This is a genomic window from Sodalis sp. dw_96, assembly GCF_018449575.1.
GTDB lineage: Bacteria > Pseudomonadota > Gammaproteobacteria > Enterobacterales > Enterobacteriaceae > Acerihabitans.
This window is the reverse complement of the sequence record NZ_JAAVUT010000028.1, coordinates 1-53,365: the sequence shown is the minus strand read 5'-3', so window position 1 is coordinate 53,365 and position 53,365 is coordinate 1. Positions and strand designations below refer to the sequence as shown.

74 protein-coding genes, 1 tRNA gene and 3 pseudogenes are annotated in these 53,365 nt (G+C 51.8%); 30 read left to right on the top strand and 48 right to left on the bottom strand.

Features of this window, described 5'->3' with window-relative positions:
• Positions 1–49 precede the first annotated feature (49 nt).
• The 4 genes from HB631_RS24900 to HB631_RS24885 all read right to left on the bottom strand — a co-directional run bounded on the left by HB631_RS24900 (position 50) and on the right by HB631_RS24885 (position 4,980).
• Positions 50–973, bottom strand: coding sequence for a hypothetical protein (locus HB631_RS24900; protein WP_213993873.1), 924 nt, complete (start codon positions 971–973; stop codon positions 50–52).
• A gap of 11 nt (positions 974–984) precedes the next feature.
• Positions 985–1,392 (bottom strand): hypothetical protein, encoded by a 408-nt coding sequence (locus tag HB631_RS24895; protein ID WP_213993872.1) that lies wholly within the window; start codon positions 1,390–1,392, stop codon positions 985–987.
• Positions 1,393–1,467: 75 nt separating this feature from the next.
• Entirely contained in the window at positions 1,468–1,800 is a 333-nt protein-coding gene (locus tag HB631_RS24890; RefSeq protein WP_213993871.1) for a phage tail protein, read from the bottom strand.
• Between the two features lie 12 nt (positions 1,801–1,812).
• Positions 1,813–4,980 (bottom strand): phage tail tape measure protein, encoded by a 3,168-nt coding sequence (locus HB631_RS24885; protein ID WP_213993870.1) that lies wholly within the window; start codon positions 4,978–4,980, stop codon positions 1,813–1,815.
• Between the two features lie 112 nt (positions 4,981–5,092).
• Between HB631_RS24885 and HB631_RS24880 the strand changes: the two genes are divergently transcribed.
• The gene (locus tag HB631_RS24880; RefSeq protein WP_213993869.1) at positions 5,093–5,230 is read left to right on the top strand and encodes a hypothetical protein; all 138 of its coding nucleotides are present in this window, start codon (positions 5,093–5,095) and stop codon (positions 5,228–5,230) included.
• A gap of 52 nt (positions 5,231–5,282) precedes the next feature.
• On the opposite strand, the gene HB631_RS24875 is transcribed toward HB631_RS24880, so the two are convergent.
• From HB631_RS24875 to HB631_RS27185, 18 genes and pseudogenes are all read right to left on the bottom strand, one after another.
• On the bottom strand, positions 5,283–5,486 hold the full coding sequence (locus tag HB631_RS24875) for a hypothetical protein (RefSeq protein ID WP_213993868.1): 204 nt from the start codon (positions 5,484–5,486) through the stop codon (positions 5,283–5,285).
• Between the two features lie 47 nt (positions 5,487–5,533).
• Positions 5,534–5,980 (bottom strand): phage tail assembly chaperone, encoded by a 447-nt coding sequence (locus HB631_RS24870; protein WP_213993867.1) that lies wholly within the window; start codon positions 5,978–5,980, stop codon positions 5,534–5,536.
• Positions 5,981–6,019: 39 nt separating this feature from the next.
• On the bottom strand, positions 6,020–6,961 hold the full coding sequence (locus HB631_RS24865; protein WP_213993866.1) for a phage tail tube protein: 942 nt from the start codon (positions 6,959–6,961) through the stop codon (positions 6,020–6,022).
• Positions 6,962–6,966: 5 nt separating this feature from the next.
• Positions 6,967–7,377, bottom strand: coding sequence for a phage tail terminator-like protein (locus HB631_RS24860; RefSeq protein WP_213993865.1), 411 nt, complete (start codon positions 7,375–7,377; stop codon positions 6,967–6,969).
• Positions 7,378–7,386: 9 nt separating this feature from the next.
• The gene (locus tag HB631_RS24855; protein ID WP_213993864.1) at positions 7,387–7,824 is read right to left on the bottom strand and encodes an HK97 gp10 family phage protein; all 438 of its coding nucleotides are present in this window, start codon (positions 7,822–7,824) and stop codon (positions 7,387–7,389) included.
• 15 nt (positions 7,825–7,839) lie between these two features.
• Positions 7,840–8,196, bottom strand: a complete 357-nt coding sequence (locus HB631_RS24850) for a hypothetical protein (protein WP_213993863.1) — start codon at positions 8,194–8,196, stop codon at positions 7,840–7,842.
• Position 8,197: 1 nt separating this feature from the next.
• Positions 8,198–8,680, bottom strand: a complete 483-nt coding sequence (locus HB631_RS24845) for a DnaT-like ssDNA-binding protein (protein WP_213993862.1) — start codon at positions 8,678–8,680, stop codon at positions 8,198–8,200.
• 11 nt (positions 8,681–8,691) lie between these two features.
• A complete protein-coding gene (locus HB631_RS24840; protein WP_213993861.1) occupies positions 8,692–8,889 on the bottom strand; it encodes a hypothetical protein in 198 nt (65 codons plus the stop codon).
• A gap of 50 nt (positions 8,890–8,939) precedes the next feature.
• Positions 8,940–10,085 carry a P22 phage major capsid protein family protein gene (locus HB631_RS24835; RefSeq protein ID WP_213993860.1) on the bottom strand — a complete coding sequence of 382 codons (1,146 nt, stop codon included), beginning with the start codon at positions 10,083–10,085 and terminating at the stop codon, positions 8,940–8,942.
• Positions 10,086–10,182: 97 nt separating this feature from the next.
• A complete protein-coding gene (locus HB631_RS24830) occupies positions 10,183–10,935 on the bottom strand; it encodes a DUF6651 domain-containing protein (RefSeq protein WP_213993859.1) in 753 nt (250 codons plus the stop codon).
• A 117-nt stretch (positions 10,936–11,052) separates the two neighbouring features.
• Complete coding sequence (locus tag HB631_RS24825) at positions 11,053–12,108, bottom strand: phage minor head protein (RefSeq protein WP_213993858.1); 1,056 nt, start codon at positions 12,106–12,108, stop codon at positions 11,053–11,055.
• Entirely contained in the window at positions 12,089–13,492 is a 1,404-nt protein-coding gene (locus HB631_RS24820; protein ID WP_213993857.1) for a DUF4055 domain-containing protein, read from the bottom strand. Before HB631_RS24820 ends, HB631_RS24825 begins: the two co-directional genes overlap by 20 nt.
• A gap of 2 nt (positions 13,493–13,494) precedes the next feature.
• Positions 13,495–15,054 carry a terminase gene (locus tag HB631_RS24815; protein WP_213993856.1) on the bottom strand — a complete coding sequence of 520 codons (1,560 nt, stop codon included), beginning with the start codon at positions 15,052–15,054 and terminating at the stop codon, positions 13,495–13,497.
• Positions 15,051–15,539 (bottom strand): DUF2280 domain-containing protein, encoded by a 489-nt coding sequence (locus tag HB631_RS24810; RefSeq protein WP_213993855.1) that lies wholly within the window; start codon positions 15,537–15,539, stop codon positions 15,051–15,053. Before HB631_RS24810 ends, HB631_RS24815 begins: the two co-directional genes overlap by 4 nt.
• 31 nt (positions 15,540–15,570) lie before the next feature.
• The gene (locus HB631_RS24805; protein ID WP_213993854.1) at positions 15,571–16,206 is read right to left on the bottom strand and encodes a putative metallopeptidase; all 636 of its coding nucleotides are present in this window, start codon (positions 16,204–16,206) and stop codon (positions 15,571–15,573) included.
• Positions 16,207–16,268: 62 nt separating this feature from the next.
• Positions 16,269–16,628, bottom strand: coding sequence for a hypothetical protein (locus HB631_RS24800; protein WP_213993853.1), 360 nt, complete (start codon positions 16,626–16,628; stop codon positions 16,269–16,271).
• Positions 16,629–16,793: 165 nt separating this feature from the next.
• Positions 16,794–17,162 (bottom strand): hypothetical protein, encoded by a 369-nt coding sequence (locus HB631_RS24795; protein WP_213993852.1) that lies wholly within the window; start codon positions 17,160–17,162, stop codon positions 16,794–16,796.
• A 231-nt stretch (positions 17,163–17,393) separates the two neighbouring features.
• Positions 17,394–17,555, bottom strand: a pseudogene (locus HB631_RS27185) (AAA family ATPase); the annotation flags it as partial.
• 139 nt (positions 17,556–17,694) lie between these two features.
• On the opposite strand from HB631_RS27185, the gene HB631_RS24790 reads away from it, so the two are divergent.
• The 3 genes and pseudogenes from HB631_RS24790 to HB631_RS24780 form a co-directional block, all read left to right on the top strand.
• Positions 17,695–18,201: a helix-turn-helix domain-containing protein gene (locus HB631_RS24790; RefSeq protein ID WP_314727966.1), complete on the top strand. Its 507-nt coding sequence runs from the start codon at positions 17,695–17,697 to the stop codon at positions 18,199–18,201.
• A 56-nt stretch (positions 18,202–18,257) separates the two neighbouring features.
• Positions 18,258–18,758: a DUF6622 family protein gene (locus HB631_RS24785; protein WP_213993851.1), complete on the top strand. Its 501-nt coding sequence runs from the start codon at positions 18,258–18,260 to the stop codon at positions 18,756–18,758.
• 231 nt (positions 18,759–18,989) lie between these two features.
• Positions 18,990–19,454, top strand: a pseudogene (locus HB631_RS24780) (recombinase family protein); the annotation flags it as partial.
• 122 nt (positions 19,455–19,576) lie between these two features.
• Here the strand turns inward: HB631_RS24780 and HB631_RS24775 are convergent.
• The 23 genes and pseudogenes from HB631_RS24775 to HB631_RS24660 form a co-directional block, all read right to left on the bottom strand.
• Positions 19,577–19,783 carry a hypothetical protein gene (locus HB631_RS24775; protein WP_213993850.1) on the bottom strand — a complete coding sequence of 69 codons (207 nt, stop codon included), beginning with the start codon at positions 19,781–19,783 and terminating at the stop codon, positions 19,577–19,579.
• 55 nt (positions 19,784–19,838) lie between these two features.
• Positions 19,839–20,354, bottom strand: coding sequence for an Ig-like domain-containing protein (locus tag HB631_RS24770; RefSeq protein WP_213993849.1), 516 nt, complete (start codon positions 20,352–20,354; stop codon positions 19,839–19,841).
• Positions 20,355–20,407: 53 nt separating this feature from the next.
• Positions 20,408–20,947, bottom strand: coding sequence for a lysis protein (locus HB631_RS24765; protein ID WP_213993848.1), 540 nt, complete (start codon positions 20,945–20,947; stop codon positions 20,408–20,410).
• Positions 20,922–21,218 (bottom strand): hypothetical protein, encoded by a 297-nt coding sequence (locus HB631_RS24760; protein WP_213993847.1) that lies wholly within the window; start codon positions 21,216–21,218, stop codon positions 20,922–20,924. Before HB631_RS24760 ends, HB631_RS24765 begins: the two co-directional genes overlap by 26 nt.
• The gene (locus HB631_RS24755; RefSeq protein WP_213993846.1) at positions 21,218–21,844 is read right to left on the bottom strand and encodes a glycoside hydrolase family 19 protein; all 627 of its coding nucleotides are present in this window, start codon (positions 21,842–21,844) and stop codon (positions 21,218–21,220) included. The genes HB631_RS24760 and HB631_RS24755 overlap by 1 nt, the downstream gene beginning before the upstream one ends.
• On the bottom strand, positions 21,841–22,086 hold the full coding sequence (locus tag HB631_RS24750) for a hypothetical protein (protein WP_213993845.1): 246 nt from the start codon (positions 22,084–22,086) through the stop codon (positions 21,841–21,843). The genes HB631_RS24755 and HB631_RS24750 overlap by 4 nt, the downstream gene beginning before the upstream one ends.
• Entirely contained in the window at positions 22,083–22,490 is a 408-nt protein-coding gene (locus HB631_RS24745) for a hypothetical protein (protein WP_213993844.1), read from the bottom strand. The genes HB631_RS24750 and HB631_RS24745 overlap by 4 nt, the downstream gene beginning before the upstream one ends.
• Positions 22,491–22,663: 173 nt before the next feature.
• Positions 22,664–22,739, bottom strand: a tRNA-Pro gene (locus HB631_RS24740).
• A 149-nt stretch (positions 22,740–22,888) separates the two neighbouring features.
• Positions 22,889–23,722 carry an antitermination protein gene (locus HB631_RS24735; protein ID WP_213993843.1) on the bottom strand — a complete coding sequence of 278 codons (834 nt, stop codon included), beginning with the start codon at positions 23,720–23,722 and terminating at the stop codon, positions 22,889–22,891.
• Positions 23,719–24,360: a recombination protein NinG gene (locus tag HB631_RS24730; RefSeq protein WP_213993842.1), complete on the bottom strand. Its 642-nt coding sequence runs from the start codon at positions 24,358–24,360 to the stop codon at positions 23,719–23,721. Before HB631_RS24730 ends, HB631_RS24735 begins: the two co-directional genes overlap by 4 nt.
• Entirely contained in the window at positions 24,357–24,794 is a 438-nt protein-coding gene (locus tag HB631_RS24725) for a recombination protein NinB (protein ID WP_213993841.1), read from the bottom strand. The genes HB631_RS24730 and HB631_RS24725 overlap by 4 nt, the downstream gene beginning before the upstream one ends.
• A gap of 159 nt (positions 24,795–24,953) precedes the next feature.
• A complete protein-coding gene (locus HB631_RS24720) occupies positions 24,954–25,166 on the bottom strand; it encodes a hypothetical protein (protein WP_213993840.1) in 213 nt (70 codons plus the stop codon).
• A gap of 425 nt (positions 25,167–25,591) precedes the next feature.
• Positions 25,592–25,792: a hypothetical protein gene (locus HB631_RS24710; RefSeq protein ID WP_213993838.1), complete on the bottom strand. Its 201-nt coding sequence runs from the start codon at positions 25,790–25,792 to the stop codon at positions 25,592–25,594.
• A complete protein-coding gene (locus tag HB631_RS24705) occupies positions 25,789–27,981 on the bottom strand; it encodes a DNA cytosine methyltransferase (RefSeq protein ID WP_213993837.1) in 2,193 nt (730 codons plus the stop codon). The genes HB631_RS24710 and HB631_RS24705 overlap by 4 nt, the downstream gene beginning before the upstream one ends.
• A 275-nt stretch (positions 27,982–28,256) precedes the next feature.
• Positions 28,257–28,727, bottom strand: a pseudogene (locus tag HB631_RS24700) (class I SAM-dependent methyltransferase); the annotation flags it as partial.
• Positions 28,724–28,936, bottom strand: a complete 213-nt coding sequence (locus tag HB631_RS24695; RefSeq protein ID WP_213993836.1) for a hypothetical protein — start codon at positions 28,934–28,936, stop codon at positions 28,724–28,726. The gene HB631_RS24695 and the pseudogene HB631_RS24700, both read right to left, overlap by 4 nt.
• A complete protein-coding gene (locus HB631_RS24690) occupies positions 28,926–29,225 on the bottom strand; it encodes a MarR family transcriptional regulator (protein ID WP_213993835.1) in 300 nt (99 codons plus the stop codon). Before HB631_RS24690 ends, HB631_RS24695 begins: the two co-directional genes overlap by 11 nt.
• 21 nt (positions 29,226–29,246) lie before the next feature.
• Complete coding sequence (locus HB631_RS24685; RefSeq protein WP_213993834.1) at positions 29,247–29,939, bottom strand: replication protein P; 693 nt, start codon at positions 29,937–29,939, stop codon at positions 29,247–29,249.
• A complete protein-coding gene (locus HB631_RS24680; RefSeq protein WP_345945733.1) occupies positions 29,936–30,955 on the bottom strand; it encodes a replication protein in 1,020 nt (339 codons plus the stop codon). The genes HB631_RS24685 and HB631_RS24680 overlap by 4 nt, the downstream gene beginning before the upstream one ends.
• The gene (locus HB631_RS24675) at positions 30,952–31,692 is read right to left on the bottom strand and encodes a DUF1627 domain-containing protein (protein WP_213993833.1); all 741 of its coding nucleotides are present in this window, start codon (positions 31,690–31,692) and stop codon (positions 30,952–30,954) included. Before HB631_RS24675 ends, HB631_RS24680 begins: the two co-directional genes overlap by 4 nt.
• A gap of 19 nt (positions 31,693–31,711) precedes the next feature.
• Positions 31,712–31,960 (bottom strand): hypothetical protein, encoded by a 249-nt coding sequence (locus HB631_RS24670; protein ID WP_213993832.1) that lies wholly within the window; start codon positions 31,958–31,960, stop codon positions 31,712–31,714.
• A gap of 38 nt (positions 31,961–31,998) precedes the next feature.
• Complete coding sequence (locus HB631_RS24665) at positions 31,999–32,559, bottom strand: toxin YdaT family protein (RefSeq protein WP_213993831.1); 561 nt, start codon at positions 32,557–32,559, stop codon at positions 31,999–32,001.
• A gap of 2 nt (positions 32,560–32,561) precedes the next feature.
• Entirely contained in the window at positions 32,562–32,798 is a 237-nt protein-coding gene (locus HB631_RS24660; protein ID WP_213993830.1) for a YdaS family helix-turn-helix protein, read from the bottom strand.
• Positions 32,799–32,900: 102 nt separating this feature from the next.
• Here HB631_RS24660 and HB631_RS24655 point away from each other — a divergent pair, with 102 nt between their 5' ends.
• From HB631_RS24655 to HB631_RS24565, 19 genes are all read left to right on the top strand, one after another.
• Positions 32,901–33,293 (top strand): helix-turn-helix domain-containing protein, encoded by a 393-nt coding sequence (locus HB631_RS24655; RefSeq protein ID WP_213993829.1) that lies wholly within the window; start codon positions 32,901–32,903, stop codon positions 33,291–33,293.
• 94 nt (positions 33,294–33,387) lie between these two features.
• Positions 33,388–33,828 (top strand): hypothetical protein, encoded by a 441-nt coding sequence (locus tag HB631_RS24650; protein WP_213993828.1) that lies wholly within the window; start codon positions 33,388–33,390, stop codon positions 33,826–33,828.
• A complete protein-coding gene (locus HB631_RS24645) occupies positions 33,825–34,301 on the top strand; it encodes a hypothetical protein (protein ID WP_213993827.1) in 477 nt (158 codons plus the stop codon). The genes HB631_RS24650 and HB631_RS24645 overlap by 4 nt, the downstream gene beginning before the upstream one ends.
• A gap of 306 nt (positions 34,302–34,607) precedes the next feature.
• A complete protein-coding gene (locus HB631_RS24640; protein ID WP_213993826.1) occupies positions 34,608–34,829 on the top strand; it encodes a flagellar FlbD family protein in 222 nt (73 codons plus the stop codon).
• An 88-nt stretch (positions 34,830–34,917) separates the two neighbouring features.
• Positions 34,918–35,046, top strand: a complete 129-nt coding sequence (gene kil / locus HB631_RS24635) for a host cell division inhibitory peptide Kil (RefSeq protein WP_255557278.1) — start codon at positions 34,918–34,920, stop codon at positions 35,044–35,046.
• Positions 35,043–35,228, top strand: coding sequence for a DUF1482 family protein (locus tag HB631_RS24630; RefSeq protein ID WP_213993825.1), 186 nt, complete (start codon positions 35,043–35,045; stop codon positions 35,226–35,228). The genes kil and HB631_RS24630 overlap by 4 nt, the downstream gene beginning before the upstream one ends.
• A gap of 66 nt (positions 35,229–35,294) precedes the next feature.
• Entirely contained in the window at positions 35,295–35,765 is a 471-nt protein-coding gene (locus HB631_RS24625) for a hypothetical protein (protein WP_255557275.1), read from the top strand.
• Positions 35,762–35,911: a hypothetical protein gene (locus HB631_RS24620; protein WP_213993824.1), complete on the top strand. Its 150-nt coding sequence runs from the start codon at positions 35,762–35,764 to the stop codon at positions 35,909–35,911. The genes HB631_RS24625 and HB631_RS24620 overlap by 4 nt, the downstream gene beginning before the upstream one ends.
• Positions 35,895–36,554: an exodeoxyribonuclease X gene (exoX, locus tag HB631_RS24615; RefSeq protein ID WP_213993823.1), complete on the top strand. Its 660-nt coding sequence runs from the start codon at positions 35,895–35,897 to the stop codon at positions 36,552–36,554. Before HB631_RS24620 ends, exoX begins: the two co-directional genes overlap by 17 nt.
• A 1-nt stretch (position 36,555) precedes the next feature.
• Positions 36,556–37,224, top strand: coding sequence for an AAA family ATPase (locus HB631_RS24610; RefSeq protein ID WP_213993822.1), 669 nt, complete (start codon positions 36,556–36,558; stop codon positions 37,222–37,224).
• 7 nt (positions 37,225–37,231) lie between these two features.
• Entirely contained in the window at positions 37,232–38,005 is a 774-nt protein-coding gene (locus HB631_RS24605) for a hypothetical protein (protein ID WP_213993821.1), read from the top strand.
• Positions 37,992–38,540 (top strand): hypothetical protein, encoded by a 549-nt coding sequence (locus HB631_RS24600; RefSeq protein WP_213993820.1) that lies wholly within the window; start codon positions 37,992–37,994, stop codon positions 38,538–38,540. The genes HB631_RS24605 and HB631_RS24600 overlap by 14 nt, the downstream gene beginning before the upstream one ends.
• A gap of 15 nt (positions 38,541–38,555) precedes the next feature.
• Positions 38,556–40,157: a RecE family exodeoxyribonuclease gene (locus HB631_RS24595; protein ID WP_213993819.1), complete on the top strand. Its 1,602-nt coding sequence runs from the start codon at positions 38,556–38,558 to the stop codon at positions 40,155–40,157.
• A complete protein-coding gene (locus HB631_RS24590; RefSeq protein WP_213993818.1) occupies positions 40,154–40,405 on the top strand; it encodes a DUF4060 family protein in 252 nt (83 codons plus the stop codon). The genes HB631_RS24595 and HB631_RS24590 overlap by 4 nt, the downstream gene beginning before the upstream one ends.
• Positions 40,402–41,481, top strand: coding sequence for a hypothetical protein (locus HB631_RS24585; protein WP_213993817.1), 1,080 nt, complete (start codon positions 40,402–40,404; stop codon positions 41,479–41,481). Before HB631_RS24590 ends, HB631_RS24585 begins: the two co-directional genes overlap by 4 nt.
• Positions 41,474–41,908, top strand: coding sequence for a hypothetical protein (locus HB631_RS24580; RefSeq protein ID WP_213993816.1), 435 nt, complete (start codon positions 41,474–41,476; stop codon positions 41,906–41,908). Before HB631_RS24585 ends, HB631_RS24580 begins: the two co-directional genes overlap by 8 nt.
• A 4-nt stretch (positions 41,909–41,912) precedes the next feature.
• Positions 41,913–42,578: a hypothetical protein gene (locus tag HB631_RS24575; protein ID WP_213993815.1), complete on the top strand. Its 666-nt coding sequence runs from the start codon at positions 41,913–41,915 to the stop codon at positions 42,576–42,578.
• Between the two features lie 2 nt (positions 42,579–42,580).
• Positions 42,581–42,943 carry a hypothetical protein gene (locus HB631_RS24570; protein ID WP_213993814.1) on the top strand — a complete coding sequence of 121 codons (363 nt, stop codon included), beginning with the start codon at positions 42,581–42,583 and terminating at the stop codon, positions 42,941–42,943.
• 55 nt (positions 42,944–42,998) lie between these two features.
• Positions 42,999–43,238 carry a hypothetical protein gene (locus HB631_RS24565; RefSeq protein ID WP_213993813.1) on the top strand — a complete coding sequence of 80 codons (240 nt, stop codon included), beginning with the start codon at positions 42,999–43,001 and terminating at the stop codon, positions 43,236–43,238.
• Here the strand turns inward: HB631_RS24565 and HB631_RS24560 are convergent.
• Positions 43,211–44,404 (bottom strand): site-specific integrase, encoded by a 1,194-nt coding sequence (locus HB631_RS24560; protein ID WP_213993812.1) that lies wholly within the window; start codon positions 44,402–44,404, stop codon positions 43,211–43,213. The genes HB631_RS24565 and HB631_RS24560 overlap by 28 nt on opposite strands.
• Positions 44,405–45,296: 892 nt before the next feature.
• On the opposite strand from HB631_RS24560, the gene HB631_RS24555 reads away from it, so the two are divergent.
• From HB631_RS24555 to HB631_RS24540, 4 genes are all read left to right on the top strand, one after another.
• On the top strand, positions 45,297–45,521 hold the full coding sequence (locus tag HB631_RS24555) for a hypothetical protein (protein ID WP_213993811.1): 225 nt from the start codon (positions 45,297–45,299) through the stop codon (positions 45,519–45,521).
• A gap of 282 nt (positions 45,522–45,803) precedes the next feature.
• Entirely contained in the window at positions 45,804–46,736 is a 933-nt protein-coding gene (locus HB631_RS24550; RefSeq protein WP_213993810.1) for a hypothetical protein, read from the top strand.
• A 723-nt stretch (positions 46,737–47,459) separates the two neighbouring features.
• A complete protein-coding gene (gene pfkB / locus HB631_RS24545) occupies positions 47,460–48,401 on the top strand; it encodes a 6-phosphofructokinase II (protein WP_213993809.1) in 942 nt (313 codons plus the stop codon).
• Positions 48,402–48,749: 348 nt separating this feature from the next.
• Positions 48,750–49,616: a fructosamine kinase family protein gene (locus tag HB631_RS24540; protein WP_213993808.1), complete on the top strand. Its 867-nt coding sequence runs from the start codon at positions 48,750–48,752 to the stop codon at positions 49,614–49,616.
• A gap of 36 nt (positions 49,617–49,652) precedes the next feature.
• On the opposite strand, the gene HB631_RS24535 is transcribed toward HB631_RS24540, so the two are convergent.
• The gene (locus tag HB631_RS24535; protein ID WP_213993807.1) at positions 49,653–50,198 is read right to left on the bottom strand and encodes a YniB family protein; all 546 of its coding nucleotides are present in this window, start codon (positions 50,196–50,198) and stop codon (positions 49,653–49,655) included.
• 169 nt (positions 50,199–50,367) lie between these two features.
• Here HB631_RS24535 and hxpB point away from each other — a divergent pair, with 169 nt between their 5' ends.
• Positions 50,368–51,033, top strand: a complete 666-nt coding sequence (hxpB, locus tag HB631_RS24530; RefSeq protein WP_213993806.1) for a hexitol phosphatase HxpB — start codon at positions 50,368–50,370, stop codon at positions 51,031–51,033.
• A gap of 50 nt (positions 51,034–51,083) precedes the next feature.
• On the opposite strand, the gene HB631_RS24525 is transcribed toward hxpB, so the two are convergent.
• Positions 51,084–51,419, bottom strand: a complete 336-nt coding sequence (locus tag HB631_RS24525) for a cupin domain-containing protein (protein ID WP_213993805.1) — start codon at positions 51,417–51,419, stop codon at positions 51,084–51,086.
• 238 nt (positions 51,420–51,657) lie between these two features.
• Between HB631_RS24525 and kduI the strand changes: the two genes are divergently transcribed.
• Both kduI and kduD read left to right on the top strand, forming a co-directional pair.
• Positions 51,658–52,494, top strand: a complete 837-nt coding sequence (gene kduI, locus HB631_RS24520) for a 5-dehydro-4-deoxy-D-glucuronate isomerase (RefSeq protein WP_213993804.1) — start codon at positions 51,658–51,660, stop codon at positions 52,492–52,494.
• 83 nt (positions 52,495–52,577) lie between these two features.
• Positions 52,578–53,339 (top strand): 2-dehydro-3-deoxy-D-gluconate 5-dehydrogenase KduD, encoded by a 762-nt coding sequence (kduD, locus tag HB631_RS24515; RefSeq protein WP_213993803.1) that lies wholly within the window; start codon positions 52,578–52,580, stop codon positions 53,337–53,339.
• The last annotated feature ends 26 nt before the right edge of the window (positions 53,340–53,365 follow it).

Here is a 53,365-nt window from a genome sequence, read left to right as displayed (position 1 = left end):
GCAGCGAGCATTGATATTTATGACAAATTGATTATAAAAAATGTTCTATTTATTGTTTTGGTGCGTTTGATACCTTTATGGATACAGGCGAATAGCTTGCTATAAATGAAATACCATCTTTTTTACTCAAATACATAAAAATGGTTGTCAACTCGCCATATTCATCCAAGCCCCACATGTAAAATGAATTATTTATTTTCCCTGACATTCCACGATACTTACCAATTTCTGCAACCAACTTTCTATAATTATTTTGGTTATATGGATAGGTAGCTCCGACAGATACAAGGTATCCATTAAAGCCACAGTATTTAACATTTGTTTTTAAGTTTATTGTTTTGAATAAATTTATATCTGGCAGTACAAAACAAGACTCACCATTAATTGTTTGTTGCCCATTTTTTAATTTTAAATCTAATTCATCGGTTCTTTTTCCGAAGGGAAACGAACCAAGTGATGTCACAAATGGTAAGTTTTCAGGTGCGCCCCTCCACTTGAACCCATCGAGATTAAATTTAAATTGAATCTCTCCATCTTTAAATACAGGAACCTCTATAATTACACCTTTTGATAAAAAAACATCATCAGCAAATCCTTTAGGTCCTACAATAAGGGCAGTGTCGGGATTAGATTTACTTATTATCATATTCAAGTTTATAATTCTACCATCATCAAACTTAGCATGCGCATAACATTTTTCATCATCTGCACAAAACATCTGGCCTTTTGTCAGGCTAATTCCTGCTTTATCAACAATTTTATTGTCATTACTGATAAAAACAATACTCAAACTTGAACCACCATTATATGGATAATTAAATTCCACAGAATTCAATGATGGCAAATATGCAGAATAGCTAACCGCATTCCTCATTTCATCTTTTTTCTGGCTGTATACCCAATCAGAAGCAAATGATGTCCATGGAATCATACAAAATAATAAAAAAAATATCCTAATTCTTATTTTTCTCATCTATCACCTCATTATTTTGTACGCCACATTCTATATTGTCCCCAAAAGCCATTTTCAGCGATATACTGCTGCTCTGTTCCATTAGCTATAATATCAAGCGTCTTTCTCATGCCCATGGTAAGAACATTGCATTCATTGCTTACCTTTAATTTATGTGACCCATTTGTAATATAGGCGGTCACAAATTGATTCTGTTTTAAAAGCGCGACGTCACTTCCATCAATGGTCACTAAAAATTTACACATCCCTCCGCTGCCACCACCTATGAATTGTTTATTCCTTGTAACGGTAATCTTGGTCTGCTGTTCTCCAGATTTGGGTGACACAATATCTTTATTTAGAACTTGCTCTGCTGGTCCGTAAGGCCTGGCACATCCAGCTAGGCCAAAGATAAAAAATGCCAATATAATTTTTTTCACTTCCTTCCCTCGCCAGTAACATTTTGCAACAGCATATCACCAGCGAAGCGCAAAACAACGCAAATCATGAGGATGCTAAGCAACGACTTCCTGAAACGTCGCCGTGAGCGTTTCCCAGAGCCCGTTAATAGCGCGCGTCCAGGTTGCGCATTTGAATGTCCGGTTAATCCATTGGTCCTGTGCCTTCCAGGTGAATGCCTCGACGGCCCCGCGGTCAGTCAGGAAACGCTCAATCTCATCGACATATTCACGTTCACCGGTAAACGTCAGCGAGTACGAGCGCATGTCGTGATGGATGCCATTCTTCTGGCGTTGCTCATAACCGTCGCCGTAGCTCACTACCCTTACCAGCGGCGCGGCGGTACCGGTGAAATTGTCCTGGTCGGGTAGCCATTTAAACTCGTACATACCACGCTCCGTTTAATTATTGAACCCGGGCCGCTGCATTTCCATTTTGAAGTTTGCTAATTTAGCATTCATAAGTTGGTTGACGCCCTTCAGCAAGGCGTTGTTGTTCTGCTGCTGCTGGTCATTCGTGTTTCCGCGCTGATCGATGTTCATCTCGATATGCGGCGCAAATGCCACAGTTGCAGCAGATCCGCCCTTCGCGCGAACACCCAGAGATCCATCCGAGCCGCGGGACAAGGGCAATATTGCTTCCGGGCCCGCCTCGCCCATCACGCCCCCGCCTGCGGCGAACGCAAAGAGCGTCGGTCGGTCAACCACACGCCCACTATAGGCGCTCAGGCTGGGGGAATCATAGACGCCGCCTTTGGCGTTCAGGCTCAGATTGCTATAAGCGCCAGAAGAGAAGCTGCTACCAGAGGCAGAAGCCGTCGATGAAGATGCGCCGCCAATTAATCCAGACGCAATACTGACCACGCCTTGCAGAAAAGAGGATTCCGCGCTTTTAATGGCGATCCGCGCCAGGTCATTCAGGACAGACGTGGCGAAGCTGGAAAAATTCAGCTTGCCGGTCGTGACAAACGAGACCAGCGCATCTTCCATGCCGCTGAATGCGTCGGTGAAGGCTGTTTTCGTCTGGCCGGCGATATCTTTGGCCGAGTCGAGATAATTTTGATACGCGGACGTGGCGCCGTTCGTCCAGTCGCTTTGAAGAGCATCCAATTGAGCATAATAGTCGCTCTGCTGCTTCAGGCGGGCGTCCAGTTGCGTTTTGATATTGGCCGTTTCCTTTTTGTACGCGTCAGAATTAAGCGCATCCGCCGGCGTGCCTTTATCAAGCTGTTCCTGGTAGCGCTGGTACTCTTTATAAATGCTGGACGTGTCATTAGTCCGTTGCTGCTCAATATCACCCTTCCCATAGGCGTTGAGTTGCCGGGCATACTGATCGCCAGCGTTTGAATAGGCCGAGGCCATAGTTTCATTGAGTTGAGCGGATCGCTCTTCAAGCTTTTGGATATCCTCGCGCTGCTTGGCCTGCTTTTCCAGCGCCACAAGTTTATCCAGCTCGACATCCAGGCCAGCCTGGTTAGCCAGAAGACTTTTCTGATCTGCCGTGAGGATTGTCTTGCCCTGCAGGTCGGCCATTTGCTGATTGAAAATAAGCCGTTTTTGCTCCCAGGCACCGAGCTTGCTTTGTGTGTCGACCTGCCCTTGCAATGACGCTTCCTGTCCCTGTAGCTCGAGCAGCATGCGCGTTGCGGCGCTATCGGTTACGGCTTTGGGCGCTGCGTCTTTATACTTGTCGTTGATCTGTTTGACCAAATCATCATAACTGACACCGGCCGGCAAAATAGCCCCGTTCGCCATGTCCTTATTCAGTTTATCGATATCTTGCTTTCGCTGCTGGGCTTTCGTCAGCACCGCGGTATAGAGGGTATTTACCGATTTGGTGGCCTGCACCGCCTGATCGTTGTAATAAGCTGTAGCCTGATTACTGGCGGCTTTATTCAAGTCACGCTGATTGGTCAGCAGCGCGCTGCTCAAATCGTTCTGGGCGGTGATTAATTGCTCTTTTAATCTGGCCTTTGCGTTGGCAACCCCGCCGGTCAGCATGCCACCCTGCGACGTGTCGATTGAGTCCAGGCCGGACAGGCTTGATTGAATATTGTTAACGGTTGCGGTGGCAGTTTTGATTTTATCAGCCGGCGTTTGGGCCCGGCCGATATCCATCATTGCGTCCCACGCACCCTTTGCCGCCCGGGCAACTGCATCCCATGCCGTCTCTAAGGCACCCATATTGTTCTTTACATCATTGGCGGCGTTCAGTTCTGCGGTAGCGTATGCGCTGACAGCAACGGCGGCCGCCTGCTGGGTATCGCCCTGGCGCTCCAGTGCGGCGATTTGGTCGTATACCGAAGCGGTCAGATAATGGAATTGGTTGTTCAGCGACTCGGACGCACTGACCGGGTCCTGTTCAAGTCGCTGAAACTCGGCAATGGTCGCATCAATCGCCTTGCCGGTCGCGTCCTGCATTGCTACAGCGGCCTGAGCAACCATTTTTAACTGGCCACCGCTGAATTGGCCGGTGGACAGCGTATCGGTGAGCGCTTTGGCTGCCTGCGACGTGGTGCCAACATTCGAGCTAATCGATTTAGCCATATCAGCCAACTGATCTGCTGAAACGCCCGCATACCGCCCGGTAGTAATGATGGCCTGGTTGTAGCCATCCATTTCAGCATTACCCTGCTTGAAAGCGATGGTCAGCGCACCGCCGGCAACGGCAATGGCGCCCAGACCCAACGTTACAGGGTTGATGAAGCTAAGCATCGCCCTCGCCGCATTACCTATACCACCAAAGCTATCCTTTATCTGCCCGCCCTGCTGAATGGCGATCAACCATATCGGCATACCCGAAGCCAGTGAGGTCACCACGTCAGTGATCTGCATAGGCAATAAACGCATGGCCTGGGCGTATTGCCCAGCAGTAATTCCGCCGGTGCGCATAGCGACATTTTGCTGCGATAGTTTAGCGATTAGAGGTTGCGCCTCAGCCGAAACGCCCAACTGTGCGGCCTTATATTCCAGCAACTGAGCCGATGTCATGCCAAGAGTTTCAGTTTGCTGCTTCAGGCTGTTGATGAATGATTCTTTTGCTGCGATTGACTGCTGATCAGCTGCTGCTGACTCCCTTGCAGCCTTTGCCGCTGCTTGGCCTTCTGCCGTTGCTGCATATGAGGCCTGCTCAAGCTTGGTGCGCATTGAATCAATCTTTGCAGCGTATTCCGTCAGATCATCACCATCGATAAGCCCTGCGGCGCTGAAACCCTTAAGCTGCTTTTCCATTTCATCCAGGCGGCCATAGGCACCCACAACCGGATCAATCTTTCCAAGCAACGCCACCAGCGCCGCTTGCTGGCTTGCCATATCAGAGGTAACGCCATTGATGCTTTTGGATGCGGCAGTAGTCTTCTGTGACATCGCGGCAGTCTGGCGGCCATACAGATCTACACCAGCAGCGGCGGTGCGCGATACCGTATTGGTCGTTGCCATTTCACTGGCAAGATTGCCTGCCGCGTTCTCGGCCGCCACGCTTGCCGCCGTGAGGTCTCCCAGAGCGTCAGCCGCTTTCGCTACGCCATCCTGCGTGACCTTGATTATCAGGCTGCCTGTTTCTTGCGGCATGTGCTTATCTCCGGGCTATTTGATGAAGCTATCTTTATTTGTAACTTTATGGGCATAGACTTGCCGCAAGTCGGCCAAATTGACCGACACAAACATGCATGAAAGGAATGAAATGAAAAAAGTAATTGCGTTATTTTTAATATTAATTTTTAGCGGGATGTCTGTTTCAGCAATAGCTTGCCCAAAAGGCGAGCACCCTCATGGAGGGACAGGGTCACATCACAAGGGAGGATATTGTTCTGCTGATTAATCACTCGGGCACTCGGAAATGGCCGCAGGAATGTTCTCTCCGATAGTCAGGGCTATAACTTCGGTATGTCTTTCGTGACCTCGAAGGCCATGTCCATAATGATTTCGACTTCCGCCGGCGTCGGCCGGTTGCCGGTTAATTCCGTCCAGGCTTTCAACTCTGAAAACGTCAATTCGCCGCCGGAACCGCGCATCAGGTCGATGAACCAGCCCCAGAGGTAGCCCGTTCCTTCCGGCAAATCAGGTGGGTCAATCATAGCGTCCGGCGTGATACCTAATTTCATCGCGGCGTGGTAATGCTCTCTTAGGCTTTTGCCGTCTTTTTGCCGCTTGTCGAGCTTTCGCTGGAAGGCGGTGTATCGGACGAGGCCTGCGGCTTTTTTTTGAAAAACTCTGCCCGGTTGGCGGCGAAATTGTTCACGCGCTCCCTGATATTTGGCGATTCAGTGAGCAACAGCTTCAGGTTATCCGGCGTGAACTCCTCATCCAGCGACCAGTTGATAACCAGCGCCTGGAACTGCGTGAACTCGGCGTCCTCGTCGAATTTCTTGATAAAACCTTTGTCGTCCAGTTGTTTTTTGTCCAGTTCGAACACGGCCCTGCTTGCGGCAGTCTTGGCGGCTCGGAACTCATCGCTATCAATGCCCCGCACCAGCAAGTATTCTTCGGTCGGTGTGCCGTCCGGCAGCAGCAGGAACAGTTTTTTCCCTTCGTTGGCTTCGGCCCGGGTGGCGAAATCGCTTAATTTCATTTAATGCTCCAGTGGGCCCGGTATTGCCCGGGCAATTGGTTAGGCTTCCACAACGGGAACGCGGGCGATCTGCAGCAGGATGCCGGTGTCTTTTGTCGCGAATGCGGTGTAATTGAATGTCAGCGCCTGGAATGCGTCGGCCTCCGCCAGCGCCTCGGACGTGAATTTGATGCGCGGCAGCAGGAAGGTATATGCGCCGGCCGCACCGCTTAACGTGAACTCCAGGGAAATGTCCGCATTGTCATAGAACATCTGGGACAAGTCCTCGTCCTGGTAGAGGAACGTGATTGACCCGGTCGTGGCCGCATTGGTTGAGCCGCTGGCCGCAACGCCGCGCTGGCCGTAGACATGCGACTGAGAAATCCCGTTATCCATATTGAGCGATACGGACGTGACCGCATTGCTGGCCACGCCATTCACTAAAATGGTCGCGGTCAGCGTGGCGTTTTCGCCGGTAGAATCGAACGGATCGTTATTGGCCGGCTCGGTATAAGTCGCATCGGTAATGGCTGTCGCGTCATACAGCACCGACGCGCCCATGATGCCGAAATCAGCCGTCACGATGGCGTTGGGTGTGGCCGTGAGGGCCAGCGTATTGACCAGACAGCCGGGATAGCGCCGCAGCGTGTTGATATCGGACTGCTTGCGCTCAAGTGTGAACGGCTTATGAGTGGTGCCGATAACGAGAACGTCCTCAACCCACGAATTGAACATCAGGCTTTGCAGCAGATAATCGAAATCCGCAAAGGCAAATTCAGTGTTGAGCGTGCCGGAAGAGCTTTCCGAGCCACGGCCAGAGAACAACGTTTTACGATTTTTTCTTACCTGGTTCGAGCTCAGCGCATCGCGGGTCAGGGTTAATTCGCCAGGTGTTTTCGGTATGCGGATGAATGCGGGCGTCGCCGGGGTTGTGCCCTCAACGACTTCAGGCACCATCCAGTAATCGACCTGTTTGGCGCCGGCGGCAGTGATCATAGCCATAATTTTTAGCTCCGTGTTTCGTATGATGACCAGTAGAACGTCAGATGAGCGACCGCCCAGCCATCGAGAGACTGCGGATCGGTGTAGTCGCGGTTTTTGATTGTGACGCGGGTGTTGTTGTAAGTGAGGACGGTCCCGATTTTGAATTGCGACCGTAGCGTGTCGAATATCGAGAGCATCACGCCATTGACGCCAGCGCGTATTTTGCAAACGACATCAACCTGGAAAAATCCCGATATCGAATCCAGGCCGCCCGGGCCATACGACAGCGCGTCATCGCCCGCCGGCGAAAAGTAAAATCGCAGATAGTCGCCATCAGGCGGATCGAATGCTTCAAGCGGCCAGGCCACCGGCAAAGACAACGCAGCGGCTGCCGCTATCATGCGCGTGCGCAGAGCTGATGAAATGTCCTTCACGGGTTTACCTTACTTGATGAGAACCATCTGCTTATTGAGGATGGTGTTTATGCGGGCCATGTTGCGGCGAACCATGCCCGCCGGAGCTCGAATGGCGAAACCGTTAACGGTTTTTGGGCCGTTTGCCGGATTGCCGTTTTTATCCTTCCATTCGCCATATTCTGCGACCTGAGCGTAAGGCAGGTTATTCGCCAAATAGACGGTGAAATCTTGGTCCAATGCGTTAACGGTTGCCGTCATCTTTTCGACGGTTTGCGCTCCGCTAATATCAGTATCAGCAAGTTGCCCTGTCGCTGGGGAGTCAGCCGTTGCCTGCCAATTGGCCCGTAAAGTTCCTTTATCCACTGGAGTATCGTTAATGACGCTACCGAATAGCTCGATCGCCGCTTCTTTTCCGACGTTCTCGGTGCGCTGGATGGTATCGCCAGCCCACTTGCCGATAGACATTGAGAATCCACCCATTTAGCGCCTCACTTGCAGCTGATAGCAGAGCGTCACGTCAGCGGGTGTTTTGTCGCTGATATTGATGATCCGCCATTTGGTTGTGCCGTCTTGCAGAGAATCCCCAATAAGCGGCGCAGTCGCCGCGGTGATGGTCACCTTCTTATCGCTGGCCAGAATGAGCGTGCCGTCGACTTCCAATCGGTTAAAGTCCTGTACCACGCCAATAACGGGCAATGATTGCGGCGGTGAAGTCGTAGCATCGCCGGTCACCGGGTCGGTAACAGACGTGCCGGCGCGCTCCAGGTACATCGTTTTGCCATATTTCGTCAGCAACTTGGTGGTCGTGGCCTGCATGCGTGGATAGAAAGCAGCCATATCATCCTCTCACGATAGCTATCTGCCCGGCGCCGACGCACAGGCCGCGCAGCAGCGCATCAACGGCAGGAAACGAAGGCGCAATGTCGCGGCTGAACTCAGAATACGTCACGCTCACTACTCCACTGACCGCCTCGGACAAGACCTCTTGACCGTTCTGATTTGACGCGAGCAGATCAATCGTCTGCGCCTCAACCGCCAGGCGGCATTGCGCCTCAATTACTTGTTTCGGGATCACATCGCTGTGGATGGTGTAATAGTCGCGTTTTACGTACGCGCGCGGCCACGCCAGATTCTGGCCGAACACCCGCGGTATCCCTTTCCACTTCCGACCTTCTAACCAGTCCATGGCCTGAAACAGTAGCGGTTCGACGGCTGCATCGTCCGCCGGCAGCGTGAAGCCGCGAGCGCTGGCATATGCCCGGCAGTCATCAACCGAAGCATAGCTGTTGAAATCCGGCGAATTCATGTCTGTTACGAGCATAACGCCCCCTGTTACTCTTCAATGCGCCAGCCCTGGGCCTTCCAATTTTCCACTTCGTCAGGGTGGACATCGGCTTCAGTCGGGCCACCGGCATGATCAGGCGTTTCCGTATACATCCGGATTGGTTGTTCAGGCTGTTCAGGCTGTTCAGGCTGTTCAGGCTGTTCAGGCTGTTCAGCAGCATCGATGCCATCTTTTGTCTTTGCCATGGTTTTTTATCCAATAAAAAGGGGGCCGAAGCCCCATTTGCTGATCTGGATTAGCCCAGAAGGATAGTTGAATGCTGAGGCGCGATAGATGCGACACCCCAGGCAAGGCCGACTTCATAACGCACCTGGTGGTATTGACGATATAACGCCACCTGAAACGAGATATTGGATACCGGGTCAGTAACGGTCATCACATCGTCAGCACTATCGCCGCCTTGAGGCATTGCCGGGGTACGGGCGGCCAGCAAGAAGGCGTTTTTGCTGAACGCCATGTTTGCGGTGAATGCGCCGCCAACAGTGATAGCCGCATTATCTGCAACAGCCTGTCGCAGACCGGGATAGGCCAAAGTAATCACCGTGGCGGTTGATGCGGCAACCACATATTTGTTGGTATCCCCAGCGAAGGTGATCGGAGTGCCAATGGGTACGGTACCGGTTCCGGTATCAACGGCGATAAGGCGGTCACCGATATTATATCCAGCAGCGTTATTAACCAGATACCCCGCGCCAGTAGCAGCAGCGACACGCTTCACGCCAGCCGAATTATGGATGTTGAAACCCTCCACCTGGCCGATGATACCCTGACGCAGCAATTCATCAGTGCCGGCTTCGTTTGCCTTGAACAGCAGCGATTGTTTACCGCGAATGTTGGTAATCGCATTAGAGCCGAGGACCATTTGCCGACCAGTTTTCGGTGCGCCATTGTCGTCGAGCACTTGGTTGGTATTGGCAAAGTCGGAGAAATCCTCTTTCACGCCAAACGGTGCAGTTCCGGCCGTACCGACTGCGCGCGAAGAGCCGAAGTACAGTCCGCCGAGATCTCCTTCAACTTCGTTAGCTAAAGCGCGGAAGGCTTCTTGGAATTGATCTGCCAGGATAGTGTTGTACGTACCGGCCGGGCCTAATCCGAGTTGTTCCTCGCCATTCCATTTTACCGGGACCATTTTCGATTTGGTAATGGTAACGCCGACCGTGCCGACCGTCTGTTCACCGTTATCCGGTGCAGTAGCGCCGGGAACAATATCCACAGCGGTGGCAGGCAATGCGACCGGTGCAGTAACGGTCTGTCCTACCGCAGCAGCATCAGCCTTGGTATTGCGAGATACAGCAGGGATGAAGCCGATTAATTCGCGAGAAACCACGTTTAACGCGGTATAAATTGTCGGGATTAGTCCCGTTAAGGTATTTCCAGCCATGATTTATGAATCCTTGAAATATTGGTTAGGGAGGGTTTGTTTTGGCTATCCAGCCATGCGCCGATCCCTATCCAGGTCCCGGCAAAATTGAGGTGTATCAATCAACAACAGTAACGCCGCCCTTTAAGGCTTCGTTCTTTCCAACCATATCGAGAGCATCGAAATCAGTGCGCTTTATCGTTTTCTGTCCGGCTTGGTGCTGACTTTGTTGCGCGCCGGTGCCCGTCGCACCTGAGGCTTTCAGAATGTGGTCTTTCTGCGGATATTGCTCGATGAGGAGTTCCAGCGCTTCATCGAAATCAGCCAAATCACCGAGTTTTGTTCGAGAGAGCACTTTATTGCCCGATGGGTCATAAGCAACGACCTTGCCGTCTTCAATTTTGAAGGACTGACCGAACCGGGCCTGTACAAAATCAGCCGGGATCGCGAGTTTTTCAGTAATGAATTTTGAGCTGCCAAAGCGGCCGCCGATCATTTCGTTATAAAGCTGCGACTGGAGCGTTTTGTTTGTGCCGGTCAGTTCATCAATCTGGGTCTGGAATGCTTTGGTGATTTGTTCCTTAACCTGGTCAACGGCGCCAGCGTCGATTAGCTTTTTCTGGTCGATTTTGGTCAGTGTCTGCAGAGCTTCCAGCGCTTTGGCCGGGTCGTCAATACCTGAAAATTTCTTCAGGTTTGCCTCTGCCGCTTCTTTGGCTTCGCGGTGAGATTTAGCCTCACCGTTGAGTGATGCAATTTTGCCAACGGCCTGGACGGCGTCGAAAGGGATCTCTTTACCGTCATCATGGATATAAACCGGCATGCCGTTTTCGACAACAACATGACCGTCTGCGTCTAATTTCAGTTTCATTACTTTCTCCAGCCTTCCGGCCATTTATTGGAGCATCCGCCCCGGTTCGCCGCCGGCATCCGCCAGACGACAGGCATAAAAAAGGCCGCCAAAGCGACCAGGTTAAAATGGGATTGATTAAACGCCGGCCCGAATGAATGCGTTTGGAGCTAATTGCCTCATTTCGTCCAGGGTAAGTGGCTGAAAATTCTTATCGAGCTGCAGGGCTGCGAATTGTTGAGCGCTAAGGCCACCATCACGCAGCAGCGTGGCCCGCATCTTGCCGATGGCGCTGTCCTGATAGTCGTCCGGCTGACGTTCGAGCCACTGGTAATATGTTTCATTTGCTGGCACATAACCCGTCGCTGATGACCGCGTTGCGCCTTCACTGAAAGTGTCGTCATCCAGCACCGGACGAGTTGTGCTTCGGCAGCCAATGTGAAGTGGCGGCCTGGGCCCGACATTAATCGGATATTCCGTACCATCCAGCGATCGGCATACAGCGGTAGTTCTGTTATCGAGGGTAGCGACAAATCGTACCTTATCGATCACATCGTCATTAGCATCATAGAAAGCTTCTCGCGCCACACTGGACGTGTGCTGTATCGCCGTCCGGCCAATCATGTCGGCGTTCTGAACGTACTGGCCGATAATACCGTCGGCGCCGTAAAGCTTTTTGGTGCCTCGCAGCATGGTGGTGAGTTGCTGGATTGTCTGGCCTTCGCTCCAGGCCCTCAACACAGCATTGTTCGCCGCGGTGAGCGTCGCCGTTTCCCAGTCTTTGATGAACGGGTCGAGCATTAACTCACCGCGCCAGTTGCGGATCGACATCGGCGTATTGTCGAGCTGGCGGATGATTTTATCAGTATCGGGAATAACCAGCGCCGGCATGCCGGCAACCGACATCAGCGAGTGATATTCCAGATTGACCACTTCGCCGGAAATCTGATTGCACAGGTCGCGCAGCTGCTGGCCATACGCATCGACCGGCAGCTCCATGGCCTTGGCGAGCAGCTTGGATATCTCGTCGCGCTGGCCCATCGTACCGATTATGCCGTCATAGTCCTGCAGGATGTCGCCGGCAGCAGAGCGCAGATCATTAAACAGGGTTTTGAGCTCGCCGCTCTGCCCAGCCTTGATGCGCTCAATCAGAGACTGAATGAGGACGGCATTATCATGCAGTGACTGGGTCATGCGTGTAAGCTCCCATTCCCGGTACGCTGGCGGCCAGTTCGGCGATCACCTCATCAACATTAGCGTCAGCGTCAATCAAACCAAGCGACTGCAATGCGCGAACTAAATCAACCTTACGTATAGCGCCGGCCTGGTAAGCAGAAATGAGCGCAACAACGCCGGGAGCGTCAATGGCAAGCGACGCCGTATCCAGTTCGGTATGGATCTCAACATTGCCGCCGTCAGGCATTCCGCGCCAGTCGGCCATGAACTGCAGGACGTTATCAATTGCGTCTTCCAGGGAATTAGCCATGGTGTACAGCGGGCTATCTTCCTGCATGGTTTCCTGGCCGACCTGGTCGACCGACTTAGTCGACGTGTTTTCTTGGCGCAGTAACTTGGCTCCAGCCATGCGCATCTGCTCGACCAGATCATCAAGCGAAGCTTGGCCGGCCTCGATACTGGCGCCGGTATGCTCGGTATATTCGACCCCTTGCTTTGACCGGTCAGAAAATTCCATGGCCACTGACGCGCCGAGAGTTAATTCCTGGCCTTCTTTCAGTCCGAAAACCGAGAGTATCGGCACCCGGGCGACGTGCAAAATGGTGTCCTGATCGCTCTGGCTCTGCCAGTGCTTGACGTTCATATGCGCCAGATTGAGCAACGGCGGCGAGGCGGTCATGAAGCCGGTACGCTTGGTGTAGAGCGTCACCAGAGGAATGGTGTCCATCGTGGTCGTCCATTCATCCGTTAGGGCCCATACGGCCTGATTGTTGGCGTCCTGTTGCTTTTGATAGAGCGCGCAGTAATACGGGCGTAGTAACCGGATTTGCAGCACGTCCTTTTCGCCCCAATCGCCATCGGGAACGGTCACGCATTCCATAATGCGGATCTCGGTCAGCGTTTCGCCTTTGGCCGTTCTCGCCGATTTCCAGCCGATAAGTTGGCGCGGATCGACGATGATGGCATACGGCCTGGCGCCGCTGGCTTTCTCCTGGGCAACGCTGTTTATGCCTTCAACGCGGGGATAATCAACCAAGGCATGGCAAAGTCCGCGTTCCATGGCTTTATTGAAAAACTGCTGCGCCCAGACGTCCAAGTTATTCCCGGCCAGGTCAAAATTTTCTGCGTATGTCTTAATGTCGTCCGGCGTGTCAGCGGAAAGCGTGGTCTCGTCTGCGAACACACGCCCGTTCATGCCCTTTATCGTCTCTTCGAGCGCAGGAAGCAGCGTGGCCACTTTCAACCGGCAGCGATAAGCATCGATATCTTCGTTCGGCCAGCGCGGTAACCGGGCTTCACCAGCGGCTCGCATGGCCTTCGTGCCGCCCATCAGGGCGTCGATTAAATCCCAATCTTCGACCATGCATGAATAGGCTTTAATGGGCGTTGAAATGTCGGCCATGATTACATCCGTAGTTTGTGAACGGTGCCTTGCGGCTTGATTGGATTGTGCAATACGCGATATCGAGTACCGTCCCAGTCGTGATCTTCCTGAGTGGTATCGACATCATCAGAATTCTTATCGTCGCGAACCAGGACGGGAATGCGGCTGATCCAGCCACGGCAGCAGTCGAATACATAGAACGCCGGTTTTTCCGGCATACCTGATTCGGTTTTCTTGCCTTCCACCACCGCCTCGAGCATGTCAGCGAAAAGGGACGCGCCATTGATTCGAGAGCCGGGCTTTTTATTCGCTTCAACCCATTTCACGCCCTGGTTTTCCATTTTCTGCGCGATGGATAACTCTTCGTCGCCAGTGTTATAAATTGCGCCGTCCGCGGGGCCGGGAATTACCTTTTTGCAGATACCGGGGACAATATGCATTTGCCCTTTTCCGCGCGTTTCTTCCGGTTCCGGCAGGTCCTGGCCGGCCAGCCGCGCATCGACCCATTTCACGCCCTTGGCGACATTGGTTGACGACATATTCAGGCCTTTATTTAGTTCGTCAGGCGGACAGCCGTACCATTCACCAATGAGGATCAGTGAGCCGGCCGGCGGGCAGAATTTCTTTCCATCCGGCAACGTAGCTTCGGTCCCGTCCGTCTGCGCCCACCACAAGTTCGCAAATGGCTTCGATTCGCCCCAGTCATGTGAGCGATCGACCGTCCACGAATCAGGAATGTGAAACGGCTTGATAACGTGTATTGCTGCGTCCCAAAGATGGTCAAACCGTCCACCGCTGGTTACGTCCCATGAACCCTCGACCCATGCCTTGCGTTTATTCGGGTCTTTGATGTTCATCAGGCCGGCGATATAAACAGGATCGAGGTAGGGATTTTCTTTAAACGAGCCGTGGATAGCGACGCGCGTCAGGGTGATCGGCTCTTCCTGGCGCGTCTGCGGGTTTGGGACCATCTGCGTCTGGCGCACTATCGTTCCGCGCGGCGCCGGGTCGATGAAACGCTTTTTTACCCACGTATGGCCGATACCAAACGGGTTCGTTGTGCTGAACGTTTCCAGCGGGATATTGGGCAGCAGCGAACCGTCTTTGTGCGGATAGTTTTCTGGCCGGAATGATGACCGCCGACAGGAAAACATCGATTCGTAGAAATCGGAATTTGGCTGTTTTGTCAGCTCATTGAAACCAATGAACGGGAATTCCTGCCCGTGGTAATCCCAGTAGTCGGACTCTTCCTTGCCGAACCGGAATAGCAGCTCTTCGCCGGTTGGCCATATCCAGCGCAATTCTGATGCAGACGCTAGGAAGCGAGCGCCGTCCTGAAACAGGCGATACATGCGCTTCGACTGGGTGATGATGTCTGCAAGGTTTTTGTATTCGGTATCGAAGATAACGCCGCGCCAAAACGTGCCATATCCAAGCCCGACAATGCGCCGGAAGCGCGCAAGCTGCGCTGCTGTCTTGCCGGGCCCGCGCGTTCCCTCAAATAGAATTTCATCACAGGGGCAACTCAGCGACAGCGACTGCGAACCGGGCAAGGGCTTCCAGACAACGTTATAACTCATTTGCCTAGAACCTCGCTTTGCTGTTGCTGAGCGGCCGCCTCCCATTCTTCTGCGCTGGTACAGCTCGGTACCGGCATAATGTTGTGCGTCACAGCGCCAGACTGTTCAACCTTTTGCTTGTTCGTATAGACATCGCCCAGCTCTTTCGCGGCCTGCTCCATGAGTTGAGCGGTCATGGCGTAATTTTTCACGCTCTCGGTACGAACGGCCATGCGGTTGAGAACGCGCAACCGATAGGCTTTATTCGCGATCGGGATATCGGAAATTTCATTCTGAAATCGTTCCCGGGTAGCGTTGAACATGTCCACCCATCTTTTCGCCAAGCCTTTGCCGCTTACCTTCGTCGGGTCGTGGGATTCGACCTGTTGCCGGGTAATTTTTATCCCAAACTCTTTTTGGACCGACTCCGCAACCGCTGACGGTGTATCAAAGCACGCAAGCGACTGAATGATGAAGGCTTTCACTTCCGATTTTAAAGCCGCCATGATTCACCATCCGTCCAATCCAGTCCATAATTCACGCCAGTTTCAGCAGGCAAGTTCCGCACGCCCTGGCAATGTCGATATGCCCTACTTCCGCCGGCAGATTTGCTGCATCCACCAATTCTTGCACCTCTCTGCTTGTACCGTACCGGCGAACCACTCCCACAAATTCCTCGACATCATGACCTCGCAATCGCAATACCGGCGCGCCTTCTTTGTTGAATTTTGGCGAACCGAATTCATCCAGCGCCTGGGCAATATGATAAAGCTCATGCTCGACCAGAGCGCAGAATTCGAGATCACTACATTGCGAGCAGTAATCTGCAGCGAGTGTGATAATGAACGTCGGCACGCGCCCGAACCATTCGTGCATCTGCTGTACCATCCTGGCCTTCTGCCAACCGCCAGCACGCATCGCCACTTGTTCAGCTTGGCCCAGGACTGTTCTGCCCTGCTTTGCAAAAGCAGATGACGCCCACAGAAAACACAGGTCTGCATCCTGCAGATGGATATGGTCAGGGTTATGCAGATCACCGCCTTCTCTGATAATTTGCGCGTTGATCCACTCGTTAACTTCGTTGGCCGGCATCAAGCGGGTATACGGGACGAACTCTTCAATAAATTCAACCGGGGGGAATGGCCGGTCCAGGCTATGCGTATCATTAGCCATAATTGCTCCATAAAAAAAACCGCCCAGAGGCGGTCATGATCTTTTGCCGAAAAAAGATGCTATTAAAATTTGAGGTTTTTTATGATTTCATCGGCTAACTTATCCTTTCTTTCTATTTCCTCAATTTGCTGCTTTTTTCTCTCTTTTTCTTCAGCTATTTGTATTTCTAACTTTTCGTCTGCTCTAATGCAAAGCTCATTAAATATTTCTATCTGTAATTGTATTTCATCGTCAGGGCAGGCGACTAAAATAAAATTATTAGAAACATGAAAACTTCTCTTAGCGGTCGAGTGCGTTGATGCGTGTACGCTATTCAATGCTCGAACCCAATCACCACTAGGAAATTCTGAAAGTTGTAGCGCTTTATTGCCAGCACCCTGACCAAAAATGGATCTAGCCTTACTAATTCCAACTATTTTCATCCTACCCATCCCATGAAGTTAATGATAAAGAATCCTCATAAGATATCGCTTTAGCGATGGTATTCATTGGCTAACATCATAAATTTGCTTTTCAATCTGCCATTTTTTGTTCGTGCGCACATTTTTCGGCTTTGCTGGCTTCCCAGCGCCCCAACCTAAAGTCGCTTACCTGCCGCACTTGGCCTTAATCATCGGCAGGAATTTTTCCATGATGCGCTGAACGAGATAGCAAAACGTTTCGTTCGTATGGTCATTGGGAGTTGGTAAGCCGACGATGCTGCATATCTCAAATGCTACGTGACTGGCTTCATGCGCCAGGGTGGCCGGTGAAGCGTTGAAGACGCCCAGCATGATTGTTCTGCGGTCTTTTACTCCACGTTCCAGCTCAAACCCGTCATAACCGCTGAAATCGAACTCTTCGCCCGTCAGCTTTTTGATGTATTTCGTCGCCTGTTCTCGGTCGCGTAGTAACACGATGCGAGCGCAGTTAAATAGTGGCGTTCGCATCTCTGGATGCTTTTTCTTTTTAGCCACAGTTAACTCCACGCAAAGCTGAGGTGATGGGAAAACCAGATAAGCCCCTCAATTACATGTAACGGCTCGCAATCGAAAACAGTCGGACTCGCAATCAGCGCATATTTCGACTCACATTAACTGCAAATGAAAAACACCCCCGGCTCACATTAAATGATAATGGGCTCGCATTTATCCGGCCCGGCTCGCAATCCATTCCACCGGGCTCACAATAACTGCAAATCAACATCGTCATATTGGCAAACTAACCGCCAGCATTCTGTCGCGTAGTTCGACTGTGCGGGCTGGGTCTATCTAACGAGAAAGCACCGACTCTGACAGTGTGGCGATTATCGGTTTCCCATGTGTTTGGTATCCTGCTTCCATTGCCAGCGTCTGGTATAAATGTATCTTCTGGTCCTTAACCAGGCCCGTTATATGCCGGGTTCCGACCTTATGTCACTGGCGTGTCGCCTTGCTGTCATGGTGGTGTCGTATACGGTGCCGGGCTGATGTGTAAGTATTATCACAGGCATTGCAGAGAACGGGAACAATGATGACTGTCGCTGAAAAGGTGAAAACATATCGTCTTACAAAGGCATGGTCGCAGGAACAGCTGGCTGAAGTGGCCTCTCTTTCTGTAAGGACCGTGCAGCGAACTGAAAAAGGCCAGAAACCGAGTCTGGAAACACTCAGTGCGATTGCTTCAGCCTTTGGTGTAAATGTTTCTGATCTCTCGGAAGAGACTTACGTTGCCAGCCAGGCTCTTGATGAACGCATCAGCGAAGCCAAAATTCAGGTAGCGCAGGAAACCCGGTTTTATCGGATTCTGGTTACTGCTGTTCTGGTATGCATAGCATTAATGATAATTAACTATCTGTTAACTCCGGAAAGTTACTGGTCCGTTGTGGTAGCTGTCATATGGGGAGGACTTGTCATATTCAGGGGAATACGCGTGTTTATCATGCGAGGGAAAATCGCCTTATGGCAACAACGCAGGTTGCAGAAAATTCTTCGGTCAGGAAATAAAAAATCGGATAACAAAACCACCGAAAAGTAATGGTATGCCGATTCACCTGTACTGAAAAAGATTAACTTTCGTAACTGGGACAACTTATGGATATTGCACTCTTTTTAAGAGATACCCCCGTCTGGGTATGGATCCTGCTGGCTTTTTTACTGCGACGTGGCTTTGCTGCTCTTTATGACCGGGAGATGACAACCGGGCGGTTGTTTTTTCTTCCGGTGATTTTTCTTGTCTGGGGAGCATATGGTGTTATCACTGAGACAGCACTTGCTGGCGCAAGCCTTACAATGATGGTAGTTGGACTGCTCGCAGGTACCGCTCTTGGATACAGGTTGTGGCGCTCACAGCCACCGCTGAGAAATTCAGATAATCCGGGCATGATTATCAGGGCCGGGACGCCGCTGACCCTGGGGCTGATTGTGATTACTTTTTGCATGAAGTTTATACTTACCTCAGCCATTTATCTGCAGCCGGGATTACGGTCATCCGCAAGTTTTTGTATGTTGTTTGGCGGTGTGACGGGACTTGTTGATGGCGTATTCTGGGGGGGGACCCTGAGACTTTTCATACCCTGGTACAGCAAAAAATGATTAACCGTAACTGCCTGTAATTGAAGCCCCTCCGACCCGCTATCAATTGTTGTTGGCTTACGCCAGATGAAACTGAAATTTTCTCCTGTGGTAAGCGATGGTCGTCCAGTTAGGGTAGACCCAAAGCAGGCAGTCCGGTGAGACAGTTTTTCTGTCTCATTTGGGTTGTTTTTGTCTCATCCCGGTGTTACGTTTTCATCATCTAGAGTCAAACGAGACAGTCTTCATTTTATGGCACTTTACGGCTATGCCCGCGTTTCAACCAGCGACCAGGATCTTACCCTTCAGACACAAACTCTCCGCGCTGCCGGTTGTGAAATCATTCGTGCAGAAAAAGCCAGCGGAAGCAGCCGGACCGGAAGGAGCGAGTTGCAGCTGTTGCTGGAGTTCCTGCGCCCCGGTGATACGCTGATGGTGACCCGCGTGGATCGCCTGGCCCGCAGCATTAAGGACCTGCAGGATATCGTGTACGCCCTGAATCAGCAGGGCGTAACACTCAGGGCAACAGAACAGCCAGTGGACACGCGTTCAGCAGCAGGCAAAGCCTTCCTCGATATGCTGGGCGTTTTTGCTGAATTTGAAACCAATCTGCGACGTGAACGCCAGATGGAAGGGATTGCCGCGGCTAAAGCGCGGGGCGTGTACCGCGGAAGAAAGCCCTCAATAGACCCTGCAGAAGTCTGGCGCCCTTACACCCATTCAGAAGATGTTAAATCTATCACGAATGTAAAGGAATGTAAGCACTCAATTTATTGCCTATTGCAATCATTATCAGAGCCCATCAGGAAAAGGTAATGGGCTCTTGCAGTGACTACGCTTTATGCGGCAGGCGTGAAATCAACGAAGTAATCTTTGCCTACTTCAAATTGTTCTAATGCCGGCGGGTTGCTGATGGTCATTGAAATCTGACCGCTGGGCGTCCATTTTGACCACGATTCGTTACCTTCCCCCATCACCGCCGTCAATGTAACGAGCTGCGTATTGGGGTCAGCAGCGTAACAACGGAACTTTGCACGTACAGCCATGAGTTTCCCCTTATAGATTTTTAGCCAGCGCCCATGAGCAGACACCATGGAGTGATTACAGATATTTGCCTTTCAGCGCAACGAGATCCGCTTCCGCGTCAGCGCCCAGCACAGAAACGCCATGCTCAACGAAAGCAGCGAAAGCCTCGAAATCAGCGCGCGCTTTTTCGAGAGGAGATAACGCCGGGGCGGCGGGCGCCTTTGTACCGGCGATAGCGGCGGCGTCAAGGGTCCCGACGATAGTGGTATTGCCAACCTCTACCACCGGTTTCGGCGCCGCCGCCAGGGCCACAAACTCCAAATTGACCGATTGCGACGCGGTGCCATCCCCCAGGGTCGCGGTGAACGTCACCGGCCCCGCGGCAGTATTGGTCACGTTGACGGTAACTTGACCGTTCGTATCAGTCTGAGCGGACGCCGGCGTAACGGTACCGGCATTCACGCCAAAATTGACAGCTACCCCAGCTACCGGCGTACCGCCGCTGCCGGCGACATTAACTTGAACAGAATTGGCAGCGGTGCCATCGGCAGGCTGGCCGTTGCGCAGAACAGCAAGAATTAATTGAGTCACGGTTTTATCCTTCGAATCGTTGAATAGGCGTTTCAGCCCGGCTAAGAATTTATTCATTTCGTTGCGCTCTGAAGGCAAACATTCCGGATATAGGATTGCAGTCCGCTTACTTGACTGGTAAGAGCGCCGAGTCTGTCGATGAGGGTGAAATAATCCCGTTGAGCGGCGTCATCCAATCTGGCGGTGGCTGCATCAGTTCCGCCGACGGTCCCGGCGGGATCGGACACTGACTTGCTATTACCTGTGGTTTTGCAGGTGGCGTGGAGCTGCAGCTTACGCTTGCCAGCGGCAATATCAGCGCGCAGAGCATCATTCTGAGTTTTGGCATTAGCTAAGTCCTGATGGTATTTAGTGTCAATATCTGCTGCGGCCTGTTCAGCCGATTGCTGCTTGGCGAGGGCCTGGGCTAATTGAGCGGTTGCGGCATCGTCCACGGCTTTTTTGTAGACGTCGGATGCCTTTTGAATGGTCGCGATGTCCTGGTCTTTGCGCAGGCCCTCTATGTACCAGCCGCCCGCGAATGCCACGGCCATCAGCGCTAGGAAGGCCCACAGCCGCCAATATGTTTTAAGGGTGAGAAATATTGCCGCCATGGAGTCCGCCCGGAGTTTGTGGTGTCATTGCATCACTGACCGTGTCGATCCGCTTCTTTTCCAGATCGTGATGAATGCTTTGTCGTTTGCCTATCTGGTCGTTTGCGATGACCGCGGCAAAATAGGCAACGAGCATGGTGTCGGTCAGTGTTCCTTTGTACGCTTCCCAGCCGATTACAGCAGTCACCGTGATGAAGCCAAGGCCCTTCATCCATTTGCTGAGTGATGGCCGTTCGTCGCCGGAGCTGTTGAATATGTCGAGCATTGGCATTAAAGGAGCGCCTTCCTCGCGATTTGATACCGAGCCTGGCGGTCCGGTAAACCATTCAGGCCACCGTTAATCCGCCGCGTCAGCCCTAACATGTCGCTTATGTCAGCATATCCGTTGCATTTGTTTGCCTGCCAGAACCAGCCGGCAGAGCGGGCGGCGTTAACGTCCTGCAGCAGCAAATCCGGATCCCCGACGACATCAACGTCCAGCGCGGCCGCGCATTCAAAATAGTTGTCATAGAACGTGACTTGCTTCAGCCCGCGCCCGCGGTATAGCCAGCCATCACCGTCATGCGTATTACCGTAACGTCCGCCATAAACGATGTTGGCAATCTGCTGCTGGCGCTCGACCGGTACTGTTTTTTCGCCGGGCTGCCGGCCAAGGGTGGCGCGCTGTGCGTCGGTGAGCCGGTTCCCGAATATCGCCAGTCCAGCGACCGAATAATTGAACGACTCGGACAACTGGCTGAACCCTTCCGACTCCGTACCGATCTGCGCAATAAACGCGGCCTGGCGCAGGGCAGTATCAATACCAAATTCCACCATTGCGTCGGTGAGCGGCTGGAACCAGCGCGCAGTTAACCCGGCGCTGATATTAGCCGCCTTCTCAAATTGATCGGATGTCATTTTTCGTCCTTCAGGGCTGCCGCCGTTTTTTCAGCGGTCTTTGCGGGGAGTTGCGCTATCGATGCTTTTATTTCACCGGTTGTCTTGTCCCTTGCATCAGCGCGTAGAGAAAATTTCGCCTGGGCGGTGCTGTAACCTGACTGGAAACCCCCGAGATAAATCCCCATGGCGGTCGCCGCGACAATTAGCCACATACGCCAGGTGATACTGATTTCAGTGTTCTTGAACGTGAAATGGATCATCGGGAAATCTCCAATGCTGAGCGCAACTTGGTAACTTCAGCTGCCAGATGCTGATTGGACTCGGTGAGGGTGGCGACTTGTTTTGAAAGGGCTTCGTTCTGTTTCTTCAGATAATCTTGAGAGCTTTCGATTATCTGCAGGCGCGCCTGGGTTTCGGTGATAGTTTTCCAATATTCCCGGATCGTCTGCTCCCTTTCTTCGATATCGACTTTGAGGGCGTTAATCTCGGTCTGCATGCTCTCGCGCACCTTTTCCTGCCACTCGAGCATATTCACTTGTTGTTTATCATTAGCGCTTAACGCCTTGTTGGAACTGAGCTGCCGACCAAACGCCAATAACCCAGCCGCTCCAGTGGCGACGGCACTCCCAAAACCGACTGCTATTGATGTCCAATCGACGGCCATATTCCCACCGGTTTATTTTTGTCCGGGTAATCTCCGGTGCGTGTGTAAAAGCAGCCGCGCCGACCTTTGTAGGTAAGGGAAATCCTCGGCGGGCTGAAAGGAGTTCAGTTCCAAGTCGTAAGGCGCATTTTGATTGGGGAGGGTGATCGTCAGATTTGACATGGAACTGAATATGGTCAGCCCGGCAGGATTCGAACCTGCGACCCGAAGCATCCAAGGCTCCTACGCTACCAACTGCGCTACGGACTGAAATAGAAAAGGGCCACACCGAAGTGAAGCCCTTAAACGCAAAAACCCCGGCATTTGCCGAGGTTTCGATGTTCTTTGCTGTTCAACGGGCTTTAAAATCCCATCGTTGGCGTTACGTTAGTCCATTTCACCCAAAGCTGCAATAAGTTTTAACGGGTTATGTTTTCGAGCGCGGCGCCGGCGTCACTCTCCTCCTTATGGCACTGCGTTATCAGGTCCTCATAGAATGGCTTTAATGTGCGCGACCAGGTTTGTTGCGGTATGTCCAGGCCGATGCCGGCGAGCGCGCGGCGAACTGTTTCAGCGGGAATGCGGGAATACCCACGGCCCTGGCATTTGCTGCAGGTCTTATAAACAGGAATGCCGCCCTGCTCCGCTGTTTTCTCTTTGTCCACCACCTCGCCCCGGCCGTTGCACCGGCACGAATTGCTGACCACTTTTTTACCGTTGCAGGTCGGGCATACCAGGCGGGTGATATCGTAATAGTTGAGCTTTGCCAGCATTTCACGGCCCGGCATCTGCTCAATGCTGGCGGGCAAATCCCCGCGCTCAAACATGGAAACCGTCTCGCGCGTTGCGGCAAGCTTGTTCATGACAAACTGACGATCTTCGAGAAAGCCCTCCCCGCCGCAGCATTCACATGTCCGGACGCTAGCGGCGCTGCGGGCGTAATCCTGATAGGCATAAACTGCCAACAATCTCAGCGTCGGGCGCTTAATGTCATCCTGCAGCTTTTCAACTGCCCGGTACCGGTGGGCCTGGGAAAGCGCGTATTGGTAGAGGTATTCCAGGGCGCCATCCGGTTTGCTGATGCCCTCCTTGGACAAAAACAATTCAATCCCTGGTTGCGCCCGGTGCCCAACCATTCCAAGGGATGCCATCACATCTGTGATAGATAGAGATTCGGTTGCAGTGGCTGGTGAGCTATCACCCAAAAGCAGACATTTTGGTGAAAAAAATTTCGGTAATGATTCGAGCTTCATGCTGCCTCCTCCCGGCTCTCTATGAGTGCCTTACGTTTCGCCTTATACTCGTCACGGATCCGTTGATAATCTTCAATGCGGTAGCGCTTTGGCTCATGCGGGCCCTCGAGCCATTCGACATAATCCTGGCCGAATTCAGCAACGAGATTTTCCCGGTATCGCTGGCTGACGGTGTGGTTTTTGCGTGTGTAATGCCCGGCGCCGCCATTGCACCTTTTGCATTGCCTAAAGGCGTTTTTTTCTTCGAAGCGCAGCTCTGGATGCGAACCAACAGAGAGGAAATGCCCGCAATCCCATTTCCCGCCATGCAGATCCGGCGGATTGATGTCACCGCAGCTGATGCAGGGGCGGTCAAAATCGCGCTCACGGATATACCCGTTGAATTCGTCTTGTGCCCTCTTCATCCATTCCGATTTTGTCGTTAATTTGTCCTTTCGTTCCCGCCAGGCGGCGCGCTCTTCTTTCTGCTGGTCGCGCTGACGCTGCTTTGCAAGCTGCGCGGCTTTCGCCTTGGCTTTTTCGGTTTGTGCCCGGCCATATTCTGCCGCACAGGTATAAGTGCAGACAATCTGCCCCTCGCGCACCGGATGGAACCATCCTCGGCACCAGGCGCATTTCCGACGAGTAGGTTTTTTCATGCCATCCGCCCGAAATAGTCGTCCGTGTAGCGCACCTCGCGCAGCTTGACGCCCTTTCCAACCGCGAACGCCTGGGAGTATTCAATCAGGCTGTTCATGCGCCGAATGCCCATCTTCGCGGTGCTCTCGCGAATTGGGACGAGCTCGCCCTCGATGCCGGTAATGACCTCGCCGGGTTTGCCGGTGACCACGGCGTGACCTGACACCAGCAACGCTTTCCATGACGTTAACGGCCATGCCCGGCTGGCGAATGGGATTTGCTGCTTTTCGAGGTCACCGCAGAGGACGTGAAAGAGGTTGTTTTGTGGCAGGGTGCGATCGGGATCAGAGAATTTCACCACCAGGGGGAATTTCGCATCCGCCGGCAGCGCTTTGATATATTCGATGAGGTTGCGGCGAATATTATCGTCGCGCAGATAGAAGGTTGCATTCATGCGTCACCGCCAGGGGTAACCGCAGAATGCAAAAAATTGCTAGCGTCGTTAAACGTCAGTCGCTGTGAGTCAATGCTTTTTTGTGACTGCGCCATGGTGTTCTCCAGTGGCGCAGCAGGTCAGGCTTGTTCAGGGCCTTGATTTAATAGTATCAGAAATTTAAGTGACTTTGTAACCGGCTTTTTCAAGCATTTTCGTGAAGAGCGATGGGGTGCCGATTACCTCATCCTGGCGCAGCGGCAGAAAAGAGGTTCCGGTCCCATGACGGTACATTACTGACCTTTCGCAATCAGGAAAATCAGCGAAAGTCGCCACAACGGTTTTATCGACGCAGCGCACTACGGCATATCCAGATTCTGGTAAATCATCCATAAGAGGCACAATAATCACCGATTAACTGTATAAATATACAGTAATTATTATCGCCAATTCGTTGCAATTGCAACGAAAAAATTACCCATTCCTTAACCTCTTTGGCGACAGAAATCACTTTTTTCTGATCGAAATTATGCATTTACGAAATCGAAGGCGGTCCGGTCATATCGTCGTTCCATTAACTATTCTTAGCTTTCCGCCGACCGGGATTATGGGGTCTAACGGGTCCGCGACACTGCGACGATTCCACGCCCGGATGGCATCGTGCTTTGTCCTGAAATAGAGTGTTATTGGAACCACCAGACAATCCTTATTCAGACAAGCGATAAAACAACCGTCGCCGTCCGGCTCGATCTGAGCGGTGCCGCCGCAAAACGGGCATGGCAGCAGGGTCATTCCCGCCGGTAGCTTGGTGTCGATTATCATGATGCACTCACCTGCTTAGCCTCAAACGCAGAGGTGAGTTCTTCCAGTTCGCAGATCAGCCCCATAAAATGGTCTTCTTGATAGAAGACAGAGCCGTATTGTGCCTGGTACTGGTTCGCTGCCCTGGCGCCCTCCATGAACATCTGAAGGCGCAGTACCCTGGCATTGAAAAGGGCAATTTCATAATCGTTAATCACGCTGCCTCCTCGGCCTTCGCCTGGCAAAGCTCTGGGAGATTAGCCCGGACCAACGCCTCGGCGAACGGCGGCGGAACTGCGTTGCCGCAGCGTGCAACCTGCTTATCCTTGGCGTATTTGGTGCCTTTGTAATCCTGATCGATGATGTACCATGACGGGAAGCCCTGAGCGGCGTATAGCTCATGCGGTTGCAACATCCGCATGCCGATATCGACAATCTGATAATCAACTCCTTCGACCGTGACCAGACCAAAGCGGTCCCGGTTGGTTACCGTATGAAGTGGAGCGGTAATATCCAGCCCCTCTTTTTCATTACCGTAATACTTCAGCAGAAACGCCCTCACCTCGCCGATATGCATCCCACCGGCGGTGATGGTCGGTATTGGTTGTGTGACTGGCTGGCCGTCTTTGCAGGTCCCGCGCAGTTTAATCAGATGGGAGGTAACCAGCGCAGAATCCGCTTTCGCTGTCACCGTTTGCAACGGCTCGCTGGCGTCGCGCGGACGGCTTTGCCCTGCCCGGCCACCGCAACCCACCAACTGCGCGGATACCAGGGCATGATGATCGACTGTCGTCACTGTGTGGGCTGGTTCGCTTAGGCTGGCGCCCGGGCCCGTGTAATTGCCACCGAAGTGTTTTACCAGAAAAGCTTCAACAAGCTGGCTTTTACCGCCACCGCCGGCCGTGATCGTACCGTTTGGCTCATCGACGCCATGGCCTATGCTGTTGCCGAACTGGCGCGAAATTATCGGTGCGACAATAGCGAATTTATTGCCGCCAGCAGTAACAGTCCCGAGGGGCTTTTCCACATCCAAACAGCGCGGTGCCTGGCCGACTCGCTCGCCATAACCCATCTGAATTAACGTGGGTGTTACCAGCAGGTGTTCTGCCTTGCTGGTGACGGTTGTCAGCGGTTTCACTGTCTCATAAGACATGCGGTCACCACCAAAGCCAGTCTGGCCGATGCGGGCAATAATCGGCGAAATTACGCATGCGTGATTTGTGTTGCACAGCGTATGCATCGGATGATCTACTGGGCGCGGCTTCGCTGAATATTTCGGACCGCCGGCGCCGGCAATGAAAGGCGACAATTTAGCCTCAACCATGCCCAGGGCGTGCCCATTCCCGCCAGGGCGTTCTGAGCTGCCGGCGGTGATAGTTGATAGCGGCTCGTCGCATTCCTGCCCGGTGGCGCCAGTGCGGAATTTAGTGATATGGGGAGCAACCACGGCATAACCATGGCGACCGGTTACAGTCTGTAGCGGTTCATCTAATGGCTGACCGCGAAAATCGCCACCAGAGTGATTGCACTGAACGATAAACGGCGTCGGGTTATCGATGACAAAACGTTGGATGCCGCGGGCAATGCGCTTCAGTGTGTTCTCGGCCAGTGGCCGCTTGCGCTCGAAAATACTCGGGCATGGAATAGACCAGTCAATACACTCCGCCGCGGTGCGCCAGGGTTTAAGTTTTCCGCTCTGAACCTCCAGTGATTTCGGATCTCCGTGAGTCGGTTCGGGCCAGACAATTGGCTGCGCATCGCAACGCATGATCATGAAAAACCGTTTACGGATGGTCGGCGCGCCGTAATCGCAGGCGCGGAGTTCTCGATAATCGACCTTATAACCTAACCCCGCAGCCAGCCTGCGCCGGTCATCGCTATCCGATGAGATACCCAAAACCTCGCAACATTCGTCAAGGGCCGGATGATCGGCGGCAATGCCAATTGTCAGCATCGCCACGAATGCCGAGAACGTTTCGCCGGCCCGGGCAGAATCGGGATATTCGAAACCATCAGGACCAGTCACCAGTGGCCCCCAGGTTTTAAATTCTTCAACATTTTCGAGCATCACCACGCGAGGCCGTACCCGAAGCGCCCAGCGCAAGACGATCCAGGCCAAACCTCGTATTTCTTTTTTCACCGGCTTACTGCCCTTGGCCTTGCTGAAATGACGGCAATCAGGACTGAACCACGCTGCACCAACGGGTTGTCCACCAGTCGCCGCAACCGGATCGATATCAAAAACTGATTCGCAGTAATGCAAGGTTGATGGATGGTTGGTCATGTGCATCGCTATGGCGTTTGGGTCGTGATTAATCGCAATATCCACGCTGCGACCGGTTGCCATTTCAATGCCCGTCGATGCGCCGCCACCGCCCGCAAAATTGTCTACGATGATTTCCCTCATGCTGTTGCTCCCATGGCTGCGGTTAATTTAACGGTTTGTTGGATGATGGCGTCCGACGTTAAACCATCCAATTTCATGCGATTAATGTGACTGCGGATTTTGTTTTGCAGCTCAGCAGGAAGGTTGCTGGCGGCCGAGACCTGATCAAAGAGGAAATGAACCTCGGCGGGCCAGACTGTATCCGGCACCTCCGGCATGAGTAAGGCCTCGAGTTCGATAATGCGTCTGGTGGCGTATGCCAGCAGGGGATCGGATTCGGGTTTTGCTGTAGATTCGTCCTTGAGAAAGGTCAGCCAATGGGTGTCTGACCTCTTGCCGGACTTATGCCCCACCACCGGCTTATGGTCAGTCAGCGCGAGAATATGACTCACCGAAATATGTGTTTCGTTCCATTTAAATATCAGTACGCCGCCGGGCCGCAGCACCCTGAACGCCTCACAAAATCCGGCGCGCAGGTCCGCCTGCCATGTCTCCTTATTCAGCACACCGTATTTTGCTCTCATCCAACTACCCCCCCCTGCGCGGGCCATATGCGGAGGGTCAAACACCACCAGGCTGAAAGTGGAATCGGCGAAAGGAAGATGGCGAAAATCGGCTATCAGGTCAGGGCGAATCTCCAGGGCCCGGCCGTCACAAAGTGTATGGCTTTCGGCCCTGTTATCGACGAATACGGCCCGGTCATCATCATGGTCAAACCAGAAGGCGCGCCCGCCGCAGCACATATCAAGAATTGGCGGATTTTTCATAAGTCATTTGCCGCCTGAGTGAAAGCGCGATCGATTTTATCAATCGCTGCCACGCATGCCGTACGAACGGTTTTCTCGTAACCTTCGGTCATCTTGACGTTCGATATGTCAGAACGCATGCCGATAGTCACTTCGCCAATGAATACCTCTTTGACGTCGCCCTGGATTGAAACCCTGACAACGACTTTCGGATCGGTATTATTCGGCATGTTCGCCCCCTTCCCTAACTTGAGAAACGCGGCGGTTGAAAAAATCCACCATGCGATTAACGCCATATTCGGCTGATGGCTCGTCACCAGAAATCACCACGTAAAGCCTTTGCCCGTTATTAGCGCCGGTGCCTTTTACGCAAATGATCCCCGCCTCTTTGAGCCGCTTCACGGCTTCATGAACTGCGGAATCGCTCAAACCAAGTGCGCGATAAATCTCGCCCGCCGTCTTGCCTTCGTTGCGCTTGATGTAGCGTAAAACACGTTCTTTCGTTGATAGTGCGGTCATTGGTCAAATCTCGATTGATGGTTAATTACCCTGGCGGAGATTGAATTTCTTTCGAATTTCCGCGATTTTATCCAGTCCTTTTTCCTTCGATAAAGGCGGGCCGGATGTGCTCAACGGGAGTTGCGCCACCGGTGCCGGGATGATTTCGCCCACCTCAATTCGGCGCGCCATGAGGTTTAATTCCCGACGCGCCTCGCGCCGCAGCTCCAGCACGCTCCAGTTCCCGCTGCGCATTCCGTCGTATAACCGGGTAACCATCCAGTACGCGGCATGGCTGGTCCAAGAATAGGATTCGGCTGTCTCGTACTGGCTGCGTTTACGGGCATACACCAGCACCATAGTGACCAGGCCCTCGTCATCCGGCAGGCCGGCCTGCTTAAGGGCGCCAACTTTGCACCAGGCGATGAACTGCCCGGGCGACGGCAGGAACGGCTTTTCCTGCTGGCGGGCCATGGCCATGCCGGCGTTAATCTGGGCGATGGTGCGGATACCGTTTTCACGAAAAGCCTGCGTCCACTGCCTGCGTAATTCGTTAAGTTGCGCCTGGTCGCTGATGGTCGCATCGATGGCCGGCATCACGGCACGCAGCTGGCGGAACAGCTCGTTGAACAGGTCCACGGCGTCCAGGCTGCTCACTGGCGGGTTATCGGCCGGCATCATGCTCTGCAGCGCGCCGCTGTCGCGCTCATGTATCGCTTGCTGGAGTGTTTTCATAGGGTCCCCGGCGGTAATGAGTCGGCCCAGTCGCGGTTATACCAATCGAGTTCAGCCTTAGCTGGGCGAGCTTGGGGTGGGTTGGGCTGTTGGGATTTCTGAATGGTCAATGTGTTCCACTGCTTACGCAGTTTGTCGGGGCTCAGGATGTTACTTTTCCAGAAGTAATGTCGGCTGGCCCAGTCGTACAAAGAACAGATTTCCGACAGGGTTCGGCCATCAATCTCCCGCATCAGGCGGACTTCGTTGGCCCAGTCCGGCCAGTTTGGATCTTTGACGGTGGAGTTGATTATCAACACCCTGCCAAAGATAAACTTGGCGGTTTTCAGGTCGTCAGCCGTTCCCCACAGTTTGCCAGCGGGTGTATATATCCCGCCGATGGCGTCAGGATGCCTCGATAGAAATTTTTCTGTAACGTCGTTGGGGAATTCGTCAGAATTCTCCGACGAAGAGATCTTTTTATTCTTGTTATTACCTTCTTGTTCATGGTGCGCGGTGTTGTGCTCGCCGTTATGCGCGGCATCACCCTCTGAGGCCGCGTCATCACTGGGTTTGTTATGCTCGCTGATATGCGCGGTGTTATGCTCGGGTAAATTGCCTATTTTTTCGGCATATTCGGCGTAATTCAGGATGGTGATCAGCGTTCCTTTTCTGTGTACGGTTTGTACCAGAATCATTTTTTCCTTAACGAAAAACGCCAGCATGCGCTCGACTGCATGGCGCCCCGTTGGGATCCCTTTTCTATCGCATAATGCCAGCCCCAAATCATCTGAGGTAACGACCAGTTGACCGGGTTGAAGTTTCCATGAATTACCTTTGAAAACCGCTGTATAAGGCTGTCTTGCGGCATCCAAAAGCAGGTTATCCCAGAGAGCGCGAAGGTAAACGTCTTTGGCCCATAGCTTCTTCTTGATACTTCGGTACAACGGGATATAACCGGTCTTCTGGTTCTCCATCCTGTTGCTCCTGAACTGATCCTGACGATCAGGGAAGTTGAGTATTTCTGCTGTATTCACCGCTCGCCATCCTTAGCGTCAACGGATGGCGCCGGCTCGGTCGTCATTGCCGTCAACGTGCTCTTGTAATTATTCAGTACCCGCAGTGCTGCCCGGCATTTTTCCAGACGCACAAACCGGTTTTTTGTGCGCGATATTTCCTTCCCGAGCTCACGCAACGTCGGGACCTCTATGCTCGTAGAGGGTTTAACGAAAACGGGAATTGATTTCATGAATTCAGCTTCGCGCTCGCCCGGACCGGTTGGTTGCTCGTCCGGAATTTTTGCCGTGATTTCTATCGGCGGCAGCTCGAAAAAGCCAGGGAGCGTATCGGGATCATCGTCCGGTTGCACCGGTGGCTGTTTAGGTAGGCAGTAATAAAATTTTCCATTGTCGTTCCGGCGCAAGACCTGGCCCCGGTTGGTGGCTACTGCGAGAGTTGAGGCTATCCGCCTGGCGGTTGCGCCAGTCATCTGCGCCAAACTCTCTGCAGTTTGCGGCCCTTCGCGGGTAATAATTGTAATGAGGTTATTGGCCGTAATCGCTACTTGTTCAATACGTTGCAAGGGAATTGGTGCAGAAACAGGTATTTCGGCAATCGGCAATTGCCAAAGACCCTTCACCTGACAGATTTTCCCAAGGTCTTCGTGTTCGCGCAGCATTTCAAGCGCGGGGCGAATATCTATCTGCATTCGGACGGCGATGTCCCGCGTGGTCGCCTTTTCCATCTTCCCGATGACATCCAGTAAAGTTTCCATTGGATCCCCTGTTGTTTATTTATTGGCGCCGGCGCGGTGCAATTGCCGCTTTGGGCTTTTGCTTTCTTGCCGGCAGGCCGTATTTTTCTGCCCACAAACGCGCATGCCTGAGCACGTCGTCATAGATGCGCCCTTTCCCGCTGCCCTGTGACATGCGCCGATAGAGGGCGATAGCTTCGTCTGCCCCCACCTGCGCAATTGCCGGGGTGTAGCCCTGCTTGACCAGGGCTTCGCGGACATTCTTTTCGATAAAGGATTCCCAACTCATTGGATGGTTTCCTCGTATGGTCTTTGGTCAAAACTCGATTAAAAGCACTTTCTGAACTTCACCGCGGCGCTGGCCATCACCGCGCCCCACCGGTCGGGCGGCGCCAGGCGCACAAGCGACTCGATGCCTTCCATGATTTCCTTCTCAATCTCTTTGCCCGGCGCATCCAGCAAGACAGCCCTATGAGCTTCGGCGCACTCTTTTGTCGCCACAGCAACGCGTGCAAGGCGCTCATCCGGTTCGGCAAGACCGGCTCGAAAATCGAGCGGCAGGACGTCGAGAATGTACGGTGCCAACGCGGTGACATAGCGTCGGTACCGCGGCGAATCGCCATCTATCCAGCGAAAAATCTTCTGGGCGTTGCGTGAATGGTTTTCATGGAAGCCGAAACCCTCGCCGCCCAGATCATGACAGGCTGCGACTATTTCAGCGGCCACGGCTTCTTTGCTGCGCCAGCCGGCAGCCCAGGCGCGAACGGCGCGGCGCAATTTCTCATGCGTGACGTCATCACTACTGATGCTTTTGACTGCTGGTTTCTGATTGCAACAAATCACATTGCCCAGATTGAAGTTGCTATTATTCAATGATCTAGCGCGCATCGTTATGACTCCTGTTGTTGTGGCTGAGGGACCCCGTCGGTTGAATTGGGGTAAAGGTCTGGGCGTAGCTCATGAGGAGTTACACCGGTTAAATGAAAAATCGGGAAAACGTGGTCTGATGGAATTACGCCGTTATAACGGTTCTTCCAATGACTTATGGCCATCGGTGAAAGTCCGAGTTTTTCGGCCAACCGGCTGGCATTACCCGCTTTGCGTATGGCCTTATCTAATGCATTCATACTTCACTCCCATGGGTAGACATCGAGATTAAACAATATGTTTATATAAATGTCAACTTTATGAGATTTCTACGATGTAAACTTTTGGTTTAAACTCACAGCATGAAAGAAAATAATCACCAGACAGATCATCCGCAGATAAAGCGACTAAGCGAACTGATGGAGTTGAAGGGTATCTCTAAGGCTGAGATGGCCCGCATCGCTGGCGTCAGCCCGCAATCAGTCAACAATTGGTTTTCTCGAGGAACCGTTGGCAAAAGCTCTGTTCTGAAACTGTCTGATGCACTTGGTGTTTCTGTCGGCTGGTTATTGGGTGAAGAGGTTGACGAAGAAAACGGCCTTAAGCCCCGCGAGCATAAGATGCTTGAACTGTTTCGCCAGCTCCCCGATACCGAACAGGACCGCATGATCGACCTGTTTCAGCTCCGGCTGAAAGAGCTGGATGAGTACATGGAAAAGTATCTGCGGGGAAGATATAAACCAGCAAACGAGTAATTGAGACCATCTAAACGATATTCTGCTACAAAAAACAATATTTCAGCAATTTCAAATCTGAAGGAAATAGAATCTAGGTGAGGAAACAATAAAAATGGAACCAGAAAAAATATTTTTCGTTTATCCTACCCTTATCCGAGCAGGCATGGCTGCAAATGGAACTTATCTACCTGGTATCTCGATAAAATTGAACCAAAAAGGTACCAGGCACCTTATGGTTATCACCGCCGGAATAATGTTTAGGTCTGTTGGTATGTATTTTACTGAGATTGATATCCAGCACGAAGAAAAATCTATTATAAGTAATCCTACTAAATCAGGGAAAATGGATCTTTTATTTGCAGATCAGACTAAAAATTACCTGCAACTTAATATTTATTCCATGTTTGCCAGTTCTTTAAACCTCGATGAAGATGGTTTATATCGCGTAATCGTCAAAATCTATCATTCTGAAAATGGCGATAAAACAGGCGAGCCAATTGATCAAAAGGACTGTTTCTTCTTTGTTTCCCATGATGAGGAGACAGTAAAATGAGTAATCTTTACCCTTTTCCTCTAAGCGATGGAGATGTTGCAAAAACAACCACCGACCCCCATAATCTTTCACATGGTAGCGGTAATGGCGAAGGTGATGGAATGTCTGATATGACTAGAACTGAACTTGATGCCAAGCTAGGTCAAAACAAGGCCGAAGTCGAATCGGTTGCCGCTTCTATGCGCCAAGAAATGGCAGAATTCCGTTCCTTTCAAACACAGCAGTTCTCATCCCTAACCACGACCCTGGCAGATATAAAAGGTGACATCACTGGATTTAGAGGAGAAGTCACCGGGACAAAAGATGGTTTGTCTGGAAAAATTGAAGGAATGCGAGACGGTTTATCTGGACAAATTGATGGTCTAAAATCCTCAGTTTCTACAATGCAATGGATGATCGGCTCTGTGTTGGCTTTCTTGGCTCTCATTGCTGCCGTGGTAGCTATCCCCGGCATTGATAAAATACTCCATTAACAAGAGACCTTTCCCATAACCCGCCCCGCGCGGGTTTTTTTGTGCCTGAAATCCCCCCATCCCATTCAGCCTATATGCCGCCAGAAAAAGCGTCGCATAGCTTGTCATGCATATTTAAACTCATTTAGTTGACATTATTATAAACATTGTGTTTAATAACTTCCAACGCAGCAACGAGTCATCCAGGCAGGACGCCCACGCAGTAGCTGCCGGCGGCACACGAACCACCGGATGAGATGGCAGACACAAACGCGCAGCAGGTCAAAACAATGTTCCGCCAGCCGGGCGACAACGGCCAGAGGGTATATGCCTAAATTCATCATGCTTCACCAGTGCAATGTTGGCACAAACGAGCAACTGCCCGGCGCGCCGATCACGGTGTTAGAACCTGTTTTTATCAATGCGGACCGCATTGAAATCATTTTGTCAGGCATCAATTCGGTCGTTTCGCTCTATTCAGGCGAATGCCTGGAAGTGAAAGAGAAACCAGGCGAAATCATCGAGCTCATCCATGGGTTGCAGTCATGAGCCGCAACGGCTGGCGGTCCCTGTCCATCCTGATGCTCATCATGACAGTGGCTTATATCGCGCTGGGGATGATGGTCTGGTGGCTGAAATGAAGGGCAAAGCGGCCATGGCCGCCGCTGCGCGCAACAAAGCGGTTATCGCCCGGTTTTTGGGTGATGAAAAAATGTGGCGAGAAGCGCTGGTCAAATTGGGCCAGGCGCTGCGGAGGGTTCAATGAATACGTTATTCGCACTGGTTATCAGCATTTGCAGTACGCATGGCGCCTGCACCGACGCGGTGGTCGATGTGTACGAGTCTGAAGCGGCTTGCCACCAGGCTGCGTATGAGCAGCGCATTGATGGTGCCTGCTATCCGGTCGACGGCGTTATGCATCAGATAGACGAACAGCCGCCCCAATAACGCAAAAACCCGCCGAAGCGGGCCTTACGCCGAAATTGCCGACCAAAGCAATGACGGAATCGAGTTTTGACCAATAACCACACCCAAAGGCGCATTCACTGGCTAAGGGGATTCTACAACCTGTTGGAGGGAAATGCCACCATGCAGCCATACCAAACAATAACCCGGGAACGCCTCGCAGAGCTGCCGGCCGGCGCAAAGCTAAAGCTGGGCGCGTACGTTGTCGAATTCATTCGCCGCGGCGCCATGCAGTTCCCGGACGGCCACGAAGAAACGTTTGTAGAGTACATCGATATCCGTGGCATCGCCGGCAGCTTTGAAGAAAGCATATTCCTGCAGTCCGCTACCGAGCACCTCGACGCCGTACGTTGCACGAACTGCAACGCGCTGCGGGCGAAAGCAGATTGCATCACCCGCGTGATCGCATTTTATCGCGATGTCCGTTTCGTCCATTTTTGCGCTGACAGCGATTGCGCAAAAAGCTATTTCGCTCGCCACCCCGAACAGGTCCCTAAGCCGCGCCGGAGGATTTCATGAACAGCGATATCATGGTGCTGATCGCCCTGCTCTGCCTGCGTAACGGCGTGACGCCTCGGGAACTGGATGAGCTGGCGCACCAGCTCGCCGCATTCGAAGCAATCAACGATGCCCGGACCGGGAGGGAATATGTTGCGTGTAATTGATACTGAGACAACAAGCCTCGAGGGCGGCGTGGTGGAAATTGCCAGCGTCGATATCGTCAACGGCGTTATCTGTAATCCGATGAACGATTTCGTTAACCCGGGCGAGCCTATCAGTTTTGAAGCGATGTCCATTCATCACATCACCGAAGAAATGGTATCCGCCGCTCCGACGATTCGTGAAGTCATCGGCCGCTACCTGGGCGCGGATGCATACGTTGCGCACAACGCCAAATTTGACCAGTCAAAGCTGCCCCAAATCACCGCGCCCTGGATCTGCACGCTGAAGCTGTCCAGGAAGCTTTATCCGGAGTTCGAGAGCCACGGTAACCAATATCTGCGTTATCGCCTTGGCTTAAAGCCCGCGCTGCCCGCCGGCCTGCATGCCCACCGGGCGCTCTATGACTGCTACGTCACGGCCGAACTGCTGATTTATATGGGCAGCCTGGCGAAGTGGACCATGCGCCAGATGCGCGAAATCTCCAACGCCCCGTCCCTGCTGCACACCATGCGTTTCGGCAAGCATAAGGGCAAGTTGTTTTCCGAAATCGCCGTTATCGACCCGCAATATCTGCGCTGGCTGCTGAGCACCAGCGACCTGGACGAAGACCTGCAGTTCACCATTCGCCATTGGCTGGGGGCCTGATATGGGCACTCCCGTTCTTATCCTGGGCGATTCCGGCGCCGGCAAGTCGTACAGCCTGCGCAACTTCAAACCGGATGAAGTGATCTTGCTGCAGTGCATACCCAAGATTTTGCCGTTCCGCGCCACCGGCTGGCACCTGCACGGAAAGCTGTTGCCGGATGGCACAAAGCAGCGCGGTAACGTTCTGCGTATGGATGACTGGGAACAGGTCCAGGACACCATCAACCGGATGGTGCTTTCGAAGACACGCCAGGTCCTGATCATTGATGATTTCCAGACCGTCATGCAGCACGAAAATATGATGCGCGCTTACCAGACCGGATACGGGAAATTCACCGAAATGGCCGATCACATCTGGCGCATCATCACCGCGGCCACCCAACTGCCGGATGGCTATCGAGTGTATTTCCTCGCCCACACAGAAGAAGTGGAAGGAAAAGTCCGGATGAAAACCACCGGCAAAATGCTTAATGAGAAGCTTACCCCGGAAGGCTATTTCTCTATCGTCCTGCGCGCCATCAAGAAAGACGGGAAGCACGTTTTTTTAATCAAGGGCGATGACAACGACACCGCCAAAGCGCCGCCCGACCTGTTCCCGGGCATGACCGAAATCGACAACGACTTAAAAGCGGTCGACGTCGCCATTACTGAATTTATGACTGAACTGTGAGGAAATCATGAACCAACCAATGAACTTTGTATGGAACCCCGAAGGCGCCGAAATGGCTAAGAAGGCTGGCGCAGCCAGCGGCATCAGCGAAACCGGCGCTTATGAGGGTGTAATTACCGCGGCTATTTACACCTTTGGTCGTGATGGCAGTAAGTCACAGGCGTTGGAATTGAGCTTCGATTCTAACGGATTGAAAGCCAACTACCTGCGCATCAATTTTATAGGCAAAGACGGGCAATCTACGTTCGGCGCTGGACTGGTTTACGCATTGATGTTTGCAGCCGGCGTCAAAAAACTGGAGCCAGCTCAGGTGCAAGGCGAGCAAGGACCGGAATGGCATTGCCCTAGTCTGGTTAACAAAAAAGTAGGGCTCTTCCTGCAGAAGGTTTTGTACACGAAAACAACTGATGGCTCGGACGGTTATAGATTCGAGATCCGCAATGTTTTCCAGCCGGGAACGAGAAAGACCTATGCCGAGTATTCGGAAAATGCCCCGGCGGAAGATATCGCCGCGCTTGAATTATCCATGAAAGATAAGGACGACCGTCAGAGAACGCCGCAACATTCCGGTCCTGCCGGGGGTGGATGGGGACAGCCTGTAAATCCTTACACTGCGCAAACTGCGGCCGCACAAAATGGCGTTCCTAATTCACGCCTGCAGCAAGCGGCAACGCAACATGCAGCGGCGCAAAACGAACCGCCGATGGATTTTGACGACGACATACCATTCGCCCCATTAGGTTTGCAATATGGCCGGAATTTCATTTATGCAATCAGTTAAAAAATGCAACAAATGCAAATTGATTAAACCTATTACAGAATTTTATTGCCACAAGGAAATGGCTGATGGGCATCTTAATAAATGCAAGGATTGTGCGAGAGCGGATGCCAATAGATATCGTAGTTTTAATCTTGAGGCATATAGGGAATACGATCGCAATCGGGCAAAAAACCCTAATAGAGTAGCGGCAAGGGAAGCTTATCAAAAAACAGAAAATGGGCGTAATTCAATAAATAAGGCTAAGAAAAAATTTATTTATAATAACCCATTAAAAAGAAAAGCGCATTGCCATATCAGTAACGCGCTTAGAGACGGGAAGGTTATTAAGCCTAACCGGTGTCAGCTTTGTAACGTTGAATGTCGTCCGGAGGCGCACCACCGTGATTACGGCAAACCATTAGAAATAATGTGGCTATGCAAAAAATGTCATGTTAAGTGGCATAAAAGAAATATGCCACTTAATGGAGATATCCAATATCAAATCGAGCAAATGAAAATAGCTGAACGTAATAACACAACGAGTTTTGACCAATAATCATAGGAACACCAAATGTCTACATATTCGTTTCTCATTAAGGGCCGGGCCAAATCTGAAAAGAAAAGCCTGTTCTGCTGGTTCGAAAGCAAGTCCGATTCCCGCGCCGAGCGGGAAATCATGAACATTCTGGAAGATAACGACATCGCCACCGGCCGCGGTGCCGATTACCAGTTACCCGTCCGTACGGACTTTCCGGTCTTCGATGATTTGCCGACAGAGTTTGTGCTCGATGACACCTGGTGCGATCGGTACGAACTGGCGGAAGACGGCAAAACATTCCGCAAAATCGTCGTCGCGCCGCCGGCGCCCCCGGAACAACCGGCCGCCACAGCGCCCTTAAACGAGGGCGCAAAACAGGAAGCGGCGCCGACAGTCATCACAGCCAATGATGCGAATTTCTATCAACGCACGCTGGGCGCCTGGCTGTTCGGCGTGTTCAAATTTTTGACGCCTGAACAAATAGGTGAAGTGAACCGCCTGCAGATGGATATGGACGCCACCTACCCCCAAAACGTTTTACTGGCTTTGGGCAACATCACACAGTTGCGCCACTGCTTCCCGGAAACGCTCTTTGATTTGATCGCGGCTATCAAAGCCGTCTGGCCAGAAACTGGCAAGTCTCCGGAGTTGGGCCATATTCTATCGTTTGCCGAGGAATGGATGCAGGCGCACAACTATGCCATCCCCGGCGATGATAGGCCGAACCGGATGGACGTAACGGCAAAATGGGTTGCTAAACACAATCCGCCGCACGCCGCGGCGCCCAAACTGGACCGGCCAGCCGGGTTTCCGTTCACGCTCGACTCGCTGGATATTGAGATCGCCTGCGCTCTGCTTCCCATGGATTTTGATATTCACGAAATCCCCGGGCCGATTGCGCGCCGCGCTAAAGAAATGGTGGAAAAACGGGAGGAACCCTGGCGGCAATGGAGCCAGAAGTTGCGCCAGGTGCCCGACATCCTGACGTATCCCCGGGCAACGATTTTCCCGCTCATCCGGGACGGTAAACCCGATCTCTACCATTTCCCGACGTCACACCAGACATGGATTGATGCGCGTCTGCGTGGCGAACTCCCCACCACTATTGACACCATAGCTGGCGAGGATCCGTTGCTGGATAGCCCTGTTTTCGCCACCGCCAGCCCGGCCGCCCAGCCAGAAGTCAAAAGCCTGGGCGACGTTAGATTTTCCGTTGATTTGGAAGTGCCGGAACGCGAAGGCCCCTTCTACCTGAAAAACCCGAGCACCGGGAAATGCCGCCAGATTTATAACCCGGTGAAACTGCGTGCGCTCCTCGCAAGCGGATACGTTGAGATGACTTTTAATGAATATCTTGATGTGTCGTTTGCCGGTGGCGTGGAAGAGGTAGAGCACGCTCCCAATACGGAGAACACCGGCAATGTGCAGATGGAAAAGACGGATAGTCCTGAAGGCAAAAATAGCCCTCAACTGCCGGCGGGCGAAAGTAATGATGCGCAGCAGGAAGCGCCGCCCCTCCCCCTGATCGCGCTGGACAATCTTGAGCATCGGCTCGCCCTGGTGGAAAAGAAATTGGCGTTCCTGGGCGATATTGGCATCGAGTTTCAGCGCATCGGCCTGGAGTCGCTCGAATGAAATTAATCATCCGTGACACCAAATCACCTCTCGCCCGGCGCGCTTGCCGGGCGGCATTGGCCGAACACCATGACAAGTTAGGCAATTACGGCCTGCAGAAGGTCCACACCGAATATCGCGTGGAGGTGGACGGCATGATCATCACCGTCGAAGTGGTTAACCGTTACGCCAGTTACGTGGCCACCGCGCGGAATGGATTCCGCCGGCTGCGCAACCTTCCTGGGCAGGCATTCGCGGGGGCGTTATGAGAAAAACTTTAACTCCAGAAGAAATTGAAAAATTACGCACTAGTGCAAAATGGGATTGCACTTTTGGACGAGTGACGATGACTAAATTACTCGACCACATCGACGCCCTGGATCACGCAGACAAAATCCAAGTGAGGGCTATCGATAATTTGAATGCGAAAATCGATAGCTTAGAGGCAGAACTCGCCCAGCGCGATGCGCTGGCGGGTGAGCCGGTGGGGTATTTTACTAAATTTTGCGGTATATGGCATGAAGTTCACGCTCCAAACGGAACCGCACTCTACATCGCATCGGTAGTGTCAACCATGTGTCTGCCCTCAATTTATGCGTTAAATGAGCATGAAAAAACGCGGCTAATTGAATTCGCTGAGAAATATATTCAGCGGCAAAGCAAAATAATCGCAAAATTGCCGACCGATATCTGTCAGGAAAAATTGATCGGTATTGCGTTGGAGACACTGAATGCACCGCCAGCGCCAGTCACCGGCATTAACGCAAACCACAGCGATCCCGATTTATCTCCCGGTGAATATTCCGTGAATATCAGTACCAAGGGTGGCGCGGCGATCATAAACGGAGCGCCTGTAGCATCTGTCTTGCTGGATACCGCCAAGATTCTCGATACCCCATTCCTTGAAGGTGATTCGATTTATTGGCAATTGGTGACCGGATTGGTCGACCAAGAAAATGAGCAAAGAGAGATATTCGCCGCTGAAATAGTTAGGGCCATTATCAATGCCGCTGGTATGCAACCGGTTAGCGCGGTGCCCGTTGTTTTCACCCCAATTCTCACCGAGCTCGAACGCGCCATTCGCAAATTCCCGACCTGGCCCACTGACCCTATTCATGCCAGCAAAATTCTTGATGAGGAAGTTGGAGAGCTGAGCAAGGCGGTATTGCAGGCCACCTATGAGCCGCACAAATCAGGCCCGGATGAGGTCAGGGCTGAAGCAATCCAAGCTGCTGCAATGTGCATCCGTTTTATTGCCAGCCTGGACCGTTACCAGTACACGCCAGCGACACAACACGAACAGCCAGCATTAGCCCATGGCCACAAGGCGGTGAATCATGGATAAGAAAGCGCTAATGGAGCGTTGCGAAGCCGTTATTAAGCTGCACGAAGACGCAGCTAAACACAGAACGCCAGAGCCGACACATATTGCTGAGCTGGAAATCTACCGCATCGCCCTTGCCGCGCTGGAGGCTGAGCCTATTAAAAGGGTAAACGCGCATCAAATGCAGTTAGTGTGCTTGGAAGCCACTCGGCATATCGATAAATACGACTCCATGGCCAATGAAGTTAATAAACTTCTAGGGCGAACCACCCCGCCCGCAGCAAGCCGGGTGCCGGATGATTTAAGTGAAGGTGCAAGGCAGTTTATTTTTGACTGGTTGGATGGCTGTGCTGATGCGTGCAGGGAAAATGATCCTGAAGTAGGGATATTTCCTAACTATGAAGTGGCTGACGAAATTGATGCATTCCGCTCACAGATGGAGGGCTAGACCAATGTCTGAAACCAATATTGAACGCATCCAGCCAGTAAAGCCGCAGCGCGATGAAAACGGTTGGTGGTCACATCCAGATTATATCCCGGACCTGGAAGAAGACGCGCTGCGTGTCGAATTCGATGTGTGGCTTGAGGTCAACGGCGTCGAATGCGTCGCGCGGCTCATGGAAGACGATTTGGAGCCAGGTAGCCCAGAGGCCGTCGCATGGGAAAGCCTGGACTGCGATTGCAGCGCCTGGAACCCGAAACCGCCCGAGGGTACAGGCTGGTTCCTGGTTTCTGTCCACGATACCGAGGACGGACCCTCCGCAGTGTGGCTGCGCAAATTACCCGACGCACAGCCAATCACGTCCTACGACGCCTTGGTGCGTTTTTACAGAAAACTGCATGACGAACACAGGGCGCTAGATGGGGAGACCCAACGACTGCGCCACCGCTGCGACTATCTCGATAGAAAGCTTGAAGAGCTGAAAACGACTCGCCGAGCGCCGATGCCCGCGCCTAAGGTTTGTACCTGCATCAAATGTGGTTGCAACGACGATCACGCCTGCGTTAATGAGAACGATACACCCTGCCATTGGGTGAAAGTGGACCGTGCCGCCGGCACCGGCATCTGTTCACAGTGCGCGCCCGAATGGGTGGAAAAACTGGCGGAGGACATGTAGCCATGGCCAAAAATATTCACATCGGCTTATCGCCGCTTACCGGGACCATTTTTGCCGGTTCAGCAAAACCCATGAAGGGCGGCCCGGCCGGCGCCATGCAGTTTACTGGTGAAAAGGTTGACGTCACCTCGCTGGCTCTCTCTGCTGTTGCTGAAAAATTGGTTAAGGAGGACCGGATTATCTCTTGGACATTAGCCGATGGACGCACTTTGCAACTACGGGCCGATTACGTACAAAAGCTTGAGCCACCGGTTGTCCGCCGTTGCCCGCGCTGCGGCTCGTCTCTGGTAGCGACCGAACGCCGGCCGGATGGAAATTCAACGTGCGATCAGGGCCATGTATTCCCGACGGCGTCGTGTAATTGATTCCCGAAAATCAATATTGCGCCGGCGACGTTTGCCGGCTGCTGGAGCAAAACCGATGAGCAAAGTTAACGTCCACATTCAGCCGGTGGTGATAAACCGGGAAACAATCCAGGCGATGCTGGGCGGTATTTCCCGGACTACTTTCTGGCGCAAACGCCAGAAATGGGCCGCCGCCGGTACGCCCTTTCCGGATCCAGCGCCCGATACCAACCCGGCAAAAGGTGGCGAGCAATACCGGTATAGCGACGTTATCAAATTCTGTAAGCGTCAGGGCCTTATTGATGAGCAGGAATGAATATGGCTGGCCCACAAATCAGCGGCCTGCTGTTGTTCTTCAACGTAATCGTGCTGGTCATACACAGCCAGCATGCCAGTCAACTTGTGCCCCAGTATTTTTTCTGATACATGGGGCGCAACGCCTAATTTTGCCATCTGCGTTTTACACGTTCTGCGCAGGTCGTGCATTGTCCAATCGGTAATATTCATGACTTCGCCAACTTGGTCGGCCAGCGACAGTAGGACATTGGCAGACATAGGGCGATCTACTTGAAGCGTCGCCGGCGGGAAAACTATCTCAAAATCCGGATAGATTAAAAACGCCTGTTCCAGCAGCTCTACCGCGGCGGCCGAGAGCCCGCGCACAAATCCCCTTCTCGTTTTTGAAATTTCTTTTCGTATAGTCCAGATGCGACGACCAAGGTCAAAATCCTTTTTTTTCGCTAGACGTAACTCTACGCCACGACACCCAGTCAGTAGTACCAGGCGGACAAAAAGCTGATTCTGCTGGCTCATCTTGGTTTTGCCCACGGACCGCCAAAATATTCCCACTTCCTGATCATCCAGGAAGCGTTCTCCGTTCTGCGCCAATTTACCTACATCATTGAGCTCGAGCAGTAATAGCGCAGAGGATGTTATGCGCCGGCGCCGAAGCCCATACCTGATCACCTGCTTCATTTTGACCAGCACATTCCCTGCCTGCACCGGTGAACCGCCGTCGTTGATACGCCGGAAAATTTGTTCCCAGTCTGTCGGGGCCATTTCATCCGCCAGCATCTTTCCGTACCGATCTGTGACGTGCAAAGCCAGCATGCGCTTCCAGTAATCGTATTTAACAAGCTTAAGCGCAGGAGGGCTATCCAGCCATTCAGCAACAAGCATGTTGATATCTGGCGAAGCAACGGCCTCGGCTTTGGCCATTCGCATCATCGCGGCCGGGTTACGTCCTTCCGCCAACCATTTCTTGCATTGCTCCATTGCTTCCCGCGCCTCGCGCAAGGAGATTTTACCGTATATGCCAAGGCGCAACCGAACGGGCCGGCCGGCGAAACGGTAGCGAAACTGGAACGCGATATTTCCCTTCGGGCTTATGCGCACAGATAATCCGCCGGCGTCGGCCAATTCTTCCGGGCCGTCGTAGGGCTTTCCATCAATACGCCGCAATTTAGTATCATTGAGCGGCATTTTATCCCCATAAATTTGGTACACGATTTGGTACACAAATCTTATGGCACAAACAGGATTAGATTGAAACGGGATGGAACAACAAAACTGATTTTTTGTAGGCAGGACAAAGAGGTAGGGTTACGGATTGAAACAGCGAGGAATCGAGGGAAACGGCAGTTTTGACTTACACGCAAGATCACATACAAGGCTTAATTCATTAATAAAATCAATGTGTTGATGGTGCTATCTCGTTATACTTTACGAAATACATACACAGCGGCGTACCCGCTTTCAAATGCACCGCTGAATGACACGACAACTTATCGGAATAGTAACACCTTGATGTTAGGGCTATCTACAAAAAAAAATCAATGCTGGCGATGATGCCTGAAGTTGCCGGCGAGCGCGCAGTTCACAACCTTTTTTTTTCAGAAGATATGAGAGGTAAGGCTTCACGCTTCAGAACGCCTTCAGAACGCCTTCAGAACGCCTTTCACTGGAAACTGGCCTAGGCGAAGCACCAACATTCAAGCTTTGAATGCTATTAACTCTATTGATGCAGGTATCAAGTTCTTGCCTGCGAATTCCTCGCATAAGTTAATCACTGGCTTTATGTGAGCTTTTATTATTATTAAATTCAATAAATATATTCAATAATATAATAAATTATATTTTCAAAAAATAATATCAACCGCATAAAATATCTCTTTCAAACAAATAATTATTTTTTAATTGAAATTTACATGCTTCGTTTATTTCTGGTTATTATTTTTATGCCAAATTTAATTTAGTAAATTTTTAGAAATTTATTAAATTTTAAAAAAATAATTATTTCACTCATAAAAAAGGTTTTACATATGGAAGAAAGAATTGTAATGACTTGTGGTGTAATTGTAACCTATACGCCGATATGCAAAATACCAAAGCCCATTTTTCAACTACCATTTCCCGTTCCATGGCGACCCGCCACACTGCCGGAATAAGGCATAGTGCAGCCAGACCAGAGGAGCAGGCCAGGAAGCATGCGCAAAAACAGCAGCATGCCATTGCTCGGCAAGTGACGGATATTACAAGCATTAAAGAAGATTATGAGCTTCATCTGGCAAAAATACAGGGTGAGATTGAAGCTACATAACGCCATATAAAATGAAACTTCCGGTCTTAAGATCGACGGTTTAACCCCATTGCAACCCACCCTTTAGGCTGCTACATCCGGCAATTAAATTCGGTGCGATAAAATGTTCTCTCTAATTATAGTAGAGCCTCACTAACCGAGGTCATTTTTAACATGCTAAAATTATCAGATTTTCGTTAATATTATTATGTCTGTCCTCCACCGAGATTTTTCAACTTCTAGCACTGTTTTAAAAAAATAAATTCTATATATAATATTTTTTTCCTAAAAGAGTTGAAAATAATGGACACCATAAAATTAGCAGCACAAACAACGAATAATTATGTAAATAATATTCAGCAATTATCAATTTCATCGAATACTCCGCAACGTCACATCAGGGAGGCTATTGCAGTGAAAAACAGTCCGCAGGACATTTTCCATCGCATTCCGGCTATCACCGAAGCCATAGCATCGTATTTGAAAGAGCCTGACTATTCCCATTTTGTCGCTGCGGTAAAGGGAACGTCCTTGCGTCCGCTACTGGAAATTTATCGTGAATACCAGGAAATAAATTTCTCTCTCACCGCTTTGCGTCCACATGAAAAGCAATTATGCATAGCATTGCAGCTTCAACAAAAAGATTTATCCGACGAATTAAAAAAAACTGTGATTGTAGAATTAACGCAAAGCGGACAAAAGCCCTATACCCCTTTTCCCCTGGGCACCATTGCGCTGGGTTGTATCATTCCCCGACAAGATGACCAGGCTGGCATTGCTCACTATATAGGCTACTATGATGGCGAAAATTTCCCCCTTCACCTTGTGGGCAACAACCCCATAGCCACAGCGCTGCTTAAGTGGAGGAAGGCGGTGATGGCGCAAAGCGATGCAATAAAGCGAATATTTGCCGGCGCAAGCACCATAAAGTTACATAATCTTCAGGAGGGAAGTGATATTCTCACCATTCCTATTTATAAAACCGAGCTGGATAGTGAAAAGTTTGGTATTTTACTTAAAATGGCCGATCGATATTCAAGCAACGCGCCATTGGCGGAAAAATATGGATTAGTATTTGTGATGATACGGTTGGCAATCTGTCTTAAAAAAAATAACCTCAACAGACTCAGCGAAACAGAGATAAACGAAGCGTTAAATCGTCATCCTCGGCTACTTGAAACAGGCAGGGATATTCTTGGCGTATTGCCGGGAAAGACTCTCTACCAACGGCCATGATGGAATAGAAGTAAGAGATGTTAATGAGACGATCGGGACTTTAGCGATTTCACAAAAGGATTAACATCCTCTTAATTCGTGCTCAACAGCTCTTTATCATGTGAGTGTGGGTGTCAAGTGAAAAATCTTTGCTTGCACCATAAAGCAGCAAACCCGCCGAAGCGGGTTTGTGGGAATCAGCTAGTCATTATGGAGTTTTTTACACCAACGCAGTAACGACAGCGACCCAAAAAGCCATACATATCAATACTATGCTGGGCAGTGTTAACCGATAGAAATAATCCATAACAACCTCACATTTACCTGACATCTTTTAAGAATAATCCTACGACTTTCCCGGCTAAAAAAATAGGATCTGGATCAGTTTTTAGACCCTATTTCCCGTCAAATACATGTGTTGGATCACATCCCACTCTAGGATTTACCGCAACAAACAACCCTGTAACGATGTTAACCCTTAATGTTACATCGGCACATTGGTCTTGAATAACACGCCAGTTAATCCCACCAGCACGGCCAGCAAAAGCAGACTAATCCACTTCCAACGTTGTTCAGATTTTACACTCATGGCATCCCCCGTCTTAGTTGTCTACGGATATATCGGACACCGCCAAAAAATCTTTAGCCATTATTTTAAAAAACCGGTAAATGACTTTTTACCCTAAAGAGCCGGATTACAAAGGGTGTTATGCTGGCGGTCACATTGGTTGCAAGGAGAGTATTATGATACCGATAACCACCCTGACCCTGGCCCCGTCCCTGGACAGTGCCACGACGACCGACCGCCTTTATGCGGAAGGAAAGTTGCGTTGCACCGCTCCGCTGTTTGAACCGGGCGGCGGCGGTATTAACGTGGCGCGGGCGATTGTGCATTTAGGGGGAGACGCCACGGCGTTGTTTCCCATTGGCGGCCCCACCGGACGCCATCTGACCGAGCTGCTCAGGGCGGAAGGAATCACCACCGATGCCATCGAAACCAAAGACTGGACCCGGCAGAACCTTCACGTACATGTGGAAAGCACCGGCGAGCAGTATCGTTTCGTTATGCCCGGCGCGCATCTGACAGACGATGAATTCGCTCTTTTTGAACAACGGCTGTCCGGTTTGCCGAAAAATTCCCTGTTCGTTGTCAGCGGTAGCCTGCCGCCGGGCATCAGCGTGGAAAATCTGCAGCATTTGCTGCGTGAAGCCCAGCGCTGCGGTCTGCGCTGCGTCGTCGACAGTTCAGGTCCGGCCCTGAAGGCCTGTTTGGATATCGGCAATCTTGCGTTGGTCAAGCCGAATCAGAAAGAGTTGGCGGAGCTGGTGAAGCGTAATCTGGACGATCCCGATGCGGTAAGGCAAGCCGCTCTGGAGATTATCGCCCAGGGCAAAACCGAGCGCGTCGTGGTTTCCCTCGGTCCGCAGGGGGCATTGGCCGCGGATAAAGATCGCGTGTTTCAGGTAGTGCCGCCGCCGGTCAAAAAGATGAGTACCGTCGGCGCCGGGGACAGTATGGTGGGGGCCATGACGCTGAAGCTGGCTGAAGGCGCCGATCTGCTGGATATGGCGCGTTACGGCGTGGCGGCGGGCAGCGCGGCTACCCTGCATAAGGGCACCAGGCTATGCACCCTGGACGATACACTGCGCATTTACGACTATCTCCGCAAGGATCTTACCGCCTGAGGGCCGCCATAGGGCGGGTGTGCCGGGGCTCAAGCAAACCGATCAAAGCCGCCCGCCCCGGCCAAAAAACGTACAAAGACCCTCAATAATCTGTTGACATTGTGGGGCTTAGCCCCAACACTCATTTCAAGCGCCACCAGTGAGAATCCCTTAAGTGGGATACATTGGGTTTCCCTGGCGCGCCCTTCTCTTTTGAACCCGGTTCGAGCCGATATTAACGGCCGAGGCGTTACCGGTTTTGTTCAATCAGCTGTCGCCGCCCCATCATTGGCGGGTAAGCCGATGCGACTATAGTCAGTAAAGCGATTCGGACTTTAATCGGTAGAGCAACCTTAGGGGGAAATGACGATGTGGCACGCCATTGACAACATGCTGGCCGAGAATTTTACCCGTGATGAAATACATGAACGCAGGGAGTTACCGGGAGGAGAATTACATCGCGCGTGGTATCTCCGCTACGGTTCCCATGAAATCTTCGTAAAAAGCGACAGCCGCGAACTATTGCAAAAATTCACCAATGAGGCGGATCAATTAGACATGTTGGGACGCAGTAAAACCGTGCGCGTGCCGAAAATCTATGGCGTCGGCAGCGAGCGGGATAATAGCTTTCTGATCATGGAATATATAGCGAAACGACCTTTTGACGCCCATGGAGCCTATTGCCTCGGACAACAGTTGGCGAAGCTGCATCAATGGAGCGAGCAGCCCCAGTTCGGACTTGACTTTGATAATGACCTATCCACCCTCACCCAACCCAATGCCTGGCAGCGACGCTGGTCGATATTTTTTGCTGAACAGCGTATCGGATGGCAGTTACAGCTGGCGGCGGAAAAGGGGCTGATTTACGGCGATATCGACAGGATAATTGCCCGGACAGAAGAGTTGCTCCATGAGCATCAACCGCAGCCCTCCCTGCTGCACGGTGATTTATGGCCCGATAACTGCGCCAATAGCGCCGGCGGCAGCTTTTTATACGATCCGGCCTGCTATTGGGGCGATCGGGAATGCGATTTGGCGATGTTGCCTTTATATCCTGAGCTGCGGCCGCAAATTTATGACGGTTATCAGAGCATCTGGCCGCTGGATAGAGGTTTTATCCGCCGGCAGCCTGTTTACCAGCTCTATTATTTGCTTAACCGTGCCAATTTGTTCGGCGACCAGCATATTAACGTTGCCGGTCAGGCGCTGGATCGGGTATTAAGCCATGATGAATAGCCCGGGGAATCATTCGCCCCGGACAAGGTTTTGCCGTTACAGCATGCCGAGCAGTTTGAGGATAAAATAACCCACTACGGCGATAATGATGGGTAAAATGTACAGGGGAAAAACCTGCAGCAGGATGGTATGGCGCGGCATGACAATTTTTTCCTCCAGCTGCGGACGGCTAATGCCTTCCGTCCCTTTCGCACGTTCCAGCACCATTTGATTTTCAATCCCTTCGCGGATAAACCGGACCTGACGCGACATCCGGGCGCCGGAGGCCTGTAATGCCAGTCCGACAAAAATCAACAGATAAATTATCCAGAAACCGATATTGCCGAAGAAAAAGCCATTATCAAACACCGGCTGAGGAGAATTGAACCAAAACACATTCAGGAAAGAGGTATTAAAACGCATCATATCAATGATTACGTGGAAAAAATCGGCCATTACCGCATTGATGCCTTTATTTTGCTCACTATGCTGGTAAAGGAATTTCAGTATGGAAATCAGTGTGGAAATTAAAGCCGGTATAAATATTATCCATCCCGCAAGCCGTTTTATCACGGCCAGGCGACCAGCTTGTTGATACGTCATGTGCTCCCCTCGTTAATCGACGCCAACCAGAACGCTTAAGTTTATCTATAATTTACCTTTTTTGCTGCGTTGTTTTTGATGAATCTGTTACAACCGATCGCCATCCCATTTTTTCGAGAACAATGCTACCCTGTTTCACTGATATTTTAGCCATACAGGAGCATGTGGAATGCCCACAACAATACCGCAGGAAGCCCTGATTTTTGATATGGATGGACTGATTATTGATTCAGAACCCCTCTGGCACCAGGCGGAGCTGGATGTGTTCGCCGCCATGGGGGTGGATACCGCCAATGGAGAAAATCTGCCGGATACGTTGGGATTGCGTATCGACCAAGTGGTGAAATTATGGTACCAGGCCAGCCCATGGCAAGACGTCTCGCTGGACGACGTCACCCTGCGGATAATCCAGCGCGCCGTTATGCTGATAGATAAACAGCGCCCGCTGCTGCCTGGGGTGCAACAAGCCTTGGAAACCGCCCGGGACTGTGGGCTGAAGATCGGCTTGGCCTCGGCATCTCCGCTGTTTATGCTCGAAAACGTGCTGGAGATTTTCGCCTTGCGCCATTATTTTGCCGAACTCGCGTCGGCGGAACATCTGCCCTACAGCAAACCACACCCTGAAGTCTATCTTCAGGCGGCGGCCAAGCTGGATGCGCTGCCTGAGCGCTGCTCCACCCTTGAGGATTCGTTTAACGGCATGATTGCCACCAAAGCGGCGCGCATGCGCTCCATCGTGGTGCCCGATCCCGCTTACCGCGCCGATCCCCGCTGGGTGGTCGCCGATACCAAGCTTGACTCGTTGCTGAACCTGACCGCTGAACATATTCTTTGAGGCGCTATCCGCCCTGAGACAGCCGGGGCGGAGCGTAAACCGAGAGGATGTTATGAGAGAAAATCAGCCCGTTTGGGTGTAAATGTATCAATCAGCACGCTATTATCTTCCAAGGCCACCACGCCATGCATCTGGTGTTTCACCGCCCGATAGGCATCCCCGGTTTTTAATCGCCGTTTTTCCCCGTCAATCTCCACGTCGAAACTGCCGGCGGCCACATAGGCAATCTGGTCGTGGATGTCGTGCCGATGGGGGATGCCGACCGCCCCCTTGGCAAAATGGACACAGACCATCATCAAATCATCGCTCCAGGTCATGACCTTGCGCTTTACACCGTCGCCGATAACTTCCCAAGGTGTTTCATCATCGATAAAAAAGGTTTTCATACCGCTCCCGCTAGCCAAGGGCCATCATTTAAAGAAAAAATAGTCATGTATTACGCTATTGTAGAGGATAGCGACCGGAAGAAAACCTGAAAGCGCCAAAATCATGACCCCTCTCATAAAATAAATAAAACATTATTTCATTTTTATTGAATTCGCATCCCTCTCGCTCTATGATTCCAATATCAATAGAGAGAATACCCTCTTCCCTAACATGTTCTGATAGAGAGGCATTACCATCATGCAAGTCCGCCAAAGCATTCACAGTGACCACGCTAAACAACTGGACACCGAAGGGCTGCGCAGCCAATTTCTGATTGAAAAGATTTTTGAAGCCGATGCTTACACCATGACCTATAGCCACATCGACCGTATCATAGTCGGCGGCATTAAACCGGTGGCGAAAACGGTAAGCATCGGCAGCGAAGTGGGCAAACAGCTGGGCGTGAGTTATTTTCTCGAACGCCGGGAATTGGGCGTTATCAATATCGGCGGCCCGGGGATTATCGTGGTGGACGGCAAGACCTATGAAATCGGCCATCAGGAAGCGCTTTATGTCGGCATGGGCGCCAAGGACGTGCGATTCTCAAGCGTGGACGCCGCCAAACCGGCCAAGTTTTATTATAACAGCGCCCCGGCACATACCACTTATCCGAGCCGGAAAATCACCCTGGCGGAGGCTTCGCCGCAAACCATCGGCGACAACGCCACCAGCAATCTGCGCACCATCAATAAATTCATCGTGCCCGATGTATTGCCCACCTGTCAGTTGACCATGGGTCTGACCAAACTGGCCGAAGGCAATTTGTGGAATACCATGCCTTGTCATACCCATGAACGGCGTATGGAAGTCTACTTCTATTTCGACATGGACGATGAAACCGCGGTATTCCATATGATGGGTCAGCCGCAGCAAACCCGTCATTTGCTGGTACATAACGAGCAGGCGGTTATTTCGCCAAGCTGGTCTATCCACGCCGGCGTCGGCACGAAAAACTACACCTTTATCTGGGGCATGGTGGGCGAAAATCAGGTATTTGACGATATGGATCACGTCAAAGTCAGCGAAATTCGCTAATACCGTCCTTCGTGCCGGCCTGTTCCGGCGTTTTTTTGATATGTCTTGGCGGCTGGGTTTGGTCGCCATCAATGAGGCAAGGTATGATTTTAGAAACATTTGATCTTAAAGGAAAAGTGGCACTGATCACCGGTTGTGACACCGGTTTGGGCCAGGGTATGGCTATCGGCCTGGCTGAAGCAGGCTGCGATATCGTCGGTGTCAATATTGTCGATCCGGAAGAAACCATCGCCAAAGTCACCGCACTGGGCCGTCGTTTCCTGAGCCTGACCGCCGATTTGATGAAAACTGACGGCATCCCCGCGATAGTGGAAAAAGCGGTGAAGGAATATGGTCATCTAGATATCCTGGTGAATAACGCCGGTATTATCCGCCGCGAAGATGCCATCGAATTCAGCGAAAAGAATTGGGACGATGTCATGAACATCAATATCAAAACCGTGTTCTTTATGTCCCAGGCCGTGGCCCGTCAGTTCATCAAGCAGGGCAAAGGCGGCAAAATTATCAATATCGCTTCCATGCTCTCCTTCCAGGGTGGCATTCGGGTTCCTTCCTACACCGCGTCAAAAAGCGCGGTGATGGGCGTGACCCGGCTGTTGGCCAATGAATGGGCTAAGCATAATATCAATGTGAACGCCCTGGCGCCGGGTTATATGGCCACCAACAATACGCAGCAACTGCGCGCGGATGAAGAACGCAGCAAAGAAATCCTTGAACGCATCCCCGCCGGCCGCTGGGGTTTGCCCGCCGACCTGAAAGGCCCGGCGGTATTCCTCGCCTCCTCCGCATCGGATTATATCAACGGCTACACCATCGCCGTGGACGGCGGCTGGCTGGCGCGCTAGGCGCTATCACCGATCGTGCAACAAAT

Coding starts and splice junctions, on each gene's coding strand:
- exoX (WP_213993823.1), top strand. CDS start 35,895: ATGTTGCGTGTAATTGATACTGAGACAACAAGCCTCGAGGGCGGCGTG.
- HB631_RS24850 (WP_213993863.1), bottom strand. CDS start 8,196: ATGGCTGCTTTCTATCCACGCATGCAGGCCACGACCACCAAGTTGCTG.
- HB631_RS24645 (WP_213993827.1), top strand. CDS start 33,825: ATGAGTAATCTTTACCCTTTTCCTCTAAGCGATGGAGATGTTGCAAAA.
- HB631_RS24580 (WP_213993816.1), top strand. CDS start 41,474: ATGGATAAGAAAGCGCTAATGGAGCGTTGCGAAGCCGTTATTAAGCTG.
- HB631_RS24585 (WP_213993817.1), top strand. CDS start 40,402: ATGAGAAAAACTTTAACTCCAGAAGAAATTGAAAAATTACGCACTAGT.
- HB631_RS24865 (WP_213993866.1), bottom strand. CDS start 6,961: ATGGCTATGATCACTGCCGCCGGCGCCAAACAGGTCGATTACTGGATG.
- HB631_RS24845 (WP_213993862.1), bottom strand. CDS start 8,680: ATGCTCGTAACAGACATGAATTCGCCGGATTTCAACAGCTATGCTTCG.
- HB631_RS24825 (WP_213993858.1), bottom strand. CDS start 12,108: ATGACCCAGTCACTGCATGATAATGCCGTCCTCATTCAGTCTCTGATT.
- HB631_RS24725 (WP_213993841.1), bottom strand. CDS start 24,794: ATGAATGCAACCTTCTATCTGCGCGACGATAATATTCGCCGCAACCTC.
- HB631_RS24595 (WP_213993819.1), top strand. CDS start 38,556: ATGTCTACATATTCGTTTCTCATTAAGGGCCGGGCCAAATCTGAAAAG.
- HB631_RS24755 (WP_213993846.1), bottom strand. CDS start 21,844: ATGACATCCGATCAATTTGAGAAGGCGGCTAATATCAGCGCCGGGTTA.
- HB631_RS24655 (WP_213993829.1), top strand. CDS start 32,901: ATGAAAGAAAATAATCACCAGACAGATCATCCGCAGATAAAGCGACTA.
- HB631_RS24750 (WP_213993845.1), bottom strand. CDS start 22,086: ATGATCCATTTCACGTTCAAGAACACTGAAATCAGTATCACCTGGCGT.
- HB631_RS24790 (WP_314727966.1), top strand. CDS start 17,695: ATGATGACTGTCGCTGAAAAGGTGAAAACATATCGTCTTACAAAGGCA.
- HB631_RS24525 (WP_213993805.1), bottom strand. CDS start 51,419: ATGAAAACCTTTTTTATCGATGATGAAACACCTTGGGAAGTTATCGGC.
- HB631_RS24670 (WP_213993832.1), bottom strand. CDS start 31,960: ATGAGTTGGGAATCCTTTATCGAAAAGAATGTCCGCGAAGCCCTGGTC.
- HB631_RS24705 (WP_213993837.1), bottom strand. CDS start 27,981: ATGAGGGAAATCATCGTAGACAATTTTGCGGGCGGTGGCGGCGCATCG.
- HB631_RS24675 (WP_213993833.1), bottom strand. CDS start 31,692: ATGGAAACTTTACTGGATGTCATCGGGAAGATGGAAAAGGCGACCACG.
- HB631_RS24540 (WP_213993808.1), top strand. CDS start 48,750: ATGTGGCACGCCATTGACAACATGCTGGCCGAGAATTTTACCCGTGAT.
- HB631_RS24575 (WP_213993815.1), top strand. CDS start 41,913: ATGTCTGAAACCAATATTGAACGCATCCAGCCAGTAAAGCCGCAGCGC.
- HB631_RS24610 (WP_213993822.1), top strand. CDS start 36,556: ATGGGCACTCCCGTTCTTATCCTGGGCGATTCCGGCGCCGGCAAGTCG.
- HB631_RS24810 (WP_213993855.1), bottom strand. CDS start 15,539: ATGGCGGCTTTAAAATCGGAAGTGAAAGCCTTCATCATTCAGTCGCTT.
- HB631_RS24690 (WP_213993835.1), bottom strand. CDS start 29,225: ATGACCGCACTATCAACGAAAGAACGTGTTTTACGCTACATCAAGCGC.
- HB631_RS24880 (WP_213993869.1), top strand. CDS start 5,093: ATGAAAAAAGTAATTGCGTTATTTTTAATATTAATTTTTAGCGGGATG.
- HB631_RS24640 (WP_213993826.1), top strand. CDS start 34,608: ATGCCTAAATTCATCATGCTTCACCAGTGCAATGTTGGCACAAACGAG.
- HB631_RS24620 (WP_213993824.1), top strand. CDS start 35,762: ATGAACAGCGATATCATGGTGCTGATCGCCCTGCTCTGCCTGCGTAAC.
- HB631_RS24560 (WP_213993812.1), bottom strand. CDS start 44,404: ATGCCGCTCAATGATACTAAATTGCGGCGTATTGATGGAAAGCCCTAC.
- HB631_RS24720 (WP_213993840.1), bottom strand. CDS start 25,166: ATGGATGATTTACCAGAATCTGGATATGCCGTAGTGCGCTGCGTCGAT.
- HB631_RS24760 (WP_213993847.1), bottom strand. CDS start 21,218: ATGCCAATGCTCGACATATTCAACAGCTCCGGCGACGAACGGCCATCA.
- HB631_RS24805 (WP_213993854.1), bottom strand. CDS start 16,206: ATGGCTAATGATACGCATAGCCTGGACCGGCCATTCCCCCCGGTTGAA.
- HB631_RS24590 (WP_213993818.1), top strand. CDS start 40,154: ATGAAATTAATCATCCGTGACACCAAATCACCTCTCGCCCGGCGCGCT.
- HB631_RS24570 (WP_213993814.1), top strand. CDS start 42,581: ATGGCCAAAAATATTCACATCGGCTTATCGCCGCTTACCGGGACCATT.
- HB631_RS24875 (WP_213993868.1), bottom strand. CDS start 5,486: ATGATTGACCCACCTGATTTGCCGGAAGGAACGGGCTACCTCTGGGGC.
- HB631_RS24660 (WP_213993830.1), bottom strand. CDS start 32,798: ATGAATGCATTAGATAAGGCCATACGCAAAGCGGGTAATGCCAGCCGG.
- HB631_RS24800 (WP_213993853.1), bottom strand. CDS start 16,628: ATGAAAATAGTTGGAATTAGTAAGGCTAGATCCATTTTTGGTCAGGGT.
- HB631_RS24630 (WP_213993825.1), top strand. CDS start 35,043: ATGAATACGTTATTCGCACTGGTTATCAGCATTTGCAGTACGCATGGC.
- HB631_RS24730 (WP_213993842.1), bottom strand. CDS start 24,360: ATGAAAAAACCTACTCGTCGGAAATGCGCCTGGTGCCGAGGATGGTTC.
- HB631_RS24855 (WP_213993864.1), bottom strand. CDS start 7,824: ATGTCTATCGGCAAGTGGGCTGGCGATACCATCCAGCGCACCGAGAAC.
- HB631_RS24815 (WP_213993856.1), bottom strand. CDS start 15,054: ATGAGTTATAACGTTGTCTGGAAGCCCTTGCCCGGTTCGCAGTCGCTG.
- pfkB (WP_213993809.1), top strand. CDS start 47,460: ATGATACCGATAACCACCCTGACCCTGGCCCCGTCCCTGGACAGTGCC.
- HB631_RS24735 (WP_213993843.1), bottom strand. CDS start 23,722: ATGAAGCTCGAATCATTACCGAAATTTTTTTCACCAAAATGTCTGCTT.
- HB631_RS24835 (WP_213993860.1), bottom strand. CDS start 10,085: ATGGCTGGAAATACCTTAACGGGACTAATCCCGACAATTTATACCGCG.
- HB631_RS24565 (WP_213993813.1), top strand. CDS start 42,999: ATGAGCAAAGTTAACGTCCACATTCAGCCGGTGGTGATAAACCGGGAA.
- HB631_RS24775 (WP_213993850.1), bottom strand. CDS start 19,783: ATGGCTGTACGTGCAAAGTTCCGTTGTTACGCTGCTGACCCCAATACG.
- HB631_RS24870 (WP_213993867.1), bottom strand. CDS start 5,980: ATGAAATTAAGCGATTTCGCCACCCGGGCCGAAGCCAACGAAGGGAAA.
- kil (WP_255557278.1), top strand. CDS start 34,918: ATGAAGGGCAAAGCGGCCATGGCCGCCGCTGCGCGCAACAAAGCGGTT.
- HB631_RS24600 (WP_213993820.1), top strand. CDS start 37,992: ATGCAATCAGTTAAAAAATGCAACAAATGCAAATTGATTAAACCTATT.
- HB631_RS24830 (WP_213993859.1), bottom strand. CDS start 10,935: ATGAAACTGAAATTAGACGCAGACGGTCATGTTGTTGTCGAAAACGGC.
- HB631_RS24900 (WP_213993873.1), bottom strand. CDS start 973: ATGAGAAAAATAAGAATTAGGATATTTTTTTTATTATTTTGTATGATT.
- HB631_RS24745 (WP_213993844.1), bottom strand. CDS start 22,490: ATGGCCGTCGATTGGACATCAATAGCAGTCGGTTTTGGGAGTGCCGTC.
- HB631_RS24695 (WP_213993836.1), bottom strand. CDS start 28,936: ATGCCGAATAATACCGATCCGAAAGTCGTTGTCAGGGTTTCAATCCAG.
- HB631_RS24550 (WP_213993810.1), top strand. CDS start 45,804: ATGGACACCATAAAATTAGCAGCACAAACAACGAATAATTATGTAAAT.
- HB631_RS24765 (WP_213993848.1), bottom strand. CDS start 20,947: ATGGCGGCAATATTTCTCACCCTTAAAACATATTGGCGGCTGTGGGCC.
- HB631_RS24820 (WP_213993857.1), bottom strand. CDS start 13,492: ATGGCCGACATTTCAACGCCCATTAAAGCCTATTCATGCATGGTCGAA.
- HB631_RS24535 (WP_213993807.1), bottom strand. CDS start 50,198: ATGACGTATCAACAAGCTGGTCGCCTGGCCGTGATAAAACGGCTTGCG.
- HB631_RS24685 (WP_213993834.1), bottom strand. CDS start 29,939: ATGAAAACACTCCAGCAAGCGATACATGAGCGCGACAGCGGCGCGCTG.
- HB631_RS24665 (WP_213993831.1), bottom strand. CDS start 32,559: ATGCGCGCTAGATCATTGAATAATAGCAACTTCAATCTGGGCAATGTG.
- HB631_RS24555 (WP_213993811.1), top strand. CDS start 45,297: ATGCAAAATACCAAAGCCCATTTTTCAACTACCATTTCCCGTTCCATG.
- HB631_RS24890 (WP_213993871.1), bottom strand. CDS start 1,800: ATGTACGAGTTTAAATGGCTACCCGACCAGGACAATTTCACCGGTACC.
- HB631_RS24840 (WP_213993861.1), bottom strand. CDS start 8,889: ATGGCAAAGACAAAAGATGGCATCGATGCTGCTGAACAGCCTGAACAG.
- HB631_RS24885 (WP_213993870.1), bottom strand. CDS start 4,980: ATGCCGCAAGAAACAGGCAGCCTGATAATCAAGGTCACGCAGGATGGC.
- HB631_RS24650 (WP_213993828.1), top strand. CDS start 33,388: ATGGAACCAGAAAAAATATTTTTCGTTTATCCTACCCTTATCCGAGCA.
- kduI (WP_213993804.1), top strand. CDS start 51,658: ATGCAAGTCCGCCAAAGCATTCACAGTGACCACGCTAAACAACTGGAC.
- kduD (WP_213993803.1), top strand. CDS start 52,578: ATGATTTTAGAAACATTTGATCTTAAAGGAAAAGTGGCACTGATCACC.
- HB631_RS24785 (WP_213993851.1), top strand. CDS start 18,258: ATGGATATTGCACTCTTTTTAAGAGATACCCCCGTCTGGGTATGGATC.
- HB631_RS24605 (WP_213993821.1), top strand. CDS start 37,232: ATGAACCAACCAATGAACTTTGTATGGAACCCCGAAGGCGCCGAAATG.
- hxpB (WP_213993806.1), top strand. CDS start 50,368: ATGCCCACAACAATACCGCAGGAAGCCCTGATTTTTGATATGGATGGA.